Here is a 49,192-nt window from a genome sequence, read left to right as displayed (position 1 = left end):
CCGGGCCTGCAAGGCCCATCATGCACAAGGCGCAGACCGCCGCAGGCCCTCATCACGCATTCAAACGGCTGCTGGCGCCCACTCGTCCCTATTGGGATTCGTCAAACATGGGTTGTGAGAGGCTCCCAGTGGTAGCAGAACACTTGCCGCACAGGCTCGCCATTGCTTCCTGCACGCACCACTGCCGCATGCGTCATACGGTGCTGCGCGTCGTACCGGAAGTGCTGCTCGGTATGTGCACTGATGCGCTATATAAAATTCATCTTGGCATAGATTACTTATCTAATTCCCAAAGAATTTAAAATCGCAATCATGGAATTTTATAAATATTCGCCCATCGGACAATGCGATCTCATGACTCAATAAGCCATCCTCACTAATTGTAATTTCATCTATCAACCATTCGCCATGAGTACTTTCACCCAAAGGCCAATTAGTTTTTCTTTTTCTCACAAGATATGATTGAACGCCATAGTAAAAAATTTCAACCTTACCACCATACGCCCCCTCTAATTCAATAGTCAAACCAATTTCAGACGAGTCATTTTTTAAAAATTCTTTTGCGGTTATGCTATTGATTTTTGCATCATGGGGGCATTTCTCATCGCGATGATCATAATGCCAATCAGCGGAGGCAAAAGCATATGCTTTCACAGGAAACTTATCTTTATTATTCTCTAGATATTTTCCATAACCACTACTATCCAAATAGTAGCCGGATTTCGTGACCTCACATTTAACTATTTTCACTTCATTGATCCTTAGCAACCTGGCTTTGGGGAAACTCCGGAACTACCTCCTGCACGGATTTTTTCTGTGTATTCCCTGACGGCACGTCTACTACCAGGTGTTCCCTTTGCCGGCAATCCACCATTTTTTCTCAATTCATCCACATTAATTCCATTTAAAGCATTAAATACCTTCTCAGGTATTACGACCTGATTTCCCTTTGTGCCGTGCTTATTGAAAAAACCATCTGGCCCATATACACCTACTTCCTTTCCATTAGGTGCATAAACGTGAGTTTCGAAGGAGGTTCCAGATGAAGTATTAAATCTATCTGTCCTGCCTCTATAGCCATCGGGGAGCGATATCGGAGCTTTTGTATTTGGCGCCAGCCCCCAAGGATCAACCCAAGCAATCGGATTAGGCGCATATTGGTGCAGATTCATCCCGCCCGCCAACCCAATCGGGTCCGGCGTCGTGAATGCTCCCACCTCCGGCTCGTAATACCGGAACGTGTTGTAGTGCAGTCCCGTCTCGCGATCCAGGTATTGCCCCTGCATGCGCAGGTTCTGCGGCGCTGCCGCTTGCCCGCCGGCAATGGCCTGCCCCAGCGGCCGCCCCACGTCGTCGAAGGCCTGCCAGCTTTCCGTGACGGCACTTCCCCAGGTTTTGTACTGCGCCCGCCAGACCAGGTTGCCCCGGTGATCGCTCAACTCTTCCGGCAGCCCGTTGGGCTGGTTATGAAAGTAGTACACCTGCGCATTGGGCACGGCTGTGTTGCTGCCGGAGTTGTGTTCCGGTGGCAGCGCGTTGGATGTGCCGCCTTCATCCGCGTCGTTGGCCGCCACCACGTTGAACCGGTCTCCCCAATCTGGATTCGTCGTCGGAACAGACTGTGCCTTCCCCTCTTTCGCATTCGCCCCGAAAGCATGCTGCGCCGCGGGGTGGGGCTCGATTCGTCCCAGACCGTCAATGCGGGCCAGCGGGCTGTAGCTTTCAGGCTCGTACAGGTACGTGCTGGTGCTTTCACCCCGGCGCTCCTGCAGCAGCCGCATGCCCTCCCACGTGAACAGCGTGGCACCGAAATCATCCGACTTGGCGATTCGCCGCCCCAGCGCGTCGTAGTGGTAGCAGAACACTTGCCGCATCGGCTCGCCATTGCTTCCTGCACGCACCACTGCCGCATGCGTCATACGGTGCTGCGCGTCGTACCGGAAGTGCTGCTCGGTATGTGCACCGATCCGCTTGCGGATCAGCCGGCCGAAACCGTCGTAGTCGTAGCGCTTGTCCTCCAGCACCTTCACCCGGTTGTCGCGCACCCAGCCACGCCCCTGCGTCACGAGTGCGGCGGCCTCCAGGGCGGTGATCCGGTTGCCTGCCGGGTCGAAGTGAAAGGATTCGTTGAGTTGCGGCTGTCCGGTGTGCTGCGCACTGGTCACGCGGCCACCCGCGTCATAGTGGTAGCGGGTCTGTCCGTTGCGGCTGTGGTGAAGGCTCTGCAGTTCGCCGTTGCGGTCGTAGTCGTAGCGCTTGAGCAGGGTGTCATCCAGGCCCGGCTGCTGCAGCCGCGTGTTCCACTCGGCGCTTTGCGGGCTCCACTGGCCAGTGCCATTGCCGACCCGGAGCATGGCCGGGCGTACCCAGGCCGCGCTTCTGCGGCCTGCACCGTCGTAGGCGAACCGGCTGGCCAACCGCCCCTGCGTGCGCAGCACTTCTCGGTGCAGGTCGTCGCGCTCGAAGTCCGCCACGATGGCGCCGTCCAGGTTGATCTGGTGCAGATGCCCGCTGCCGTAGTAAAGGTGGTTGACGGTACGTCCATCGGGCAGCACCGTGGCAATGCGATTGCCCAGCGCGTCGTACTGGTAGCGGACGGTGCTGCTGTGCGGGGCGCCGGGCACCACAGGGTGCACCGCCGTTTCTTGCAGCAATTGGCCCGCCTTGTCGTACTGCCATGCATGGCGCGACAGCAGTTGCCCATCCGCGGCTTTTTCTTCCGCCTGCATCAGTTCCCCGGCCGGGCCGTACGCGTACAACGTGTGCGTCTGCACTGCGGCCCTTTCGGCCTCTTCGGCCTCGCCGGCAAGGGGTGCCACCGTTTTTTGCACCAGTTGGCCGCCTGCGTCACGCACCAGACGGGTGTGAACCGGCTGTACCGGAGCATGGCCCGGCACTTCGTCACCCCCGCCGGGCATGGGGTATTCCGTCACCCCGACCACCTGGCCTGCAGCGTCACGTTCCAGAACCTGCCGGGTTCCGTCGATTCGGATTTCGCTGACGAGCCGGTCTGCGGCGTCATAGGCGAACTGGTAAGCCTGTCGGTTTTCGTTGATGAGAACGGCCAATCGGTGGGCTGCGTCGTAGCCCAGTTGGATGTTGCTGTGCTGCGATCCCACGGTGCGGGTGCGGCCGATCAACTGGCCGCGGGCGTTGTAGCTGTAGCTCGTGCCATGCCCCATCGCGTCGGTGGCGATGACGCACTGGCCCGCCGCGTTGTATCGGTATTGGTAGGCGCTGCCATCGGGCAGCGTGATGCGCAGCAACCGGCCTTGCGCGTCGTGTTCGGTGCGGGTCGATTGCCCCAGCGCATCCGTTTCCGTCAGCGGATGGCCGCGGCGGTCATGGGTAAAGCGGGTGGTCTTTCCCGAGCAATCGGTGTAGGCCGTCAGCAGGCCCCGGGTGTCCCACGCCAGTTTTTTTCGCCCGCCATGGGCGTCGGTGATGACCAGTGGCAGGCCGCGCTCATCGTTGGCATAGGTGGTTTGCTGCCCCAGAGGATCGGTTTCGCCGAGCAGGTTGCCGTAGTCGTCGTAGCGGTATTTCCAGGCGGCGCCTGCGGCATCGATGCTCGACTGCAGCAGGCAGGCCGGGGCCGGTGTCCACCGCATGCGCTGGGTACGGCCAAGAGGGTCGGTCTCAGCGGTGACGTTCCCTGCGTCGTCATAGGTCCACGTCGTCGTTTGGCCCATGGGATCGGTGTGCTGCAAGAGCTGCCTGGTGTCGCTCCATGCCTGGGTCCAGACACGGCCCAGGGCGTCGGTGTAAGAGACGATCTCGTGATCGGCATTCCAGGTCCAATGCTGGGTTCGGCCCTGGGCATCGGTAACGCCGGTGGTCCGCCTCGCCAAGTCATACGTGAACTGATATCGCTCGCCGTCGTCGGTCCAGTGCTGCACCACCCGAAGGTGCGGGCCCTTGCGATCGCCCAGCGCGGCATCGAACCGCTCCCACGCATAGTGGCAGACCAACCCCGTGGGCAGGCGGTGGCTGATCATGTGGCCCTGGTCGTAGGCAAAGCGCCGGACGACTTCACCGTTGCGGTCGATCACCTGCGCGAGTTGGGACTGGCCGGCATCTTGGTGATGCCGGTAGCGCACGAGCACTTCCGGTGTTTCGTCTTCCGCGCCGATGCGCAGCACGACCTGCCGCAGTCGGCGGCTGCCCTCTGCATATTCGAACTCCAGCAGCCGGCCCGTGCTGTCCGCCACATGGGTCAGCCGGTACTGCGCGTCGTAGCGCAGGGCATGGAAATTGCCGTTTCGGTCCTCGATGCGCCGCAACTGCAGCACGCCCTGGCCTCCTGTTCCGCCCGGCACGGCATCTTCAGGTGCACCGAACCACTGGTATTGGCCATCGCCGGTCACCGCAAAGTAATCACCGCCCTCGCTGCGGAAAACGCCGAAACCTTCCGCCACGCTGAAATGGCCCTCCCCGTGCGCCGGAGCGGCAAAAGTGACATCGCGCCCGTCCATATCGAAGTAGGTGACCGTCGGCTCCCCCTGCGCATTGATGCCCAGGTGCAGTTGCACACAGTAGGGGGTGCTCCAGCCTTGGCCGAAGGGGCCTTGCGTGCGCAGGTCCAGGCTGTTGTAAGTGCGCTGCCAGACGATGGGCAGCACGCCTGGCAACACGAAATCCAGGTCATTGCCATCCGATAGCAGCTTGGCCCCGGTCGCGATGTGCACGGGATTGCTCAGAATGGTGGGCACGGTCATGGCGGCCGAGCCGGCTGCCTGTGCCGCTTTCATCAGGCAGTCGATGTTCTTCAGGACGGCCCTGGGGTCTTTGGCCATCTTCCAGAAGCACTTGACGTTCTTATAGAACCGGCGGGCTTCGAGCACGAAAAGTGCCGCACGCAAGGCGAACGACACTTCGTCGTCGTAGTCCCGCACGGTTTCCGGTTCACCGCCGATGAAGACGTTGGCGGACCCTTCATGGATCGACGCTCCGCAAATGACCTTGTCGCCTTTGCGCGCTGCCAGTGCGTCGTTGATGATGGTTTGCTTAGGGCCCTGGGCCGCTCCTTGCGCAATCAGGTTGACGGGTTTGATGGTGTGCTTGCCGCATTCGACCTCGTCCAGCGGCACCTCGTCGGTCGCCCGAGCGGCACCCTTGCCATTGATGATCACGTCCTGAGAGGCCGTCAGGATCTTGCCGGTGACCTCCCAACTCTCGGGAACGATCGCATCTGCAATCTTTTCGCCGATGGCTCCACCTGCCATGCTGACTGCCACCGAAGCCAGCACACCGGTGGCCACCACGGCGCCCACCAGAATGGGCGCAGCCAGCCCACCGCTGACCACCGTGCCAACAGCGGCCACACCGGCCGCCACGCCCGCCGCAATGGTGCCGGCGCAGACCGCGCCCAGAATGGCAGCGCCGGCAGCGATGCCCACCACTTTTGCCAGCAGCCGGGAATTGGCATTGCTGTGCGCGATCGGGTCATGGAGACGGGCAGCTTGCGGGAATTGGCTCATGGATGGTTTGGCAAAAGGCGATTTGCACGGTGCGCATTGGCACGGGACTGCAAGGCAACGGATGCCCTGCCCAGCGGCAGACTCACTCGCGTGGCTGGAAGCTGGCGCAGATGGTTTTCCAGCGCTGCGTTTGCGTGTCGGTGATGGGCGCCACCGACGCGGCCGTCAACACCAGCACCCGGACTTTGTCCGGCAGCAGCCACGAGCGCTGGCGCTGATAAACCCATTGGCCGTTTTGCTTGAACTTCTGCGAAACCTCCAGCCCGATGAGTGCATCCTGGGCTGCAGATTTTTGCTCGTGCCTCTCCGTGATCTCGAAATCCTTCACCTGCAGGGTCACGGACTTGATCTGGCGCTCCATGAAAGCGCCATAACTTTCGCCCGCTTCGAGGCGGTCGCGGGTCACGATCAAGCTCAGGTCCAGCCCGCTCGTGCCCGTCATCAGCATGTTCATGCTGTTGTCCTGAAGGCCTGCGGGCAATTCGAACGTGCCCTCTTGGATATGAAACTGCATTCCGTGCTTTCGGTTTTATGGGGGAAGAAGCGATCGATCGGCGGGCGGCGGCCCGCCTTACTCACCGGATGAGCAATTGAGTTGAATGGGCGCGCCGTGCACGTCCAGCAGTTCAGAAAGATCGATGAGCCCGTTCTTGCCCTTGATGACGACCACGCCCTGGTCGGTCAGCTTGATAGACGCCTGGCCTTCGCCCTCGCCAATGGTCAGGGTAATGCTCTCGCCCGCTTGCAAACGGATGTGCTTGGCGGCCTTGATGAGCACCGAATCGCTGGTTGCCTGCACATTCACATTCTGGTTTCCGATGACCGATGCCGTATCGGCCTTGGAGGCCAGCGTGATGTTGTGCTGGGCGGTCAAATTCATGTTGCCCGTTTGCGCTTCTGACGCGACATCGCCCTGCGCGACCGTGTTGCGCTGGCCGCCTTCGGACACGTGGGTCAGCATGCCGCTCTTGGCCAGTTGCGTGAGCTGCGCGCCGCTGGAGACGGTGATGTGCTCCTTGGCATGCATGGATGCGCTTTGTCCCGAGCTGATGACGATGGGCTTGGGACTGATCATCGAATGCCCCTCTGGGCTCACGATGGAGACGATCGGCTTGGTGATGTCCTTGGACAGTTCGCGCAGTGCCTGCGCCTGCGGCATGGCGGGGTCGGTGTTGGAGGGCAGCAGCATCTCGGGCCCGCCACCACCGCCGTCGCCGCCCGCCCCGCCGCCGAACGCAGACAGCGCCGCGGCGGCCTTGGACAACGTCGAAACCGCTGCCTTGCCTCCGGTCATGGCGGCAATGCCTGCGCTCAGTTCCATCATGTGCGAAGTCTTGAGCCCGTTGATGGCACCGATGGCGCTGTTCATGGCGTCCACCGCCTGTCCGGCTTCCTGCATCAACGCCGCAGTCCCCGCCAGCCCGTCCCCCAGCTGATCGAACCCATCCGGATTGTTGTTCGCCACCTTGGAGGTGAAGTCCTGCGGGTACGTGGTGATCAGCAGGCCCTTGTCCGCCCGGATCGAGCCCCACAGGTCCGTGCGCAGCTCAAAGCCGTACCCGCGCTGCGAGCCGCTGCCCTGGTGCATCAGGTAGCCCATGTTCAGGTACGTGTTGCCGTAGGTGTTGGACAGCTCCAGGTGTTCGATGCCCTTCTTGTCCTCGAAGCGCAGCATGCTCGCCCCGCCGCCGCCCTTGCTCCAGCGGGTGAGCGTGCCCGACTGCGTCTTGTTGTCCGGCAGCTTCCACGGCGGCATCTGGATGCCGTTGTAGACCCGCCCGGTGATGATGGGGTAGTCGGGATCGCCGTTCAAAAAGTCCACGATGACCTCCTGCCCGATGCGCGGGATGTGGATGCTGCCGTAGTTCAGGCCCGCCCAGGGGTGGGACACGCGCACCCAGCAGCTGGAGTTTTCGTCCATGGCGCCGATGCGGTCCCAGTGGAACTGCACTTTCACGCGGCCGTACTGGTCGGTCCAGATTTCTTCGCCGGGCGGGCCGACGACCACGGCGGTCTGGGGGCCGGTGGTCTTGGGCTTGGGCGTGGTGCGCGCCGGGGTGTAGGGCAGGCTGGTGGGCTGGGCCTGCAGGGTGAATTTCTGGAACGAGCCTTCTTCCTGCGGCGTTCCCTTGGGGCCGGGCGCGACGGCGCTGACCTGGGGGTTTTCCTTGAAGTGGTATTGCAGCCCGGTCAGCAGGTACTGCTGGTTCTGGTCTTCGCGGGGGTGGTTTTCCAGGGTGAAGGTGTAGCCGGGGGCGAGCGCCCGGTGGCGCGATTCGCCGTGCACGGTGCTGTGGCCGGTGAGGCTCGATTGCAGCCGCGAGCGGGCGTAGTTCTCGCCGTCGCTGAATTCGGTGTAGCCGCCGGGCCACTCGTACATTTCGTGGCTGTCGTGCGCGTGGCCCGGTGGGGTCTGGCGCATGTTGGACAGGTCGGCCTTGGGCCTCTTGAAGTCGTAGTCGTCGTTGTAGTGCCGCGCGGACTTGATCTCCTGCGCCAGTTGCCAGGCGTGGATGTTCTCCTTGTCGGCGACCGCGGCCTTTTCGGGCGGGTAGAACGGGATGACGGCGGCACCGGGCAGCGGGCTGTGCGAGGCGACGATGTCGTCGGCCAGGGTGAGCACGTGCTGGCCGGCGCTGTGCTCGTGAAAGTAGTAGATGCCCTCGTGCTCCATCAGGCGCGAGACGAAGGCGCAGTCGGTCTCGTTGTACTGCACGCAGTAGTCCCAGGTGCGGTAGCTTTGCGTGAGCTTGCGCTGCAGCGGGTAGCCGTATTTGCCGAGCACCTCTTCGATGATGTCGGGCACGGTCTTGTTCTGAAAGATCTTGAAGTCGCTTTGCCGCGTGGCCAGCCACAGCCAGGGGCTCAGGCGGGCCTTGTAGGTGTAGAAGCGGTGGTCCTGGCCCTGCAGGCCGAAGCGGGTGACGATGCCGTCCAGGTAGCGGCGCCCGCCCCCTTCGGTTTCCACCACCACGGTGGCGCTTTTACCCAGCAGGGCCTTGGGATCGATGGACTTGCTCTCGCTCAGCAGGTCCACGTCCAGGGAGAACAATTCGCTCAGCGCTTCTTTGCCCTGCAGCTGGCGAAACTGCAACTGCTCGCCCAGGGGCGTCTGGATGGTGACTCGGCGTGTCATGGGTGCAGCGGCCTGTCAAGGCCGGTGGGTCGGATTGGAATGGGCCGAATGATAGTGCGCGGCAGAGCACATTCCTCCCTGCGAAAATCCCCCCGAACGCGGGAAAATGCCTCCAATTGTAACAAACTGCGCGGGTTTAACGGTCAAAAAGCGCCAAATCCCTCACACCATCCACTGCCCCATTCCCTTCACCCCCGAACGCCACCCGCCAGCGCAGCCGCCTGTTTCTGGAACACGCGCCAGAACGCCGCGTCCTGGGTGGTGGTGAAGTTGATGCGCATCAGCGTGCATGGCTGGCGGCTGGCATGGAACAGTGCGCCCGGCGCGAGCAGGTAGCCCTCGTCCAGCATGCGCTGGGCCAGCACGTCGGTGTCCACGCCCGTCTCGACCCAGCCGAACATGCCGGCCGGCTCCGCCGCGAAGGTGCAGCCGGCCTCCAGCGCCAGTTGCACGCTGCGCGCGCGGGCCTGGGCCAGGCGCTGGCGCATGCGGTCGCTGTGGCGGCGCAGCATGCCCTGTTCGATGCACAGGGCCATGGCCTTTTCCAGCAGCGACGGCGTGGTCAGCGTGGACAGCAGCTTGGTGTCGAGCAGCGGCTCCACCAGATCGGGCGGGGCGGCCAGGTAGCCCACCCGCCAGTTGGGCGCGAGGATTTTGGCGAAGCCGCTCACGTAGATGGTGCGCGCCAGGCCGTCCAGCACGGTCAGGCGCGTGGCGTGTTCGGGGGCGATGTGGCTGTAGGTGTCGTCTTCGACGATGTGAAAGCCGTGCCGCCCGGCCAGTTGCAGCACCTGGTGCGCGCTGCCCGGCGTGAGGCAGTAGCCGGTGGGGTTGTGGAACACGCTCACGCTCACGAAGAGCTTGGGGGCGTGCACCTCGCAGTAGCGCTCCATCACCGCGATGTCCGGCCCCTGCGCGCCGCGCGGCACGGGCAGGATGCGCATGCCCAGCGCATCGAGCCGCGCGAATTCGACCGACCAGCCCGGCTCTTCGACCATGACGGTGTCGCCCGCCTTGAGCAGGGTGCGGCTCACGATGTCGAGCGCGTGCGTGGCGCCCAGGGTGGTGATGACCTGGCTGGCCTGCACCGGCACGCCGAAGCCCTGCAGGCGCCGGGCCACCACCTCGCGCAGGGTGGGCTCGCCCATGGGGTCGCCGTACTGCAGCGAGCTGTCTTGCAAGGCGCGCCCGCTGGAGACCTTGCGCAGCGCCGCACCCATGAAGGTGTTCTCCAGCCAGTCGCGCGGAAAGACGCCGGCCCCCGGCTGCGGGTGGCTCGAAGCCTGGTGGAACATGCCGCGGATCAGCGCCGTGGCGTTGACGCACGAGCCCGAAGGCAGCGGGGACAGCACGGGGGACGACTTGCGGTCGTTTGCTACGTTATTCATAGCAATGCCCCCTAGGGGAATATGCGCTGGAGGCACTTTTTGTGCAATGTCTCGCACATAAAAGCCGCGCTGGCTGCGCGCTTCCACCAGCCCTTGCGCGAGCAACTGGTCGTACGCGGCCACGACCGTATAGGCGCTCACGCCCTGCAGCCGCGCGCATTCGCGCACCGAGGGCAGGCGGGCGCCGGCGGGCAGCAGCCGGGCGCGGATGCGCTCGGCGAAGCGCTCGGCCAGTTGCTCGGTGAGGGAACGTCGGGCGGTGCGGGTCAGCATGGGAGCTCCTTCACTGTGCTGATGCGAACACCAGTACAGATGATGCAATTGTCGAAATAACTGTATTGCAACTGTAATGGACTCTGCTCCACCATTGGCAGCAACCACCTCCGAGCCCCCCGATGCCCTTCGTCGAATTCACCGCCCTGCTGGCCCTGGCCACCGCCATGAGTTTCAGCCCCGGCCCCAACACCACGCTGGCCACTGCGCTGGCCGCCAACCGTGGCCTGCGGCATGCGATGCGTTTCGTGTGGGCGGTGCCCGTGGGCTGGAGCGCCCTGCTGCTGGTCTGCGCGGGCGGCGTGGGCGCCCTGGTGGTGGCGGTGCCGGCGCTGCGCCTGGCGATCAAGGTGGCGGGCATCGCCTACCTGCTGTGGCTGGCGTTCAAGCTCAGCCGCAGCGCCCAGCTGGGCCAGGCCCAGGCCGGCCGCATGGACGTGGGCTTCTGGCAGGGCGCGGCGATGCAGTTCGTGAACATCAAGGCGTGGCTGCTGGCGCTGACCATCGTGGCGGGCTGGGTGGCCGGGCGCGAGGACAGCCTGGCGCGCCTGGGCGTGGTGCTGCCGGTGATGGTGGTGTTCGCGTTCAGCAGCAACCTGCTGTATGCCGCCACGGGCGCGCTGCTGCGCCAGTGGCTGGCACAGGGCCGCCGGCTGCTGTGGTTCAACCGCGCCATGGCACTCGTGCTGGTGATCACGGCCGGCTGGATGGTGAAGGCATGACCGGCCGCCCTGCCACCCCTGAAAACCCGTGCCCCCAACCCGGACCCCGCCCATGACGCACCCCATGACGCACCCCATGACCTTGTCGAGCGCCCCAGCCCCGACCCCCCTGCCGGCCGCGCCGGCGGGCCTTCAGTCGCCCGAGACGCGCGGCCTGCTGTGGGGCCTGCTGGGCGTGGTGATCTTCGCCTTCACCCTGCCGATGACGCGGCTGGCCGTGGGCACGCCCGAGGCACCCCAGATGTCCGGCCTGTTCATGGCCATGGGCCGGGCGGCCATCGCCGGCGTGCTGTCGGCGCTGCTGCTGTGGGCCCGCCGCGCGCCCTGGCCGCAGCCGCAGGAATGGCGGCCGCTCGCCTTCACGGCGCTGGGCGTGGTGTTCGGGTTTCCGCTGCTCACCTCGCTGGCCATGCGCCACGTGAGCGCGGTACACGCCAGCGTGATCATCGGCGTGCTGCCGCTGGCCACGGCCGGCGTGGGCGCGCTGCTGCACCGCCAGCGCCCCTCGCCGCGCTTTTGGCTGTGCGCCCTGCTGGGCACGGCGATGGTGGTCACGTTCGCGGTGCTGCGCTCGGGCAGCGCGGGGCTGTCGCTGCATCCGGCCGACCTGCTGCTGCTGGCGGCCGTGCTGTGCGCCGCCGTGGGCTACGGCTATGGCGCGCGGCTGTCGCAGCGCATGCCGTCGGGGTCGGTGATCTGCTGGGCGCTGGTGATCTCGCTGCCCGCCACGCTGCCCCTGGGCGCATGGTCGTGGCCCACGGCGCCCATGCCGGCCTCGGCCTGGGGTGCGTTGGCCTATGTGTCGGTGTTCTCGATGTGGCTGGGCTTTTTCGCGTGGTACCGGGGCCTGGCGCTCGGCGGCACCGTGCGGGTGAGCCAGATCCAGCTCGTGCAGCCGTTCCTGGGCATGCTGTTTTCGGTGCCGCTGCTGGGCGAATCGCTCGACGGCGTCAGCCTGGCGTTCGGTGCCGCCGTGATGGCCACGGTGGTCATCGGGCGGCGCGCGCCCGTCCGCCCCGCCCGGCCCATTCACCCCGGACCCGCAGCGATGCGCGGTTAAGCTCTTTCCCGGCGGGCCTACCCACAAGCCCGCCACCCGCCGCACAACGGCTTTCTCAACGACGACCCCCTGGCGCCCCGAGACCAGGCGTCCCCTGGAGATGCATTCAATGACGAACTGGACACTGGCCGCACGCGCCGCGAAGATGAACCCCTCGGTGATCCGCGAGATCCTGAAAGTGACCGAGAAGCCCGGCATCATCAGCCTCGCCGGCGGCCTGCCCTCCCCCAAGACCTTTCCCATCGACGCCTTCGCCAAGGCCTGCGGCGCCGTGCTGTCGCAAGACGGCCCGTCGGCCCTGCAATACGCCGCGAGCGAGGGCTACCAGCCGCTGCGCCAGGCCGTGGCCGACTTCCTGCCCTGGGACGTGAGCGTCGATCAGGTGCTCATCACCACCGGCTCGCAGCAGGGCCTGGACCTCGTGGCCAAGGTGCTGATCGACGCGGGCAGCCGCATCCTGGTGGAAACGCCCACCTACCTGGGCGCGATCCAGGCCTTCGCGCCCATGGAGCCTGACGTGGTGAGCGTGGCCAGCGACGACGAAGGCATGCAGATCGACGACCTCGCCCACAAGACCGGATCGGGCGCCGGCCAGGCACGCTTCCTGTACGTGCTGCCCAACTTCCAGAACCCCACCGGCCGCACCATGAGCGAGGCACGCCGCGCCGCGCTGGTGGCCAAGGCGGCCGAGCTGAACCTGCCGCTGATCGAAGACAACCCCTACGGCGACCTGTGGTTCGACCAGCCGCCACCGGCCCCGCTGACCGCGCGCAACCCCGAAGGCTGCATCTACCTGGGCTCGTTCTCCAAGGTGCTCGCCCCCGGCCTGCGCCTGGGCTTCATCGTGGCGCCGAAGGCCGTGTTCCCCAAGCTGCTGCAGGCCAAGCAGGCGGCCGACCTGCACAGCCCCGGCTTCAACCAGCGCATGGTGCACGAGGTGATGAAGGGCGGCTTCCTGGGCCGCCATGTGCCCACCATCCGCGCGCTCTACAAGCAGCAGCGCGACGCCATGCTGCAGGCGCTCACGCGCGAGATGGCCGGCCTGGACGTGCAATGGAACACGCCCGACGGCGGCATGTTCCTCTGGGTGCGGCTGCCCGAGGGCATGAGCGCGATCGACCTGCTGCCCGAGGCCGTGGACCGCAACGTGGCGTTCGTGCCGGGAGCGGCCTTCTATGCCGACAACGCCGACCATCGCACGCTGCGCCTGTCGTTCGTGACGGCCAGCGCCGAACAGATCAGCACCGGCGTGGGCTCGCTGGCCGCCGCCATCCGGGCGCGCGTCGCCCAGAAGGCGTAACGCATGCTGCGGCTCTGGGGACGCCTGTCGTCCATCAACGTGCGCAAGGTGGTGTGGGCCATGCAGGAGTTGGGCCTGGAGCTGCAGCGCACCGATGCGGGCGGGCAGTTCGGGCTGGTGCGCGAGCCGCAGTTCCTCGCGCTCAACCCCAACGGGCTGGTGCCGCTGCTGGAGGACGACGGCTTCACGCTGTGGGAGTCCAACACCATCGTGCGCTACCTGTGCGCCAAGCACGCCAGCGGCACCCTCTACCCCGAGGACCTGCGCACGCGCTTCGTCGCCGAGCAGTGGATGGACTGGCAGCAGACCACGCTGAACCCGGCCGGGCGGGACGCTTTCCTGCAATGGGTGCGCACGCCCGAAGCGCAGCGCGACCGCCACGCGATCGCCCGGTCGGTGGCGGCCACCGAGCCGCTGATGGACCTGCTGGACGCGCACCTGGCGCAGCAGCCCTACCTGGCGGGCGAGCGCTTCACCATGGCCGACATCGCCGTGGGCTGTGAAATCCACCGCTGGTGGGGCCTGCCCCAGGACCGGATTGCGCGCACCCACCTGGACGCGTGGTACCTGAACCTGCAGGGGCGGCCCGGCGCGCGCGGCGTGATCGACCTGCCGCTGGCCTGACCGCCCCGCAGACCCTCCTTTTCTTCAACGACCGAACCGCACCTTCCTTCGCCATGCGCCAGCGCCCGTTCAAGCAGATCGATGTGTTCAGCCAGCGCTCGGGCGACGGCAATCCGCTGGCCGTGGTGCTGGACGCCGAGGGCCTGGACGACGCCGACATGCGCCGCTTCGCCGCCTGGACCAACCTGTCGGAAACCACGTTCCTGCTGCCGCCCACCGAGGCCGGCCGCGCGGCCGGGGCCGACTACCGCGTGCGCATCTTCACGCCGCGCCGGGGCGAGCTGCCCTTTGCAGGGCACCCCACGCTCGGCACCTGCCATGCCTGGCTGGAGGCCGGCCACGAGCCGCACGATGCCGCCACGGTGGTGCAGGAATCGGCCGCGGGGCTGGTGCGCATCCAGCGCAGCCACGGCCGGCTGGCCTTCGCCGCGCCGCCCCTGCGCCGCAGCGAACCCAGCCCCGCGCTGGTGCCGCTCATCGCCGGGGCGCTGGGCATTCGGCCGCAGCAGATCGAGGCGGCGCAAATGCTGGACAACGGGCCGCGCTGGCTGGGCCTGGTGCTGGACAGTGCAGAGACGGTGCACCGCCTGCGCCCGGACCACGCGCGCCTGAAAGACCTGGGCCAGGACGTGGGCGTGATCCACGTCGGCCCCGAGGCCGCCGATGCCACCCGGCCCGGCGTGGTGGTGCGCGCCTTCGCGGCGCCCATGGGCAATCCGGAAGACCCGGTCACGGGCAGCCTGAACGCCAGCTTTGCGCAGTGGCTCATCGCCGAAGGGCGGGCGCCGCGCAACTACCTGGTGGCCCAGGGCGAAAGCCTGGGCCGGGCCGGCCGCGTGCACATCACGCAGGACGCCGAGGCCCAGGTCTGGGTCGGCGGCTGCAGCCTGACCTGCATCGAGGGAACCGCCCGCCTATGAGCCGCTGCCCGCCCGCCACGCCGCCGCCGAGCCCGCACCCCGCGATCCCGAGCGGCTGACCGCTCCAGCCACCGCGCGCCGCATCCCGCAGCCACTGCGCGCGGCACCGCCTCGTTCTCACCGGACGCCGCACCGCGCCGGGCCGCCGCATGGGCGCATGGCGCTGCACGCTTGGGCCAACGCCGTTTTCGACAGCCGCTTTCACCGCTTCTTCAACCGCTTCTCGCAACGTCCTCCTTTCACCTTTTCACCACACCGTTCACACCATGCGCCAACGCCCTTTCAAACAAATCGACGTGTTCACCCAGCATCCCTATCTCGGCAACCCGCTGGCCGTGGTGCTGGATGGATCGGACCTCTCCACCGAGGCCATGCAGCACTTCACCAACTGGACCAACCTGTCGGAGGCGACGTTCCTGCTGCCGCCCACCGAAGCGGGCCGCGCCGCGGGGGCCGACTACCGCGTGCGCATCTTCTGCCCCGGGCGCGAATTGCCGTTCGCCGGCCACCCCACGCTGGGCAGCTGCCACGCCTGGCTGGAGGCCGGTGGCCAGCCGCAAACCGAGGGCGTGGTGGTGCAGGAATGCGCCCTGGGCCTGATCACGCTGCGCCGTGACGGCGACCGGCTGGCCTTCGCCGCGCCGCCGCTGCTGAAAAGCGGGCCGCTGCCGGAAGCGGACGTGGCGCTGATCGCGCGCGGGCTGCGCATCGAACGCAGCGACATCGTGGCGCACGCGTGGTGCGACAACGGCCCGAACTGGCGCGGCGTGATGCTCGGCTCCGCCGAGCAGGTGCTGGCGCTGCAGCCCGACAGCGCCATTCTGTCGAAGCTCGACGTCGGCGTCGTGGGGCCGCGCGGCAAGGTCGGCGTGGTGGGCTCGCACGCCGAAGACGACATCGCCTTCGAAGTGCGGGCCTTCTTCCCCGGCAACAACGGCCTGGCCGAAGACCCGGTGACCGGCAGCCTGAACGCCGCGCTGGCGCAGTGGCTCATCGGCGCCCATCTGGCGCCCCCGAGCTACATCGCCAGCCAGGGCACCGCGCTCGGCCGCGCCGGCCGCGTGCATGTGCAGCAGGACGGGGACCGCATCTGGATCGGTGGCGGATCGGTCACCTGCGTGAACGGCGAGGTGCTGCTGTGAACCTGCCCGACACCGGCATCGATCATCTGGTGGTGATGGCCGACCACCTGGAAAGCGGTGTGCGGTGGTGCCAGGACACGCTGGGCGTGGTGCCGGCGCCCGGGGGCGAGCACCCGCTCATGGGCACGCACAACCGGCTGATCAACATCAGCAGCGCCGCCCATCCGCGCGCCTACCTGGAGATCATCGCCATCCATCCCGCCGCCGCCGCGCGGCCCGCGAGGGCACGCTGGTTCGACATGGACGACGCCGCGCTGCAAGCCCGCGTGGCGCGTGACGGCCCGCAGTGGATCCACTGGGTGGCCTCGGTCCGGGACGTGGCCGCCGCCCACGCGTCGCTGGCCGCGCACGGCATCGACCGCGGCGAGGTCATCACCGCCAGCCGCCCCACGCCGCTCGGACTGCTGCAGTGGCAGATCACCGTGCGGCCGGACGGCCAGCGCCTCATGGGCGGCTGCCTGCCCACGCTGATCCAGTGGGGCGACCGCCACCCCTGCTACAGCCTGCCCGCCAGCGGCGTGCAACTGCAATCGCTGCAGCTCAACCACCCCGACGCCCCGGCGCTGGCCGCGGCCTGCGCCGCCATCGGCTTCAGCGCGCAGATCGCCGTGTCGCCCGCGGCCGCGCCCGGTCTGCAGGCGCTGCTGTCCACCCCGAGCGGCCCGGTCACGCTGGGCGCCTCCGAAGCGGCGTGATGGCGCTGCCAACCCCTTTGATATCCCCTCCAGCCCACCCCGCCGTGCAGCGGCCACCGCGACCGACCGCCCGGCCCTGCACCGCTCACCGAAAAGAAAGCCACCCATGACCACCACCGCCGCCCTGCCCAAGACGCCACCCGGCCCCGGCCTGGCCGAAACGAACGACGTGCAGGCGATGGCCGCGCTGCCCACGCTGGCCGACATCGAAGCCGCCGCACAGGTCGTGTACCAGGACTTCGCCGCCACGCCCCAGTACCGCTGGGCGCTGTCGAGCGAGCGGCTGGGCACCGAATGCTGGCTCAAGCACGAGAACCACACGCCGGTGGGCGCGTTCAAGATCCGCGGCGGCCTCACGTATTTCGACCAGCTCGCGCGCCGCGGCGCCCTGCCGCGCGAAGTGGTCAGCGCCACGCGCGGCAACCACGGCCAGAGCATGGGCTGGGCCGCGCGCCGCCACGGCGTGGCCTGCACCATCGTCGTGCCGCGCGGCAATTCGGTCGAAAAGAACGCCGCCATGCGTGCGCTGGGCGTCACGCTGATCGAGCATGGCGACGATTTCCAGGAAGCGCGCGAGCACGCCATGCAACTGGCGGCCGAGCGCGGCGCGCACATGGTGCCCAGCTTCCATGCCGACCTGCTGCGCGGCGTGGCCACGTACTGGTGGGAGTTCCTGCGCGCGGTGCCGCATCTGGCGGTGGTGTATGTGCCCATCGGCCAAGGGTCGGGCGCCTGCTCGGCCATCGCGGCCAAGCGCGCGCTGGGGCACGGCGTGCGCATCGTCGGCGTGGTGAGCGCGCACGCCACCACCTACGCCGACTCCATCGCCGCCGGCCATGTGGTGCAAGCGCCAGTCACCACGCGCCTGGCCGACGGCATGGCCTGCCGCGTGGCGGACCCCGCCGCGCTCGCCATCCTGGCCCCGCACCTCGACCATGTGGTGAAGGTGACCGACGACGAGGTGGCCGCAGCCATGCGCGACCTGTTCACCGACACGCACAACGTGGCCGAGGGCGCGGGCGCCGCCGCGTTCGCCGCCGCCATGCAGGAGCGCGCATCGCTGGCCGGACTGGCCGTGGGGCTGGCGCTCACGGGTGGGAATGTGGATGCGCCGATGTTCGCCGGCGTGCTGTGAACTGCGGATTCGGCACAACACCTGCATCGAAATGCCTTCCAAAGCAATCAGCACTAGGGCATGAAGCTATAAAAATTATAGCAATCGTCACTCGCGAGACAAAGGCGTGCGCAGGCCCCGCCCAGAATCGCCGGCATGGGAACCCTCTACCTCGTGCGCCACGGCCAGGCCTCGTTTGGCGCGGATGACTACGACCAGCTGAGCCCGCGCGGGCGCGAGCAGGCGGTGCGCCTGGGCGAGTACTGGCGGGCCCGCAATGTGCGCTTCGACGCGGTCATCACCGGCACGCTGCGCCGCCATGCGCAGACGCTGGAGGGCATCGCCGAGGGCCTGCAGATCGCGCCCGATGCGCTGGCCCTGCCCAGCCTGAACGAGTACGACAGCGCCGCGCTCATCACCGCGATCCACCCGCACCCGCTGCCCCGGCCCGATACGCCGGAGCTGTACAAGCACCACTTCCGGCTGCTGTGCGATGCGCTGGCGCAGTGGATGGGCGGCACCATCAGCCCGGCGGGCATGCCGAGCTGGGTGGCGTTTTCCAGCGGCATCCGTGCGGCGCTGGAGCACGTGCGCCGCCAGCACGTGGGCCACAACGTGCTGCTGGTCTCCAGCGGCGGGCCCATCTCCACCGCCGTGGGCGAGGTGCTGAGCACGCCGCCGGAGGTGACCATTGCCCTGAACATGCGCATCCGCAACAGCGCGGTGACCGAATTCAGCATCGCCCCCAAGCGGCTCATGCTGCAGACGTTCAACACGCTGCCGCACCTCGATACCGAAGAGCACGCGAGCTGGGTGACGCACGCCTGAACCCGGGCGCGCACCCGTTCAGGGGCGGGCCTGGATGAAGTCCACGAAAGCCCGCAGCGGCGCAGGCACCAGACGGCGGCCCGGGTAGTAGAGGAACGGGCCGGAAAAGCGCGGCCACCAGGGCTCCAGCACCGGCTCGAGCGCGCCGCTGTCCAGGTGGGGGCGCAGCCACTCTTCGGTCGGCACCACGCTGCGGGTGGTCCGGTGCAGCAGCCGCACGCCCAGCTTCGCTTCGAGCCGGCGCACGGCCTCGGTCAGGGCCGACGCGCTGCCGCCGCTCAGGCGTGCGCCATCGCGAAAGCCCTTGGCCCGCGCCACCGCCACGAAGGCGTTCAGATCGCCGAGGTCTATGTCCATTGTTTTGAATCCTGCACAGCCTGTGCCGATTATGTTGGCTTATCAAACAGTGCCGGGCTTTCTAGACTTCGTGAAGGCTCCGGGAGCGCCTTCCCCCACGCGCTGGTGCCTGGCCGGCCTCCCGCCTGTTTCCGCCCCGATTCACTTCCATCCGAAAGCACCGCCATGACCCGCACCACGCACCCCGCGGCCCCCTCTCTCCAATACACCCTGGGCGACCGCACCGTCCACCGCCTCGGCTATGGGGCCATGCAGCTTGCGGGGCCCGGCGTTTTCGGGCCGCCCAAGGACCGTGCGGCGGCCGTTGCCGTGCTGCGCGAGGCGGTGGAACGCGGGGTGAACCACATCGACACCAGCGATTTCTATGGCCCGCACATCACGAACCAGATCGTTCGCGAAGCGCTCGCGCCCTGGCCGGCCAGCCCTTCGGTCACGCCCAGGTCGGCGGCCATGGGCGTCAGCAGGCTGACGGGCATGAACTCCGAGGCGATCAGCGCGAACACGCACAGCGCCATGGCGAAGATGCCGCTCCAGCACGCGGGTTGCGGCGGTTCAGCGGCGCTGTCGGCCGCGCCGCCGCCGCCGAGACGTGTCGGAAACGGTGGAGACCGTGGTGCCGGGGTGCGCCGCCTGCACCCGCTGCGCCAGCCCGCGAAACCAGCCGGGCTCGACCGCGCTGGTAAAGCCCAGCCGCAGCGTTGCCGGCATGCCGGGGTTTGCCAGCGCGGCCTGCGCGTCGCACAGCAGCTTCGCCATGCTGCGCGCGTAGGGCACCAGCCGATGGCCCGCATCGGTCAGGTTCACGCCTTTCGTGTCGCGGTCGAACAACCGGGTGCCCAGGCGCTCTTCCAGCTCCCGGATCGCACGGCTCAAAGGCGGCTGCGACAGGTGCAGTGCCTCGGCCGCCTGCCGAAAGCTCAGTGCGTCCGCCACCGCCAGAAAGAGCGCGAGCGAGCGGGAATCGAGTAGATTTTTCATATCAAAAAGGTATCACTAAACCAGTCATAGCCTGCGCGGCGCACCCTCTCTACATTGAGCGGCTTCCACACCTTTCAGGAGACCATCATGGCCTTTTACCGCGTCCTCAGGGCCGACCCCTCACGCGGCGCAGAACCTTGCAAACCCCCGAGGGGCGCACGATGAGCACCGAGCGCTGCGAACGCGGCATGCGCATGCTGAATGCCGTGGATGGCCCGGCGGGCCTGGCGGTGGTCGATGGGCTGGCGCAGTCGTTTCCCGACTTCGCGCGCTACCTGCTGGAGTTTCCGTTCGGCGACATCTATGCACGCGAAGGCCTGGGCCTGCGTGAACGCGAGCTGGCCACGGTGGCCGCGCTGTGCGCGTTGGGCCACGCCCTGCCGCAACTGCGGGTGCATGTGCATGCGGCGCTGCACGTGGGCTGCAAGCCGGGCGAGATCGTGGAAGTGGTGATGCAGATGGCGGTCTATGCGGGGTTTCCGGCAGCGCTCAACGGGCTGTCGGTCGTTCGCGATGTGTTTGCCGAATCGGGCATCGCGCTTCCGCTGGCTTGATCTTTACGACGCCGCTGCGCCGCTGCACTGCGGTGCCATGGGAGCCGTGCGCAAGCACGGCAGCGCTTCAGAGCGATCCGCGGGCCACGACCGTCTCCAGCGGCAGCGCGTGGATCTCGCCCAGCAACTGCGCCAGTCCCGCCGCTGCGGCCTGCACGACCGCACGCCCCTTCTCGGCGGTCGCGCCGGCGGCATTGCCGACCGCGCCGGCCGGGTGGTAATCCTGCATGGCCCAGCCCATCTTGGCGCTCTTGCCGTTGCCAAGAATGGCGTAGCGCTCGGCTCGGTCCTGCGAGGTGGATCGCCAATGCTGCGCATGGTCCATGCGCACCGTGCCGGGCGCCAGGTGCAGCATCATCGATGTCTCGATCTCTCCGCCGTGGATGCCGAAGCGGTGCTCGTCGGCGCTGAACAGCCCGCTCACCGCTTCGGGCAGCGGCAGGCTGAACCAGCTGGCGCTGTACACCAGCAGGCCGCAGTGCAGGCGCAGCTCGCGCGCCACGATGTCCATCACGCTCACCTGGCCGCCGTGGCCGTTGAGCAGCAACAGTTTCTTGAACCCCGCGCGGGCCACGCATTCGCCCAGTTCGGTCCACAGCGCGATGAGGGTGGCGGGCTTGAGCGTGAGGGTGCCCGCATACGCCGTGTGCTCTGTGCTGAGGCCCACGTTCTGGGGCGGCAGAAACACGGCCGGCAGGTGGCCCGGCAGCAGGGGCAGCGCGGCATCGATCACGCCCTGCAGCAGTGCGGCGTCCACGCTGAGCGGCAGATGCGGCCCGTGCTGCTCGATGGCCGCCACCGGCAGCACGGCCACGGTTTCGGCGGCCAGGCCCGATGCCTGGGCCTGCGCGAAATCGCGCGCGGACCACTCGGCCCAGAAACGGGAGGGGTGCCTGGACGGCGCAGAAGGCGCAGAGGACACGGGCGGCGCGGAGGGCACGGAGGGCACGGAGGGCACGGAGGGCGATGGGGTCATGGGCCAGGCGGGGTGAGAAGGCATGCGGAAAGGAAAAAGGCGCAGGGCGGGCCGGTCAGAACGTCGCTTGCGGCAGCTCGTTGCGGGTGAACACGAGCGAAACCTTGGCCTCGTCGGGAATGGGCGGCAAGGCCGCGTCCCAGGCCTGCCATGCGGCACGCAGTTCGGCCAGGCGCGCCGGCTCCCGCTCGCGCAGGTTGGCCCGCTCGCGGGGATCGGCCACCACATCGAAAAGGTATTCCACGCCATCCACCTGCAGATACTTGTGGCGTCCCCGCACCAGCGCACGCTGCTCGCGGTGCTTCATGCGCCAGAACAGATCGCGCGCCGGGCACCAGCCGGGGTCGGCGAAGAGCGGCGTCAGGTCAATGCCGTCCAGCGGATAGTCGGGGTGGGCGGCCACGCCGGCGGCGGCAAGGAAGGTGGAAGTCCAGTCCATGGTGAGGCTGGGCGTGTCGCTCATGCTGGCGGGTGCGATGCGCGCGGGCCAGCGGGCCAGGAGCGGCACGCGGATGCCGCCCTCCAGCAGGTCCATCTTCTGGCCGACGAAGGGCCAGTTGTCGGAGTAGCGTTCGCCGCCGTTGTCGCTGGTGAAGACGATCAGCGTGTTCTCGGCCAGGCCTTTTTCCTCCAGCGCATCCAGCACCCAGCCGATGCCTTCATCCATGTGGTGGATCATGCGCTGGTAGGTTTCGAGGCTGCCGCCGTCGATGTGCTTGCCGAAGCCCCCCAGGCGCTCGGACTCGGCGCGGTCGTCCCGCGTGAGCCAGGGCCAGTGCGGAGCGCTGTAGTGCAGGCTCAGCAGGAACGGGCGGTCGACCGATTGCTCACGCACGAAATCCGCCGCGCGGCGGCTCAGCAGGTCGGTCAGGTAGCCCTCCTCGGCCTGGGCGGTTTCATCCACCCAGAAATCCGGCCGGCCGCGCGGATCGCAATGCGCGAAGTAATCCGAGCCGCCGGCGTGAAAGCCATAGAACGTGTCGTAGCCCGACATGCGCGGCCCGAAATGCGGCGGGTAGCCCAGGTGCCATTTGCCCACCAGCGCGGTGGCATAGCCCGCATCGCGCAGCAGCGACGGCAGCGTGGGATGGCCGGGCGGCAGGCCCAGCACCTTGTCGCCATGCACGCTGGCCAGCGGCTCTTCGGCCGCGCCCCGCAGCCGGTACTGCCAGCGGCCCGTGGCCAGCGCGAACCGCGTGGGCGAGCACACGGCCGAATTGGAATAGCCCCGCGTGCACCGCAGTCCGGCAGCCGCCAGTGCGTCCAACCGTGGAGACACATCCACCGGCACGCTATAGGCATCGCGTGCGCCCGTGCAGCCCAGATCGGCGTAGCCCAGGTCGTCGGCCAGGATGAAAAGAAGATTGGGGCGGGTGGTGGTCATCGGCGGTGAAGGGCTGCTGGGACGGACAGGCAGGGCGTCAAGGCTGGGCGCAAAGGCAGGGTGTGAAGCAAAAGCCTGCAGCCCACAGCGCGGATTGTGGCGCCTTGGCCTTGCAACGAACCACGGCACGCTCCCTGGCAGGGCGCACCGTAGCAAGCGCCGCGTCTATATGAAACTTAAATGGTCGGTTAAAAATTACATATTGACACTTTTGCGACATACCGGCCCACTGGGTCTCTTGAATACCGCACAAAGGTCGCCGCTATGAACGTTTTTCAACGCATGAAACTGGGCACGTTGCTGGGCTCGGGTTTCGCCCTGGTCATTGCCATCGGCTTCCTGGTCGCTGCCTTTGGCCGCATTCAGCTCGACCAGGTGGGGGGCAATATCAAATTGCTGTCGCACGACCGCGTCGCCACCCTCTTGCTGTTGCAGGAAATGAAGGACGGGATCAATACCGCCGCCCGCGCGGCACGCAATATCGCCCTGCTGGAAGACATAGCGCAAATGGCAGACGAAAAGCGTCGCATCGAACAGACGCAGGCCCGCAATGTGGAACTGCTCGGACAGTTGGGCCCACGCATGTCCACCCCTGAAGCCGGCGCCCTTTTTGCGAAGATCGGCGAGGCGCGCCCCGCCTACAGGGATGCCTTGAACAAGGCGGTGGATCTGGGCATGGCGAACCAGAACGAGCAGGCGCGCGCGCAGCTCCTCGGGCCGGTGCGGCCCACGCAGGCGGCTTATTTCAAGGCGCTGGATGATGTGATCGCCTACCAGAAGGCCGCTACGGCAAGCACCGCGGAGTTATCCGAACAAAGCGCCGCGTCGGCCGGCAACCTGATGCTGGCGCTGGCCGCCATCGCAGCCGCAGCGGGCGGCCTGGTCGCCTGGGCCATCACCCGCCAGATCAAGGCCCAGGTGGGCGGCGAGCCGGCCTATGCCTCCGAGATCGCACAGCAGGTGGCCGGCGGCAACCTGGCGGTCGGCGTGCAACTGCGCGATGGAGACACCCACAGCGTGCTGGCCGCGATGAACGCCATGCGCACCAGCCTGAGCGGCATCGTGGGCCAGGTGCGCGAGAGCAGCGAATCGATCGCCACCGGGGCGGGCCAGATCGCCACGGGCAATGCCGACCTGAGCCAGCGCACCGAAGAGCAGGCGTCCAACCTGCAGCAGACGGCCGCGTCGATGGAAGAGATGAATTCCACGGTCAAGCAAAACGCCGACACGGTGCGCACCGCATCGCAACTGGCGACCTCGGCCAGCGTCACCGCGTCCAAGGGCGGTGAGGTGGTGAGCAACGTGGTGCGCACCATGGAAGACATCACGGCCAGTTCGCGCAAGATCAGCGACATCATTGGCGTGATCGACTCCATTGCCTTCCAGACCAACATCCTGGCGCTCAACGCTGCGGTGGAAGCGGCGCGGGCCGGCGAGCAGGGCCGGGGCTTTGCCGTGGTGGCCAGCGAAGTGCGCAGCCTGGCGGGCCGGTCCGCCGAGGCCGCCAAGGAAATCAAGGCGCTGATCAGCCAGAGCGTGCAGACGGTGGAGCAAGGGTCGGCACTGGTCGGCGAAGCCGGGGCCACCATGAACGAGATCGTCGAGCAGGCCCGCCGCGTGGCCGACCTGATCGGAGAGATCGGCGCCGCCACGCACGAACAGGAGCAGGGCATTTCGCAAGTGAGCGACGCGGTGAACCAGCTCGATCAGGTGACGCAGCAGAACGCCGCGCTGGTGGAAGAGTCGGCCGCGGCGGCGGACAGCCTGAACCACCAAGCCTCGCGCCTGGTGGAAATCGTCAGTGTGTTCCGCCTGGACGAATCGGCCTCCGGGGCCGTCATCCGCCAGGTGCAGGCGAAGAGCCGGACAGCACCGGCGCCGGCCCTGCCGCGCGCCTCGACCACCGCCCCCCGGACCGTGGCGGCTCCCGCGCGCAAACCCCAGGCGTCGTTGCCCGCTGCCCGGCTGAAGAAACAGCCCGCGACGGCGACCACGGCCGACGACGGGTGGGAGAAGTTCTGAACCGCGGCGGCGCTCGAACGACCTGTGCAAAGCCCCATCCGTGGGGCTTTTTATTTTTGGACGCGACGCGTCGCTTGCGGCATCAAGGCAGGGCGACGCATGCCGCGCCGCCGTGCTGCGCCGACTCTTCGGCCGCCAGGGCTGCGCAGCATTGCGCCAGGTGGTGGACCAGCGCCCGCACCCGCGCTGGCACGAAGCGGTTGCTGGGCAACACCGCATGCAGGGCGTAGCGCTGGCCCAGCCAATCGGGCAGTAGCGCGACCAGGGCGCCCGTGCGCAGGTCGGCCCGCACGTCGATGGCCGATTTGTAGACGATGCCGCCGCCCGCCAGCGCCCATTCGTGCGCGATGGAGCCGTCGTCCACGCTGCGCTCGCCCTCCACGGCCACCGATACCGCCTCGCCGTCGGCCGCGCGCTCGAAATGCCAGCGCACCTCGCGCCGGCCGGCGATGTGCAGGGTGAGGCAGTCGTGATCGGTCGCCACGCCGGCCGAGGTGGGCGGGCTGCCGCCCGCGCCCGTGTGCACGCCGGCGCAGGCCGCTCCCGTGCCCGATCCCGTGACTGTGCCTGTGCGGCCTGCGAGCCAGCCGGTCTGAAGGGCGCCGTCGGCACCCCGCAGTTGCAGAGCCCCAGCGCCCGCGTCGGAAGAAACCGGGCGGCTCCGCTCCTTCCCGGGCACGCCGTTACCATCGGCGGCATGACGCCCGATGCCCTTTCCGCCCCGTCCACACAAGACCTGTTCCGCGAAGACGCGTACCTGCGCGAATGCCAGGCCACCGTCGTGGCGGGGCAGCCGGACGGCGGCATCGTGCTGGACCGTTCGGTGTTCTACCCCCTGGGGGGCGGCCAGGCCGGCGACAGCGGCGTGCTGGGGCGGGCGGACGGCAGCACGGTGGCCATTGCCGACACACGCAAGGGCAAGAACGCCGAAGGCCAGCCCACGGCCGCCATCGTGCATGTGCCGGCCCCTGGCGAAGCGGCGCCGATTGCCGTGGGCGAGCCCGTCACCGCGCGGATCGACTGGGAGCGCCGCCACCGGCTGATGCGCTTTCACACCACCACCCATCTGCTGTGCCACCTGGTGGCGCAGCCGGTGAACGGCTGCTCGATCACGCCCGACTACGCACGGCTGGACTTTCACATGGATGGCGCGCTGGACAAGGACGCGCTCACCGCCGGCATCGCACGCCTGGTGGCCGAAGGCCACGCCGTGACCCTGGGCACGGTGAACGACGCGCAGCTGGACGCCAACCCCGCCCTGGTCAAGAGCATGAGCGTGCAGCCCCCGCGCGGCACGGGCCAGGTGCGGACCGTGCGCGTGGGCGGCGCCGTGGATGCGGCCGGTGACGCCGGCACGCTGCAGATCGATCTGCAGCCTTGCGGCGGAACGCATGTGGCGAACACGGGCGAGATCGGCGCCGTGGTCTTGACCAAGATCGAGAAAAAAGGCGCCATGTCGCGCCGCGTGGTGCTCGGCTTCGCGGCCTGAGCCCGGCCCAGGAACCAAACCACGAGGCTGGGGCTCCCACCTGCGACATGTCACACCGCCTGCTCCAGCGCTTGCTGCCCGCTCTTTTTTTGATAGCTTCCAGCGCTTTCCACATCAGCGCTGGAGCCCAATTCAACCCCAAGACGTCCTCTGCCACCACGGCCGCAGGCGCCAGCGGCAGCAGCAGCACCGTCACCACGCCCCACGTCCAGGCCGAACTGGTGGCGCACGCCCCCGACGGCGTGGCACCGGGCAAGCCGCTCTGGCTGGGGCTGTCGATCACGCACCAGCCCGAATGGCACACGTACTGGATGAATTCGGGCGATTCAGGCCTGCCGACCGAAATGGAATGGCAGGTGCCCGCCGGCATCGAGGCCGGAGCCATCGCGTGGCCCGTGCCACGCAAGATCCCCATCGGCAACCTGGCCAACTACGGCTACGAGGGCACGGTGCTGCTGCCGGTGCCCATGACCGTCTCCAGCGCATTCACCCCCGGGCCGCTCGCCCGCACCGCCACCTTCCACTTGCGCGCCTCGTGGCTGGTGTGCCGCAAGGAATGCATTCCTGAAGAGGGCGAGTTCATCCTGCAGCTGCCGATTCGCAGCACCACGGCGCTGAATGCCGGGGCGTTCGAAGCCGCGCAGCAGGCCCACCCCCAACCTGTGCCAGCCCCTGCCGGCGGCGGCGCGGCCAGCAGCGCGCGCGTGGATGGCAACGCCATCGCGCTCACCGTGGCGGGCCTGCCGCCCGCGCTGCGTGGCCAGGCGCTCGAGTTCTTTCCCGAAACCGCGGGCGTGATCGAAACCGCCGCCGACTGGACGCAGGCCTGGCAGGGCGATGTGTGGACGGCGCGCGTGCCGCTGTCGGCGCAGCGCAGCGCCGGCCCGGTGCCCATGCCCGTGGTGCTGGCGCATGCCGGGCGGGGCTGGCGCGCCGAACTGCCCGTGGAGGGCGGCTGGCCCCAGGCGGCGCCGATGGCCGGCGTCTCGCCCGCACTCGAAGCCGCCTTGCGCGCGAATGCGGCCCAGGGCGGCGGCGCACCACCGGCCGCGCCACAGGTCACGGCGGCACCGCTGGCAACGCTGATGGCCGCGCTGGCCGGCGCGTTGCTGGGGGGCCTCATCCTCAATCTCATGCCATGCGTGTTCCCGGTGCTGGCGATCAAGGTGGTCGGTTTCGCCCAGCATGCGCAGAACCGCCGCGCCCACCGCATCGGCGGGCTGGCCTACACGGCGGGCGTGGTGCTGTCTTTCATGGCGCTGGGGGCGCTGATGCTGGCGCTGCGCGCGGCGGGCGAGGCCGTGGGCTGGGGCTTTCAGCTGCAGTCGCCCGGTGTGGTGGCGCTGCTCGCCGCGCTGTTCACGGTGGTCGGGCTGAATCTGGCGGGCGTGTTCGAGTTCGGGCGCTTTCTGCCCAGCTCGGTGGCCACCCTGCAGGCGCGGCATCCGGCGTTGGATGCCTTCTTGACCGGCGTGCTGGCCGTGGCGGTGGCATCGCCCTGCACCGCGCCGTTCATGGGCGCATCGCTTGGACTCACCGCCACCCTGCCGGCCGCGCAGGCGCTGGCCGTCTTCGCCGCGCTGGGCCTGGGGCTGGCGCTGCCGTACCTGGCCGCCAGCTGGGTGCCGGCCGTGGCCCGCGCCCTGCCCCGGCCCGGCGCGTGGATGGACACGCTGCGCCGGTTCATGGCCTTTCCCATGTTCGCCACCGTGGTGTGGCTGGTGTGGGTGCTGGGCCAGCAAAGCGGAATCGACGGCGCAGCGGCGCTGCTGGCGCTCCTGGTCATGCTCAGCATGGCCATCTGGGCGCTCACGCTGGCAGGGCGCACGCGCTGGGCGATCGCTCCTTTTTCGATAGCAGCATTGGCATATATGACGGCGGCGTGGGGCCCGAAAGTCATTGAAATCGCGCCCGGCCCTGCCACCACCGCGTCGGCGGCGGCCACGGCGGGCGGCTGGCGCCCGTGGCAGGCCGGCCTGCCCGAGCAATTGGTGGCCCAGGGCCAGCCGGTGTTCGTGGACTACACCGCCGCCTGGTGCGTGACCTGCCAGTACAACAAGAAGACCACCCTGGCCCACGAGGACGTGCTGAAAGACTTCGCCGCCAAGAACGTGGCCCTGCTGCGCGCCGACTGGACGCGCCGCGATCCGGCCATCACGGCAGCGCTGGCGCAACTGGGGCGCAGCGGCGTTCCGGTCTATGTGCTGCAGGCGCCGGGCCGCGCGCCGGTGGTGCTGTCGGAAATCCTGGGCGTGCAGGAAGTGCGCGCGGCCATCGCCGGGCTCTGAAACCGGCGGCATCGCCCTGCCTGCGCCGGGGTTTTGGCCGCATCGGCGCACAAGGCTGCGCGACACTGTGCCGGCCATCGCCCTGCCCGCCCACTGCCTCGACAGGAGAAACGCCATGCTTCGACGAACCCTCTTCGCCTGCCTGTTCCTTGCCGCGGGCGCTGCCCAGGCCGCCGCCACCGTGGGCCAGCCCGCACCGGACTTCAGCCTCAAAGACGCCACCGGCAAGACCGTGCGGCTGTCGGATTTCAAAGGCAAGCACGTGGTGCTGGAATGGACCAACCCCGGCTGCCCCTTCGTGCGCAAGCACTACGACAGCGGCAACATGCCAGCCACGCAAAAAGGCGCGGTGGACCAGGGGGTGGTCTGGCTGGCGGTCAACTCCACGGAGAAGGCCAGCGCCGATTACCTGGCGCCGGCCCAATTGGCTGCGTGGTTCACCGAACGCAAGGCCGTGCCCACCGCCGTGCTGCTGGACGAAGAAGGCACCACTGGCCACGCCTATGGCGCGCGCACCACGCCGCACCTGTACATCGTGGACCCGAAGGGAACGCTGGTGTATGCCGGCGGCATCGACAGCATTCCCTCGGCACGCCCGGCCGACATCGCAAAGGCCACCAACTACGTGAAGGCCGGCCTGGCCGACGCCTTGGCAGGCAAGCCGATCACCACCGCGACCACGCAGCCCTACGGCTGCTCGATCAAATACAAATCGCCCGCCTGATCGCGCCCGAACCCTGCAGGGCAAAGAAAAGGCGGCCCGAAGGCCGCCTCTGATCGCGGGAATGACCGCGTCACACCGCCAGTGCGGTCGCAGCCCCCACGCCGCACAGGGCGGCGAGCCCTGCCAGCAGTTTCACGTCGCGGCGCTCGTTGCCCGAGCGCCAGCTGACGAACGTGGTGATCACCAGGGTGACCAGCAGGCACAGCAAAATCGATTCGACCATGGACATGGCGGGGCTCTCCTTGAAGGGTCAGCGGGGGTCGTGGGGCAAGGCGGGGGTTTCGCGGGGCTTGCCGCGCGAAGTCCACAGCGAAGCGATCACGGAGCCGGCGATGAGGCCTGCGGTCGCCAGCAGCGCATAGCCGATCGGGATCTTGTACACGTCGATGAGCAGCATCTTCGCGCCGATGAACACCAGCACCAGGGCCAGACCGTACGCCAGCAGGTGGAAGCGGCTCGCCAGATCGGCCAGCAGGAAGTACAGCGCCCGCAGTCCCAGAATGGCGAAGATGTTGGCGGTGAGCACGATGAACGGATCGCTCGTGATGGCGAAGATCGCCGGAATGCTGTCCACCGCGAAGATGATGTCGGTCGTGCCGATCAGCACCAGCACCACGAAGAGGGGCGTGTAGTGCTTGACGCCGCCGATCATCGTCGTGAGCTTCTCGCCGTCGAACTTGTCCGCGATGCGCATGCGGCCCCGCAGGAACTTCAGCACCGGGTTGGTGGCGATGTCGGGCTCCTTGCCGGCCGCCAGCCACATCTTCACGCCGGTGATGACGAGGAATGCACCGAACACATAAAGCAGCCAGTGGAACGTGGACAGCAGCCAGGCGCCCGCCAGGATCAGCACCGTGCGCAGCACGATCGCGCCGATGATGCCGACGATCAGCGCGCGCTTTTGGTATTCGGCTGGCACCGCGAAGTAGCTGAACAGCATCAGGAACACGAAGATGTTGTCCACCGACAGGCTTTTCTCGACCAGATAGCCGGTGATGAACTGCATCGACACCGTGTTGGCGACCTCCCGGCCCTGGGAGCCGTTCAGGTACCACCACAGAATGCCGACGAACACGAAAGCCAGCGAGAACCAGAGCACGCTCCAGCCCACGGCCTCTTTGGTGGTCACCTTGTGAGCACCCTGGCGCTCCATGACCAACAGGTCCACGCCGATCGCGACGACCACGAAGACGGCGAAGCCCACCCACATCCACCAGGTTCCAATGGTTTCCATGGCTCAGCCTCCGAAGAAAGTTGTGCTGCGCGGGAGCGGCGGTTGCAGGAGCGCCGGGGGCGGCGAAAGGACAATGGGTAGCTGGTTCATGGCTTGTTGGAAAAGTAATGAGAGGAACGAACCGGACTGTGGGCCCGCCCTGGCGAGAAAAGAAGATGCCTTCCCGATACCATCACTTCGGTTTTTCCGAACCATTCCATTTTCCCAACCCGCCCTCGCCATGAGCCAAAGCTTCAACTATCGCCACCTGTACTATTTCTGGGTGGTCGCCAAGGAGGGCGGCGTGGCCCGCGCGGCGGAGCGGCTGGACATGGCGGTGCAGACCATCAGCGCCCAGGTCCGCTCCCTGGAAAAAGACCTGGGCGTGACCCTGCTGCGCACCGAGGGGCGCAACCTCGTGCTCACCGACGCGGGCGTGGCGGTGCTGCACGAGGCCGACCACATCTTCGCGCTGGGCGAGCAACTGCCCCAGCGCGTGCGGGAGGCGACCAGCGGCCAGGTGGTACGGCTGAACCTGGGCATCTCCGACGGCATCGCCAAACTGGCCGTGCATCGGCTGCTGACCCCCGTGCTGGACGAACCCCATCTGCGCCTGCTGTGCCACGATGGCGAATTCCAGCCCCTGCTGGCCGAACTCGCCCTGCACAAGCTCGACGCGGTGCTGGCCGACCGCTCCGCGCCGCCCAATCCGGCCCTGCGCACCACGAGCCAGCTGCTGGGCACCAGCGCCATCGGCTGGTACGCCCCGCCGCTCTGGGCGCGCCCCGCGTCACAGAACTTTCCGCACAGCCTGGCCGTGGTTCCCGTGCTGCTGCCCACCGCGCACGCGGCGCTGCGTGCCCGCATCGACCACTGGCTGGAGCGTGAACGCATTCGCCCGCGGCTGGCCGGGGAGTTCGAGGACAGCGCCCTGCTCAGCACCTTCGCCGCCGCGGGCATGGGCGTGATGCCGGCGCCCCTGCTGCTGGGCGAGCACCTGCAGCGCACCTACGGGCTGGAACCCGTGGGCGCCACGCCGGACGTGCATGAACACTTTCACCTGATCTACAGCGCGCGCAAGGTGATCCACCCGCTCGTCACCCGGCTGGCGGAGGCGGGAGCGGCCGGCCTGCGGGGAGACACCCCGGCGGAGTGACGGCGGCGACCCGGCCAGCGGCTCGTTCATCGGGGCATGGATCTGGCGCAAAAACCCTCGTCCGCGGCTACGCGACAATCGGGGCATGAGCTTCGCACCCCTTCAGAACGACACCTTCCTGCGTGCCTGCCGGCGCCAGGCCACCGACTACACCCCCTTGTGGCTGATGCGCCAGGCCGGCCGCTACCTGCCGGAGTACAAGGCCACGCGGGCGCGGGCCGGCAGCTTCATGGGGCTGGCCACCAATGTGGATTACGCCACCGAGGTCACGCTGCAGCCTCTGGAACGGTTCCCGCTCGACGCGGCCATTCTGTTCAGCGACATCCTGACCGTGCCGGACGCCATGGGCCTGGGGCTGTCCTTCGCCGAGGGCGAAGGCCCGCGCTTCGACAAGGTGGTGCGCGACGAGGCCGCGGTGGACGCGCTCGCCGTGCCGGACATGGACAAGCTGCGCTACGTGTTCGACGCGGTGACCAGCATCCGAAAGGCGCTCAATGGCCGCGTGCCGCTCATCGGTTTTTCCGGCAGCCCCTGGACCCTGGCCTGCTACATGGTGGAGGGCAAGGGCAGCGACGACTACCGCCTGGTCAAGACGCTGATGTACAGCCGCCCCGACCTGATGCACCGCATCCTGACCATCAACGCCGATGCCGTGGCGGCCTACCTCAATGCCCAGATCGACGCCGGAGCCCAGGCGGTCATGGTGTTCGACAGCTGGGGCGGCGTGCTGGCCGATGGCGCCTTCCAGACCTTCAGCCTGGAATACACCGCACGCGTGCTGTCGCAACTCAAGCGCACCGGCGCGGACGGCACCGATGTGCCTCGCATCGTGTTCACCAAGGGCGGCGCACTCTGGCTGGACGCCATGAACCCGCTGGACTGCGAAGTGCTGGGCCTGGACTGGACGGCCAACCTGGCCCGCGCGCGCGCCCTTGTGGGCGGTGCAGTGGGCGGCCCCGGCAAGGCGCTGCAGGGCAACATCGATCCCAACGTGCTGTTCGCCCCGCCCGAACAGATCGCGGTGCAGGCCCGCGCCCTGCTCGACAGCTTCGGCGCGCCCCACACCGACCGCACCACGACCGGCCCCACGCACATCTTCAACCTGGGCCACGGCATCAGTCAGTTCACGCCACCGGAACACGTGGCGGCGCTCGTGGAAACCGTGCACTCGCATTCCCGGCGCCTGCGCCAGGCTTGACAGGGAGTGGTGCAGCGCTGGAGTTATACACACAACGCGCACCACGTTGGCGCATGGGCTGTACCACCAGAAATCTTTTCCACCTCAGATAAAAATATCAGGCATCACCCGTAAGCCGTTGATTCATAAAGACTTGCCGAATATGCCGATTTTCCGGGCAATGTAACGAACCCACGTGTGGACAAGGCTTGCGGGCCGATGAGGCGGGGATATCAACAAAGTTATCCACAGAAACTCTGAAATTCTCCAAAATCCTCGCCAAATCAAGCACTTGGAGCACCCATTGAAGAAATCGCCCCACCTTCGCGCCATCGCCTAGCACAAGAAGTGCCCTTGACAAGCGTTCGACATGCCCACTTATGCACAAGAGCCGTGATGCGGTGCAGCATGGGCGGTGGCTTGAAGGGCCAGACGGGATTTTCGAGGGGATTTTGATAGATCATTGATTCATAACGATTTTTCACTGGTCCTTGGAGCAATCACAATCTCTTGCCGGGCTGGAGCGGAAAGTACCCGAAGAGGTGCCCGCACGGGATGTCAACAAAGTTATCCACAGAAAACAGCAACGGCGCCATAAGCCCCGACGAATCAAGCACTTAGCGCGTGCATCGCCATCTCACCTGAACAAGTGTCCGTAACCCCCGCCCCCCCTGACCGCGACTCGGTGATCGTTCAGGTCGCCGTGCAGACGCCCTCCCACAGCAACGTGGGGGATCTGCTGAGCTACGCCAGCGATCGGCCGCTGGCGCCCGGCACGCTGGTGCGCGTGCCGCTGGGAACCCGCGAGGTGCTGGGGGTGGTCTGGGACGCTCCTGCCGGGGATGCCCCTCCGTTGCCGGCCGGGCTGGCCACGCGACAGGTCGCTGCCGTGCTGCAGGGCGTGGCGCCGCTGGGGGCGCCATGGCGACGGCTGGTGGCGTTCACGGCCCGTTACTACCAGCGGGGCTTGGGCGAAGTGGCGCTCGCTGCATTGCCGCCGCAACTGCGCGACCTGGGCCCCGAGCAACTGGCCCGCCGCCTGCGCCGGCCGGCCAAGGCACTGGACGGCGGCGAAGCCTTGCCCGATGTCGCCCTGAGCGCCGAGCAGGAAAGCGCCCGCGCCGCCATCGCCGCCGAAGCCGGCCCCTTCCTGCTGTACGGCAGCACGGGCAGCGGCAAGACCGAGGTGTATCTGCGGTGCGTGCAGGAGGCGCTGGAGGCCGACCCCGGCGCGCAGGCGCTGGTGATGGTGCCCGAGATCAACCTCACACCCCAGTTGGAGGAGCGCTTCACCGCCCGCTTCGCGCCCCGCTACGGCGCGGGCAGCGTGGTGTCGCTGCACAGCGGCATGACGAATCCGCAGCGGCTCAAGAGCTGGCTGGCGGCGCATGCGGGCACCGCACGCATCGTGCTGGGCACGCGCATGTCGGTGTTCGCCAGCATGCCGGGCCTGGCGCTCATCGTGGTGGATGAAGAGCACGATGCCAGCTACAAGCAACAGGAAGGTGCCCGCTACTCGGCCCGCGACCTGGCCATCTGGCGCGGACGCGACCAGGGCGCCAAGGTGGTGCTCGGCTCGGCGACGCCATCGCTCGAAAGCTGGCATGCCAGCCGCCCCGCGAACGCCGACGGTCCCGCAGGCCGCTACCGGCGGCTGCACATGCCCAGCCGCATCGGCGCGGGCGAGCTGCCCCGAGTGCGGCTGGTGGACATGGGCCAGCAGCCGCGCGGGGCCGTGTTCTCGACGCCGCTGCTGGCGGCCATCACGCAGCGCGTCGAGCGCGGCGAGCAGTGCCTGGTGCTGCTGAACCGGCGCGGGTTCGCGCCGGTGCTGCACTGCAGCGACTGCGGCTGGAAAAGCGACTGCCCGCACTGCAGCGCGCACCAGGTCTTCCACAAGATCGACCGCACCCTGCGCTGCCACCACTGCGGCCATGCGCAGCGGGTGCCGCGCGCGTGCCCGGGCTGCGGCAATCCCGACATCGCCCCCATCGGCCGAGGCACCGAGCAGCTGGAGGAGCAACTGGCCGCGCTGCTGCGCAATGTGATCACTCCCGAGCGCCGCGCGGCGCGCGTCGCCCGCATCGACGCGGACACCACCAAGGCCAAGGGTTCTCTCGAAACCCAGCTGGCCCAGGTGCATGCCGGCGAGGTCGACGTGCTGGTCGGCACGCAGATGGTGGCCAAGGGGCACGACTTTCGGCGCATCACGCTGGTGGCGGCCGTGCAGCCCGACGGCGCCCTGTTCTCCAGCGACTTCCGCGCGCCCGAACGCCTCTTCGCGCTGCTGCTGCAGGCCGCCGGGCGGGCCGGGCGCGATGCCCGGTACATCGCCGAGCAGGGCAGCCAGTGCGAAATGTGGGTACAGACCTACCACCCCGACCACGCGGTGTACGAAGCCCTGCGGCGGCACGACTACCCCGCGTTCGCCGACAGCCAGCTGGCCGAGCGCGCCGAGGCGGCCATGCCGCCGTTCGCCTACCAGGCGCTGGTGCGCGCCGATGCCCGCACGCAGGAGGTGGCCCAGGCTTTTCTGTCGGCCGCCAGCGCCGCCGCGCAGGCCCAGGCGCTGCCCGGGCTGGAGCACGTCACGCTGTTCCCGCCGGTGCCGCTGGCGATCCAGCGGGTGGCGAACGTGGAGCGCGCCCAGATGCTGCTCGAAAGCAACAGCCGCACGGCGCTGCAGCGGTTTCTGGCGGCATGGCAACCCCTGCTGCATGCCACGCGCGCAGCGCCGGAACACAAAGGGCTGATCCGGTGGCTGGTGGACGTGGACCCGCTGGCGATCTGAACCATGCGCCGCAGCCCGCCCCACACGCAATTGCTATTAAATTTATAGCGCAATGCCTAGGTGAATATTGCGGTGGCGGCCGAAAAACTCAGGAACGCCAGCGCGGTGGAAACCAGGATGATCCGCGCGATGCGCCCGTTGTGGGCGCCGAAGCGCTCGGCCAGCAGCGACACGTTGCCGGCACTGGGCAGCGCCGCCACCAGCACCAGCACCAGCACCAGCACCAGCACCAGCACCAGCACCAGCACCAGCACCAGCACCGTGTGCGCGAACGGCGTGAGCGGCACCCCCGCCGCGATCGCGCCATGCCCCGCCCCCCAGACGAGCAGCGGTTGCACGAACAGCTTGGCCAGCGCGACCGGCACGTAGTCGCGCGCGGGCACGCGGTCGTGCTGGTTCATCTGCGAGCGCGCCAGCACGGCGCCGATGGTGAACAGCGCCACCGGGGATGCCGCGCCGGCCAGCATGGCCACCGTCTGGTCGAGCGGGCCGGGCAGCCGCCACTGCAATGCCGACGCCACGGCCCCCAGCGCGATGGACCAGGGCATGGGATTGGTCGCCATGCCGCGCAAGGCCCGGCGCACGGCCACCGCCACACCGTGCGTGCCCACGCCGTCCAGCCGGGACAGCGCGATGCACAGCGAGGCGGTGAGCCGCTGGTGGGGGGCGCAGAAATCGATCCGCGCGGTGATGGCCACAGCCTCGGCCGCAGCGCCGCTCATCTTCTGGCGGGCACGCCAGTCCACGAGGAAGACGGCCGCCCGGTCGAGCACGTCGATCAGGTCCGCCACGGTATGGCCGGACTGCAGGCGGGCCATCCATTGCGCCTGGGGCGCTTTTTCAGGAAAGGAGCCGCCGACGCAGACCAGGCAAGGGGCCTGGCAGCCGGGCTGGACCTTGCTGGCGTCGTCCACCAGCAGCGCCTGGGCATCGGCAGTGGCGACTTCGCGCCATTCGAGCAGCGATTTGCGGGCCACCACGCTGAACAGCTTGCTGAACCGTTCATAGAAAAGAGGGATGAGCATCTCTGCAGCCACACCCGCTGACGCATCGCGCATGGCGGTGGTCCCAATCAAATCAAACAGATGGGGCAGTATGGGGATGCATCTTGATACATCAATCAGAAATTTGCTAAAAATGTGAAAAATGTTTTTTGTGTTGGCGAATTCCAAAATTCGGCACCCAAAGACCAAAAAACCACGTCGAAAAACGGCCTGCCTGCCTGCAGCCGCTGCCAGTATCATTGCGCGCTCCAGTGCCGTTTCCTCCTGCGAAGCGGTGCATTTTCGTGCCTCGCCGGCGCCTGCCCACGCCCCCCTTTTTCCTTTCCGCATGTCCGCCGGTCTCAATCTCGCCCAGCTCCAGGCTGTCCACTACACCGAGGGGCCATGCCTCGTGCTGGCGGGTGCGGGTTCGGGCAAGACGCGGGTGATCACCCACAAGATCGGGCGGCTGATCGAAATGGGGCTGGAGCCGCGCCGCATCGCCGCCATCACCTTCACCAACAAGGCCGCCGCCGAAATGCGCGAGCGGGCCCAGGGCTTGATCGGCCGTGCCGCCAAGGACGTGCTGGTGTGCACCTTCCACGCGCTGGGCGTGCGCATGGTGCGAGAAGACGGCAAGGTGCTGGGGCTCAAACCCCAGTTCAGCATCCTCGATGCGGACGACGTGACCGGCATCCTCAAGGACGCGGCCGGCGGCACGACCGACATGGCCACCGCGCGCCAGTGGCAGTGGACCATCAGCAAGTGGAAGAACATGGGGCTCAACGCCCAGGAATCGCTGGCGCAGGCCGCCGATGACAACGAGCGCAGCATCGCCGTGCTGATGGCACGCTACGAAGAGCGCCTCACTGCCTACCAGAGCGTCGATTTCGACGACCTGATCGGCATGCCGCTGCGCCTGCTGCGCGACCACCCCGAAGTGCGCAGCAAATGGCAGAAAGTGCTGGGCCACGTGCTGGTGGACGAATACCAGGACACCAACGCCACGCAGTACGAATTGCTGAAACTGCTGGTGGGCAAGCGCGCGCGCTTCACCGCCGTGGGCGACGACGACCAGTCCATCTACGGCTGGCGCGGCGCCACGCTGGACAACCTCAAGAAGCTGCCGGTGGACTTTCCGCAGCTCAAGGTGATCAAGCTGGAGCAGAACTACCGCTCCACCAGCGCCATCCTCCGGGCGGCCAACAACGTGATCCAGCCCAACCCCAAGCTGTTTCCCAAGACCCTGTTCTCGGAACTGGGCGAAGGCGAGCCGGTGCGGGTGGTGGATGCCGACAGCGAAGAGCACGAAGCCGAGCGCGCCGTGGCCCGCATCCAGAGCCTGCGCGCCGCGGCCAACCCGCCGCCGGCGTGGAAGAGCTTCGCCATCCTCTACCGCGCCAACCACCAGGCGAAGCCTTTCGAGAAGGCCCTGCGCAAGGCCAATATTCCGTACAAGGTGTCGGGGGGCACGAGCTTTTTCGACCGCGCGGAAATCAAGGACCTGTGCGCCTGGTTCCGCCTGTGGATCAACAACAACGACGATCCGGCGTTCCTGCGCTCCATCACCAGCCCCAAGCGGGGCATCGGCCACACCACGCTGGGCACGCTGGGCGAATTCGCCAACAAGCACAAGCTGAGCATGTTCGGCGCGCTGTTCAACGGCATGCTGCCTGCGGCCGTTCCCAAGCGCGCGCTGGACGGGCTGATGGAATTCGGCCGCTACATCAACGATCTCGAATACCGCGCCCGCCACACGCACGGCGCCGAGGCTTCACGCGCCTTCCTGGCCGACTGGCTCAAGGAAATCGACTACGAAAAGCACCTGTACGACGGCGAAGACAGCGAGAAGGTCGCCGCGGCGCGCTGGAGCAACGTGCTGGAGTTCTGCGACTGGATGGCGCAGCGCGCTGGCGGCCAGATCGACGACACCTCGGGCAGCGTCGTCGTGAAGGAAACCAAGAGCCTGCTGGAGGTCTCGCAGACCATTGCGCTGCTGTCCACCATCGGCGAGCGCGAGAAAGACCAGGACATGGTCACGCTGTCCACGCTGCACGCCTCCAAGGGCCTGGAATGGCCGCATGTGGTGCTGGTCGGCGTGACCGAAGGCATGCTCCCTTTCAAGCTCGACGATGACGAGGGCCGGCAGCTCAAGGTGAGCGACGACACGCTGCAGCGCCTGCAGGAAGAGCGGCGCCTGATGTACGTGGGCATCACCCGTGCCCAGCGCACCCTGGCGGTGAGCTGGACGAAAAAGCGCAAGAAGGGCCGCGAGATGGTCAACGCGCAACCCAGCCGCTTCATCGCCGAAATGGCGCTGGACAAGAACACCGCCCGCGAGGACCCGCGCGAAAAACTCAAGGCGCTTCGCGCCGAGTTCGCGGCCCGCAAGGCGCAGAACACCGCGGCAGGCGCCGCCACGCCATGACCCGCCGGCCCCGTGCCCACGCCGCAGTCTGGCCGGCGATCGCCAAAGCGGATGGCGCCACGGCGGCGATGACCGCGTTGCGCCAGCACCCCGGGCTGGCACAGAGCGTGCGTGGCACCGTGCAGCAGCAGGGCGCCCCATTCAGCCCCGCACCGGACGACGGCAAAAACATCAACGCCCCCTGGATCGGCCAGCGGGCACAAGGCAGTTGCGGCAAGGAGATACGAGGAACATGGAACAACGTACAACACCACACCACCGTCCCGTTCGGGCTGCGCAAGCAGTCCGGATGGCAATGATGCCGCGGCATCTGGGCACGCTGGCGCTTGCGCTGTGCGCACCGGCAGGTGCCGCACTGGCGCAGACGCCTCCTGCGGCCTCCGCCGAGGCCGCGGGCGAAGCCTGGCGCCGCTGCACGGCCATCGCGGGCGACAGCACCGCGCGCCTGGCCTGCTTCGACCAGTGGGCGGGCCAGCAGGCCTGGAAAGCCCCGGCAGCGTCGGCCAGCGCGCAAGGCGGCAACACCACGGCCAGCTCCGCACCGCCCACCCCCGTGGACACGACGCTGCCAGCCACCCGCCTCATCGACGTCGCCCAGGTGGAAGGCTGCCGCGACGAGCAGTACAGCACGCTGTCGCGCTTCTGGGAGCTGGAGTCGGGCAGCGATTGCGGCACGTTCCGCTTCCGCGGCTACCGGCCCATCAGCGTCTCGGTGGTCAAGGGCAGCAACGTGAACCGCCAGCCCACCTCGCCCGTCGCGGATCACAACGCCACATCGGCGGTGGACTACCGGACCACCGAAAACCGCATTCAGCTGTCGGTGCGCACGAAGGTCGCGCAGGGGCTGCTGACGCAGGGCCACCCCACGCTCAAGGACTCGGTGTGGGTGGGCTACACACAGCAGTCGTACTGGCAGCTGTTCAGCCCCGACATTTCGCGCCCCTTCCGCGCCACCGACCACGAGCCGGAAGTGATGTACGTGTACCCCACCGACGCCAAGCTGCCCTTCGGCTGGCGCTGGCGCTACAGCGGCATCGGGCTGGTGCACCAGTCCAACGGCCAGAGCCTGCCCCTTTCGCGCAGCTGGAACCGCGTGTACCTGATGACCGGCATGGAACTGGACAACCGCTGGAGCGTGAATGCACGCCTTTGGAAGCGCCTGAGCGAAGGCGCCGACAGCGACGACAACCCGGGCATCAGCGACTACATCGGCCGGGGCGAGCTGCAGGTGAACTGGAACTACGACCGCGACAACACCGTGGGCGTGACCGTTCGCCATTCGCTGGCCTCCACGCCGCGCGGCTCGGCACGCATCGAATGGCTGCAGAACCTGGGCAAGGGCCTGGGCGGCAGCAAGAGCAACCTGCGCCTGCACACCGCCCTGTTCAGCGGCTACGGCGACAGCATGATCGACTACAACCGCAAGCGCACGGTGTTCAGCGTCGGCCTGAGCCTGGTCGATTTCTGACGCAGCGCCCCTGCAGCCGGGACTTGCACAAGCGCAGTGGGGCCCGGTGCATCACATCCCGTTACCGTTTGCTCCGGCGATTGCCTTGAATCGGCGCACCCGCGCCGACACAATGCACGCACATCGCAGTCCGCGAGGCCCCGCGCACCCACTCTGGAATAAGAGGCGTTTTCACGCCGCTTTCTCCACCATTGCCGGTCCAAGCCCCCAGGACAATGCCCCTCGGAGGACGAAACATGGACATGCAATATCAGCTCAAGGCTGGAAGTTACTACCTGTACGACATGCGCGAGGCACCGAGTGCCGTCACGGGCGAGCGTCGCTTCAAGCTGAAGACGGACACCGTGGCCATCGCATTCGACGCCCATACCGGCGAAGTGCATCAGCACGGGACGCCGTCCCGCATCCAGTCCTGGGCCAGCAACACGCGCCGGCGCCTTCGCGCGGCGGGGGCGGTCGATGTGGCCAACGACATCGTCGTCGTCTCCGGCCCGCTGCCGGTGGACGAACTCAACAAATGCCTGTGGATCAACGGCTACTGCCGGCGCATGTTCAAGCGCCTGGCCAGCCTGCCACACGGCAAGCTGCAGCGCTCCAGCGAGCCCTTTCGCAAAGCCGCCTGACGCACAGGGCGCTGCCGCTGCATCGGCCAGCGGCCGCCGCGCTTCGCGCCCGCCCGGCCCTTGCTGGCGGGCTTGCAAGCCTTTCAGCCCAGGGCTTCCTCGCCGCCCTCTGCATTCATATCCACCGCTTCCAGAACCTCCGCGTGCTTGACGATGGTCACCGGCACCTGGCTGGCATGCACAAGCGCCTGCGACACCGACCCCAGCAATGCGCTGCTGATGGCGCCATGGCCGCGCGCGCCGATGACCAGCATGCCGCAGCCATGGCGCTCGGCGATCTCCACCAGCGTGTTGGCCACGTCACCCACACCCACTTCGGTTTCATGGGGCACGCCAGCGGCTTCGAAAAGCGCACGGGCAGACGCCATCAGGTGCAGGCCGGCTTCCAGGCTGGCGGCGGCGATGAGGTCCGGGTCGCGCGACACCACCATTTCATAAAGCGTGGCGGGTTCTTGCACGTGTGCCAGCACGACGCTGGCGCGCAGGCCCTGCCGCAGCAGCGCCAGGGTGTGATGCACCGCATCCAGCGAGAGGTCCGATCCATCGACGGCGATGAGGATCTTGAGCATGTCCGTGTCCTTTCCTGAGGTCTGAGAGGTCCGCCCGCAAGGCACCCGGCTCGCGGGCGGACAGTGCGGTCCAGTGTAGCGGCGCCCCGCAGCGGGACGGCCCGGTGTGCGTCTGGGACAATGCGCGCCATGCTGCAGTTCGACCTTCTGACCACCGACCCCACGAGCCACGCGCGCCGAGGCACCCTCACCCTGAACCACGGCGTGGTGCAGACCCCCATCTTCATGCCCGTGGGCACCTACGGCACCGTCAAGGGCGTGATGCCGCAGAGCCTGCACGACATGGGCGCGCAGATCATCCTGGGCAACACCTTTCACCTGTGGATGCGCCCCGGCCTGGACGTGATGCAGAGCTTCGGTGGCCTGCACAAGTTCGAGCAGTGGAACAAGCCCATCCTGACCGATTCCGGCGGCTTTCAGGTGTGGAGCCTGGGCGCCATGCGCAAGATCACCGAAGAGGGCGTGCATTTCGCCTCGCCCGTGAACGGCGACAAGCTTTTCATGTCGCCCGAAGTGAGCATGCAGATCCAGACCACGCTCAACAGCGACATCGTGATGCAGCTGGACGAGTGCACCCCCTATGAAACCAAGGGGCACCTCACCACCGAACGCGAGGCGCGCACCTCGATGGAGATGAGCCTGCGCTGGGCCCAGCGCAGCAAAGACGAGTTCCATCGCCTGAACAACCCGAACGCACTGTTCGGCATCGTGCAGGGCGGCATGTACGAGAACCTGCGTGCGGAATCGCTGGAGCGGCTCGTGGCCATGGATTTCCCGGGCTATGCCGTGGGCGGCGTCTCGGTGGGCGAACCCAAGGACGAGATGCTGCGCATCATGGCGCACACCCCGCACCGCCTTCCGGCCCACAAGCCGCGCTACCTGATGGGCGTGGGCACGCCGGAGGACCTGGTGGAGGGCGTCGCGCAGGGCGTGGACATGTTCGACTGCGTCATGCCCACGCGCAACGCGCGCAACGGCACCATCTTCACCCGCTACGGCGACTTGAAGCTGCGCAACGCGCGCCACAAGGCCGACCACCAGCCGCTGGACACCACCTGCACCTGCCATGCCTGCGCGGGCACCGGGGGCGTGGCATGGGACCAGGGTGGCCGCGGCGGCTTCAGCCGCGCATACCTGCACCACCTGGACCGCTGCGGCGAAATGCTGGGCCCGATGCTCACCACCGTCCACAACCTGCACTACTACCTGAACCTGATGCGCGAGGTGCGCGAGTCGCTCGATGCGGGCCGGTTCGGCGAATTCCGCCAGCAGTTCGCTGCCGATCGCGCCCGCGGGGTTTGACTCCGTCGTCCCTGGCGGCGCGCTGCCAGCGCTGCCTCGCAAGGGCCGGCGCCATGTCCGCTGCGGGACGCTGCCGATGCCGCACCACGCAGCGTCCCGCTACGATGGCGCCATGCTGACCGTCCACCACCTCGAAACCTCGCGCTCGCAGCGCATCCTCTGGCTGCTCGAAGAACTGGGCGTGCCTTATGAACTCAAGCGCTACCAGCGCGATCCGCGCACGCGGCTCGCGCCCGAGGCGCTTCGCAAGGTGCATCCGCTCGGCAAGTCGCCGGTCGTCACCGAAGGGGATGCGGTCATCGCCGAATCGGGCGCGATCATCGAATACCTGGTGGAGACCTACGGAGGGCAGGCGTCTGGCGACCCGGCGCAACTGGAGCCCGCCCGCAGAACGCCCGAACACCGCCAGTGCCGCTTCTGGATGCACTACGCCGAAGGCTCGCTGATGAACTGGCTGCTGATGAAGCTGGTCTTTCAAACGCTGCCCAAGCAGCCCATGCCGTTCTTCGTGCGGCCCATCGCACGGGCCGTGTGCGGCAAGGCGGAACAAAAGCTCGTGGACCCGAACCTGGCGACGGCCCTGGCCTTCATCGAAGACCATCTGTCTAAAAACCGCTGGTTTTCGGGGCCCGACCTCACCATGGCCGATTTCCAGATGAGCTTCGCCGTGGAAGCCGCCCTGAGCCGCGCCGTCGATGCCAACCGCTACACGCACCTGCAGGCCTACCAGGCCCGCATGCGCGAGCGCCCGGCCTACCAGCGCGCCCTGGCGAAAGGCGGTCCCGTCGTGATGGGAAGCTGACGCCCTCATTCGACCGCCAGGCCGCGTTGGCGGCCATGGCAACCACGGGTCTGTAAAAGGGATGCGGGCGTAGCCCCGTTCCGTCAACCGGCCGGCGCCACGCCACCCTCCGAAGGCCGTGCCGCAATCGGTGGGGCCGCACTGGCGGGGGCCGGTTCGCCCTGCAGGCCCGCTCGGCTGGCCCCCGCACCGCAAGCGTGGCAGAACCGGGCAAAGGCGCTCTTGCGGGTATTGCACGTGCCGCAGTGGTCGAACAGCCCGATGCCGCAGTGCGGGCAGAAGTCGATGGTGGGGTCTTTCAGATCCACCGGCCGCTCGCAGCCGGGGCATACGCTCTTGGCCAGCCGTGCCAGCGCCACGTCGTAGCTCAACTCCTTGCGGCGCTCCTGGTCGGGCAGGGCTTCGGCGCGCTTTTGGCGCTCCAGGTACCGGTTGAGCGCCACGATGGCGTAGCGCCCCACCAGACCCGTGACGACGATGCCCACCACGTAACGGACGTAGCCGCCGTAGCTGGGCAGGTACGGCACCAGTTCGACGAAGAACGCGAACAGCGCAAAGAAGATGAAGCCCCAGACGAAAGGCCAATAGGTGCTCTTGCGCTTCTTGACGAAAAGCCAGCCGGCCACCGCCAACAACGGCAGGGTCAGCGCCAGCCGGTACAGGAACACGCGCAGCTGCACGTTGCGCTGCTGCACGGCCATGCGCTCGTAGCCACCCTGCTCCAGCGCGGACAGTCGCTGCTGCGCGGCCTCGGCCGCCTGGCGCGCATCGAGCGCGGCCTGCTCCTGGGCCTCCACCGCCTGCTGGGTCTGGCGCTCGCGCAGCTTGAGCGCGTCCAGCGCTTTCGTGCGCTGCACCACCTCGGGGTTGTGCTCGGACTGCTGGGTGGCGCTGCGCGTGGCCAGCCAGTTGTTGAAGGTCTCGCGCTCGGCGGCGGTTTCGCTGCGCGATTTGGCGCGCTGCAGGCGGGCCTGGTCGAGCGCCGTCTGGGCGCTCTCCTCGGCCTGCTGCGCGTTGCGCACCTCGGTGCGCAACGCATGCGCGGCAGGGCGGTCCAGGAAATCGTCGAGCTGCAGCGTGGCTTCGACCTTGGGCAGGTCGTCCACGACCGTGCCGCCCAGCCCGATCAGAAAACTGGCGAACACCAGCGACACCACCCACAGGCCGCGTCGAAACCATTTTTCCGACAGGCGAAGGGATTTGCTCATGGTCGACTCCTCAACATTGAATTACTATGAATTTAATAGCAACCACCGCAATGGATACGGCGGTATCGGCTGTTTTGACTATAAACCCAAGGCACCTGCGCCAGCGCCAGGGGGAAGCGCATTCAAGGCGGCGGCAGTACCACGGGTGGCGAAGCCAGCTGCGCGCGCTGCAGCCAGGCCAGGGTGGAGTCCACCGTCACCGTGGCGATGCGGTTGGCGAAGCGCTCGCTGTCCGGATGGTCGTCGAACGCCACGTTCGCAGCCGTGACCCGTCCGCCCAGCCGCGTGAGCGCGCCGATCTTGAGCACCGTGGGCTCGTACCCCTTCCAGCGCAGCCACGCCTGCGCCTGATCGCGCGTGCGCACCGTGGCGGGCTCCATGGCCGCTGCCAGCGTCTCGATGGCCCATTGGTTCGACTGCTGGTACTTCGTGCTCCAGGGGTAGCTCACCATGCCCAGTCCCTGGCGGTACACCGCCCCGACGGCGGTGCCGCACTCGTTCAGCTTGTGCACCACGCGCCAGGGCCCCTGCGGCGTGCGATACGCCCAGCCCAGGTGGGAGTAGCGCAGCCCATGGCGCGAAAGGTCTTGCCCCGCCCGGGCCAGCACGACCACCTGGGTGCCGTGGCGGGCGTGCTCGGCATCCAGCGCGGCGGCCGTGCGCTCGGCCAGTTGCAGGCCGCGTTCGATGAGTTGCGGGGTCGGCTTGCGCGGCTCGCACGACCGGCCGGCCTGCGCTGCACCCGAGCCCGCCAGGGCCAGGACGACCAGCGCAGCCAAGGCCTGTCCGCGCCAGCCGGCGCCCTCTGGCGCGGCGGTGGGAATGACAGGCATGGCGGGCCCTTTCACAGCCGTTCGTTGTGCAGCAACGCGCGGCCCAGCGCATTGGGAACGAAAGCCGCCACCTCTGCGGCCACCGACAGCACGACCCCGGCGCCGATCACGCTGCAGGCCACCGATGCCCCCACGGCGTGGACCGTTCCCGACGCGGCACGGCCGGCCACCTCGACGCTCACCTGCGCGCCATCGGAGACCCGCTCCAGCAGGTACACCGTGCCGTTGGCGGACGCCTGTACCGCTTTCACCGTCAGGACAGCGCCCCCGACCGAGAGCGCAGCAGGCACCGCCACCACGGCGCCGACAGCGGTGGACGCCACCGAGGCGGTGCCCACGACCGATGCCACGGGCAGCAGCGACAGGCCGGCGGACACCTCGCTTTGCGCGCGCGCCGGGGCTGCCGCGAAGACCAAGGCAAGGCCGACGCTGGCGACCAGGGAGTGCCAGCCACGGCACGGATTCATCAACAGGGAATGACGCATGGGTTTTCTCCAAGAAAGGCGCGCCGGCCGATCGGCCCCGGAGAGCGCCACGGATCACGAAAGACGCTGAGCAGGAAAGGCCCAGGCCGGGAGGCCGGTGTTACACCCAACAGGGCGCCGCTTACTCAGCAACAGGCTTGGCAGCCTTGTCCGACGCCGCAGCGGCAGAGGACACGGAAGGCGCGCTGCCCATGGCTGCCGTGGCTTCGCGGCGGCCCTGCCAGCGGGCTTCGGCCAGGTCGGCTTCGTGGCGGTCGCGCAGCATCTTGGCCAACGTGAATGCCGTGGTGATCAGATACAGCCAGCTCACGCCCAGAAACGCCTGATAGGTCGGGTTGATCTCCATGCTCCACAGCCCCCAGCCCGTGAGGCCCACCGCCACTGCGAATCCGCCCCAGACCACCAGCTTGAACATCGGTGTGTCGGCCCCGCGGCGCGCATCGTTGTCGCGCACGAACTTCGCGAGCATGAACACCGCCGAAAGGCAGAAGACATAGCCCATCACCATGAAGGCCTGCTCCATGCGCTCCCCTGGCAGCCAGGCCAATCCCACCGTGCAGCAGCACACGGCAATGCCGAACGAGACCCAGACCTGAAGCCGCCAGGCGGGCGTATCGCGCTGAATCAACGGCGAAGGAGCGCAGGGGTGTGGCATGGGAAGAAAGGGCATGGGCCCGTGGTTGAACATGGGGCGGATCATGCGCAGGCGGCCAGGCATATCACGCCACCGGATGCGCTGGTGCCCGGTCTTCGGCGGCCCGGTATCGAATGGCGATACTTATCCGGGGGTTTCCCGCCATCGGCGGTGTCCAGAGCCCCGGGGATTGCGGTAACCTGCGGCCATCATTGGCTCTTTCCCCGGAGGACTCCGCATGCCTATCCAGCAAATCGCGGCCGCGTGCGGCTTGTTGTGTCTCGGCCTGGCCACCAGCGCCACGGCCAGCGTCATTCCTGGCACGGGGGCCGGCCCTTCGAGCAGCGTCATGGGAGCCACCGACGCCACGACCTACGCCATCGCCGAAAGCGGCCCGGGGCACAGCCTCGTAGTGCCTTACTTCACCGCGCAGAACGGACAGATGACGGTGCTGCATCTGGTCAATACCGACATCAACAACGGCAAAGCCGTGAAGCTGCGCTTTCGCGGTGCCAACAATGGCGACGGCCTGTTGCACATGACCGTGCTGCTGGCTCCCGGCGATGTCTGGACCGGCGCGGTGACGGCGGGCGCCAACGGCATCGCGCAACTGTCCACGGCCGACGCGACTTGCACCTCCCCGCGGCTCACGCCCGGCGTGGCGCAGACTTTCGTGACCGATCGGCTCAATCCCCTTTGGACCGCCGACGTGACGGCCAACCACACCCGCGAAGGCGCCATCGAGGCCATCGTGGCGGCCGATATCCCAGGCACCGCCGTATATGGAACGGGCCAGCAGGAGCGCTCCGCCCTCTTCACGGCCATCCGCCCCGTGAACGGCTCGGCTCCGTGCACGGACGCCGCGCTGAATGCGGCACTCCTCGAAGACGCCGGTACCGAGGCCGAGGCCGCCAGCCGCGGCCTGGCAACCCCCACGGGCGGTGTGGCAGGCACCTGGTACATCATCGACGTGCCGAATTCCACCACGTTCTCCGGCGCCGCCACGGCCATTCGCGCCGTCAACAACGCAGGCCGCAGCGCACGAGGCAACTATGTGCTGTTTCCGCCGACAGGGCAGACCGTCTCCTCCCCTGAGCGCTATACCGCCGACCCGCTGCTGGTTTCGGCCGGCTTCGCCACCCGCGTGAAGAATATCGACGGCGAGACCAGCGAGCCCACCAATGCGGCCGTCATCCAGGCGCGCTATTACGACCTGCCCGACTTGTCCACGCCCTACTACCTGCCGGCCGGCGAGCGCAACGCGCGCAGAACGGCCGGGGACCTGTCGGCGCAATTGGCCGCGACCGAAGTGATGAACCAGTACGCCACCGATCCCTCCATTTCCGCAAGGACGGACTGGGTGCTGTCCATGCCCACGAAACGCTACAGCGTGGCTTACGACTACAGCCAGCCGCCCGCAGTGGCGAGGGTCTATTCGGTGGTTCCGCCTTCGGACCTCGGCAGCCAGTATTTCTCGACCGATGACACCCAGGTCAAGACCGCTCCTGAGAGCGTCTGCAACCAGTGGAACCTGACTTACTTCGACCGCCAGACCCTCACGAAGCTCGCATTGAGCCCTGTCGTGGCTTGCGGCACGACAGCTACCGTGGGCTTCCAGGAATCGAGCCGTTCCGGCGTCTCGGCATCGATCACTGCACAGCCCCGTTCGGACGCTTTCATGTCCGGCTGGGCCAGCATCGCCACCAATGCAGCGGATGGCCGGCCTGTCATCGGCGCGGCATTGCTCAAGCTCACCAACCCCAATGCCACACCTGGTGTCGCGGGCAATTACGGCTTGACCATGCCGCACATGTATAAGGCGCCCTGAGCGCATGCAACGGTGGCGCCCCGGGTCGCCGCAAAGATCCGTGTGCTCATGACGGGTTCACGATCCAGCAGGAGCCGCCGGGCCATTCGTTTCCCGGCGTTGCTTTCCCTCTAAGAACGTGTTCACGATCTCCTGAGCAGCAGAGCGAGGAAAGCCAGATGTACGAACTGCAGGCTGGTATTGAGCAGCCGCTCGCAGTTCTTCCACAGCCGCCTGTTCTTCTCCAGCCAGGCAAAGC

At 67.5% G+C, this 49,192-nt stretch carries 43 protein-coding genes and 3 pseudogenes; 26 read left to right on the top strand and 20 right to left on the bottom strand.

What is annotated here, in order from left to right; genetic code table 11:
* On the top strand, positions 1-302 hold a 302-nt coding region (locus AVHM3334_RS18345), incomplete at its 5' end, for a hypothetical protein (RefSeq protein WP_284414695.1).
* On the opposite strand, the gene AVHM3334_RS18340 is transcribed toward AVHM3334_RS18345, so the two are convergent.
* From AVHM3334_RS18340 to AVHM3334_RS18320, 5 genes are all read right to left on the bottom strand, one after another.
* The gene (locus AVHM3334_RS18340; protein ID WP_284414693.1) at positions 283-750 is read right to left on the bottom strand and encodes a hypothetical protein; all 468 of its coding nucleotides are present in this window, start codon (positions 748-750) and stop codon (positions 283-285) included. The genes AVHM3334_RS18345 and AVHM3334_RS18340 overlap by 20 nt on opposite strands.
* An 11-nt stretch (positions 751-761) precedes the next feature.
* Positions 762-5,480 carry an RHS repeat-associated core domain-containing protein gene (locus AVHM3334_RS18335; RefSeq protein ID WP_284414691.1) on the bottom strand — a complete coding sequence of 1,573 codons (4,719 nt, stop codon included), beginning with the start codon at positions 5,478-5,480 and terminating at the stop codon, positions 762-764.
* A gap of 82 nt (positions 5,481-5,562) precedes the next feature.
* Complete coding sequence (locus tag AVHM3334_RS18330) at positions 5,563-5,994, bottom strand: DcrB-related protein (protein ID WP_284414690.1); 432 nt, start codon at positions 5,992-5,994, stop codon at positions 5,563-5,565.
* Positions 5,995-6,051: 57 nt separating this feature from the next.
* Positions 6,052-8,616 (bottom strand): type VI secretion system Vgr family protein, encoded by a 2,565-nt coding sequence (locus AVHM3334_RS18325; protein WP_284414688.1) that lies wholly within the window; start codon positions 8,614-8,616, stop codon positions 6,052-6,054.
* A 188-nt stretch (positions 8,617-8,804) separates the two neighbouring features.
* On the bottom strand, positions 8,805-10,277 hold the full coding sequence (locus tag AVHM3334_RS18320; RefSeq protein WP_284414686.1) for an aminotransferase-like domain-containing protein: 1,473 nt from the start codon (positions 10,275-10,277) through the stop codon (positions 8,805-8,807).
* Positions 10,278-10,399: 122 nt separating this feature from the next.
* On the opposite strand from AVHM3334_RS18320, the gene AVHM3334_RS18315 reads away from it, so the two are divergent.
* From AVHM3334_RS18315 to AVHM3334_RS18275, 9 genes are all read left to right on the top strand, one after another.
* Complete coding sequence (locus tag AVHM3334_RS18315; RefSeq protein WP_284414684.1) at positions 10,400-10,999, top strand: LysE family translocator; 600 nt, start codon at positions 10,400-10,402, stop codon at positions 10,997-10,999.
* Positions 11,000-11,051: 52 nt separating this feature from the next.
* Positions 11,052-12,059 (top strand): DMT family transporter, encoded by a 1,008-nt coding sequence (locus AVHM3334_RS18310; RefSeq protein WP_502869936.1) that lies wholly within the window; start codon positions 11,052-11,054, stop codon positions 12,057-12,059.
* 109 nt (positions 12,060-12,168) lie between these two features.
* Positions 12,169-13,359: an aminotransferase-like domain-containing protein gene (locus tag AVHM3334_RS18305; RefSeq protein ID WP_284414682.1), complete on the top strand. Its 1,191-nt coding sequence runs from the start codon at positions 12,169-12,171 to the stop codon at positions 13,357-13,359.
* Between the two features lie 3 nt (positions 13,360-13,362).
* Complete coding sequence (locus AVHM3334_RS18300; RefSeq protein ID WP_284414680.1) at positions 13,363-13,983, top strand: glutathione S-transferase family protein; 621 nt, start codon at positions 13,363-13,365, stop codon at positions 13,981-13,983.
* Positions 13,984-14,036: 53 nt separating this feature from the next.
* Positions 14,037-14,903: a PhzF family phenazine biosynthesis protein gene (locus AVHM3334_RS18295; protein ID WP_284414679.1), complete on the top strand. Its 867-nt coding sequence runs from the start codon at positions 14,037-14,039 to the stop codon at positions 14,901-14,903.
* A gap of 266 nt (positions 14,904-15,169) precedes the next feature.
* Positions 15,170-16,045, top strand: coding sequence for a PhzF family phenazine biosynthesis protein (locus tag AVHM3334_RS18290; protein WP_284414677.1), 876 nt, complete (start codon positions 15,170-15,172; stop codon positions 16,043-16,045).
* Entirely contained in the window at positions 16,042-16,740 is a 699-nt protein-coding gene (locus AVHM3334_RS18285; protein ID WP_284414675.1) for a VOC family protein, read from the top strand. Before AVHM3334_RS18290 ends, AVHM3334_RS18285 begins: the two co-directional genes overlap by 4 nt.
* Positions 16,741-16,918: 178 nt before the next feature.
* Positions 16,919-17,875 carry a threonine dehydratase gene (locus tag AVHM3334_RS18280; RefSeq protein ID WP_284414698.1) on the top strand — a complete coding sequence of 319 codons (957 nt, stop codon included), beginning with the start codon at positions 16,919-16,921 and terminating at the stop codon, positions 17,873-17,875.
* 135 nt (positions 17,876-18,010) lie between these two features.
* The gene (locus tag AVHM3334_RS18275; RefSeq protein ID WP_284414673.1) at positions 18,011-18,682 is read left to right on the top strand and encodes a histidine phosphatase family protein; all 672 of its coding nucleotides are present in this window, start codon (positions 18,011-18,013) and stop codon (positions 18,680-18,682) included.
* A gap of 18 nt (positions 18,683-18,700) precedes the next feature.
* Here the strand turns inward: AVHM3334_RS18275 and AVHM3334_RS18270 are convergent, their stop codons facing one another.
* Positions 18,701-19,039, bottom strand: a complete 339-nt coding sequence (locus AVHM3334_RS18270) for a LysR family transcriptional regulator (protein WP_284414671.1) — start codon at positions 19,037-19,039, stop codon at positions 18,701-18,703.
* A 165-nt stretch (positions 19,040-19,204) separates the two neighbouring features.
* Between AVHM3334_RS18270 and AVHM3334_RS18265 the strand changes: the two are divergent.
* A pseudogene (locus tag AVHM3334_RS18265) lies at positions 19,205-19,454 on the top strand (aldo/keto reductase); the annotation flags it as partial.
* Here AVHM3334_RS18265 and AVHM3334_RS18260 read toward each other — a convergent pair.
* Together AVHM3334_RS18260 and AVHM3334_RS18255 are read right to left on the bottom strand one after the other, a co-directional pair.
* Positions 19,435-19,554 (bottom strand): annotated as a pseudogene (locus tag AVHM3334_RS18260) (MFS transporter); the annotation flags it as partial. The pseudogenes AVHM3334_RS18265 and AVHM3334_RS18260 sit on opposite strands and share 20 nt — an antisense overlap.
* Before the next feature lie 37 nt (positions 19,555-19,591).
* Positions 19,592-20,017, bottom strand: a complete 426-nt coding sequence (locus tag AVHM3334_RS18255; RefSeq protein WP_284414669.1) for a LysR family transcriptional regulator — start codon at positions 20,015-20,017, stop codon at positions 19,592-19,594.
* Between the two features lie 161 nt (positions 20,018-20,178).
* Between AVHM3334_RS18255 and AVHM3334_RS18250 the strand changes: the two genes are divergently transcribed.
* Positions 20,179-20,571: a carboxymuconolactone decarboxylase family protein gene (locus tag AVHM3334_RS18250; RefSeq protein WP_284414667.1), complete on the top strand. Its 393-nt coding sequence runs from the start codon at positions 20,179-20,181 to the stop codon at positions 20,569-20,571.
* A gap of 67 nt (positions 20,572-20,638) precedes the next feature.
* Here the strand turns inward: AVHM3334_RS18250 and AVHM3334_RS18245 are convergent, their stop codons facing one another.
* Together AVHM3334_RS18245 and AVHM3334_RS18240 are read right to left on the bottom strand one after the other, a co-directional pair.
* Positions 20,639-21,547 carry a creatininase family protein gene (locus tag AVHM3334_RS18245; RefSeq protein ID WP_284414665.1) on the bottom strand — a complete coding sequence of 303 codons (909 nt, stop codon included), beginning with the start codon at positions 21,545-21,547 and terminating at the stop codon, positions 20,639-20,641.
* A 55-nt stretch (positions 21,548-21,602) separates the two neighbouring features.
* Complete coding sequence (locus AVHM3334_RS18240) at positions 21,603-22,931, bottom strand: sulfatase family protein (RefSeq protein WP_284414663.1); 1,329 nt, start codon at positions 22,929-22,931, stop codon at positions 21,603-21,605.
* A gap of 264 nt (positions 22,932-23,195) precedes the next feature.
* Here AVHM3334_RS18240 and AVHM3334_RS18235 point away from each other — a divergent pair, with 264 nt between their 5' ends.
* Complete coding sequence (locus tag AVHM3334_RS18235; RefSeq protein ID WP_284414662.1) at positions 23,196-24,953, top strand: methyl-accepting chemotaxis protein; 1,758 nt, start codon at positions 23,196-23,198, stop codon at positions 24,951-24,953.
* A gap of 82 nt (positions 24,954-25,035) precedes the next feature.
* On the opposite strand, the gene AVHM3334_RS18230 is transcribed toward AVHM3334_RS18235, so the two are convergent.
* The gene (locus AVHM3334_RS18230; protein ID WP_284414660.1) at positions 25,036-25,632 is read right to left on the bottom strand and encodes a LysR substrate-binding domain-containing protein; all 597 of its coding nucleotides are present in this window, start codon (positions 25,630-25,632) and stop codon (positions 25,036-25,038) included.
* A gap of 18 nt (positions 25,633-25,650) precedes the next feature.
* On the opposite strand from AVHM3334_RS18230, the gene AVHM3334_RS18225 reads away from it, so the two are divergent.
* The 3 genes from AVHM3334_RS18225 to AVHM3334_RS18215 all read left to right on the top strand — a co-directional run bounded on the left by AVHM3334_RS18225 (position 25,651) and on the right by AVHM3334_RS18215 (position 29,454).
* Positions 25,651-26,442 carry an alanyl-tRNA editing protein gene (locus AVHM3334_RS18225; RefSeq protein ID WP_284414658.1) on the top strand — a complete coding sequence of 264 codons (792 nt, stop codon included), beginning with the start codon at positions 25,651-25,653 and terminating at the stop codon, positions 26,440-26,442.
* Positions 26,443-26,489: 47 nt separating this feature from the next.
* The gene (locus AVHM3334_RS18220; protein WP_284414656.1) at positions 26,490-28,730 is read left to right on the top strand and encodes a protein-disulfide reductase DsbD family protein; all 2,241 of its coding nucleotides are present in this window, start codon (positions 26,490-26,492) and stop codon (positions 28,728-28,730) included.
* A gap of 115 nt (positions 28,731-28,845) precedes the next feature.
* Complete coding sequence (locus tag AVHM3334_RS18215) at positions 28,846-29,454, top strand: thioredoxin family protein (protein WP_284414654.1); 609 nt, start codon at positions 28,846-28,848, stop codon at positions 29,452-29,454.
* 70 nt (positions 29,455-29,524) lie between these two features.
* Here AVHM3334_RS18215 and AVHM3334_RS18210 read toward each other — a convergent pair whose 3' ends face one another.
* Together AVHM3334_RS18210 and AVHM3334_RS18205 are read right to left on the bottom strand one after the other, a co-directional pair.
* On the bottom strand, positions 29,525-29,683 hold the full coding sequence (locus AVHM3334_RS18210; protein WP_284414652.1) for a hypothetical protein: 159 nt from the start codon (positions 29,681-29,683) through the stop codon (positions 29,525-29,527).
* 21 nt (positions 29,684-29,704) lie between these two features.
* On the bottom strand, positions 29,705-30,688 hold the full coding sequence (locus AVHM3334_RS18205) for a TerC family protein (protein WP_284414651.1): 984 nt from the start codon (positions 30,686-30,688) through the stop codon (positions 29,705-29,707).
* Positions 30,689-30,908: 220 nt separating this feature from the next.
* Between AVHM3334_RS18205 and AVHM3334_RS18200 the strand changes: the two genes are divergently transcribed.
* The 3 genes from AVHM3334_RS18200 (at position 30,909) to priA (ending at position 35,791) form a co-directional block, all read left to right on the top strand.
* Positions 30,909-31,823 carry a LysR family transcriptional regulator gene (locus AVHM3334_RS18200; RefSeq protein ID WP_284414649.1) on the top strand — a complete coding sequence of 305 codons (915 nt, stop codon included), beginning with the start codon at positions 30,909-30,911 and terminating at the stop codon, positions 31,821-31,823.
* A gap of 85 nt (positions 31,824-31,908) precedes the next feature.
* On the top strand, positions 31,909-33,021 hold the full coding sequence (gene hemE, locus AVHM3334_RS18195; RefSeq protein ID WP_284414647.1) for a uroporphyrinogen decarboxylase: 1,113 nt from the start codon (positions 31,909-31,911) through the stop codon (positions 33,019-33,021).
* Positions 33,022-33,685: 664 nt separating this feature from the next.
* A complete protein-coding gene (gene priA / locus AVHM3334_RS18190; protein ID WP_284414696.1) occupies positions 33,686-35,791 on the top strand; it encodes a replication restart helicase PriA in 2,106 nt (701 codons plus the stop codon).
* Positions 35,792-35,847: 56 nt separating this feature from the next.
* Here priA and AVHM3334_RS18185 read toward each other — a convergent pair whose 3' ends face one another.
* Positions 35,848-36,849, bottom strand: a complete 1,002-nt coding sequence (locus AVHM3334_RS18185; protein ID WP_284414645.1) for an AEC family transporter — start codon at positions 36,847-36,849, stop codon at positions 35,848-35,850.
* A gap of 274 nt (positions 36,850-37,123) precedes the next feature.
* On the opposite strand from AVHM3334_RS18185, the gene AVHM3334_RS18180 reads away from it, so the two are divergent.
* The 4 genes from AVHM3334_RS18180 (at position 37,124) to AVHM3334_RS18165 (ending at position 41,293) form a co-directional block, all read left to right on the top strand.
* On the top strand, positions 37,124-39,202 hold the full coding sequence (locus tag AVHM3334_RS18180; protein WP_284414643.1) for an ATP-dependent helicase: 2,079 nt from the start codon (positions 37,124-37,126) through the stop codon (positions 39,200-39,202).
* Positions 39,199-39,501, top strand: coding sequence for a hypothetical protein (locus AVHM3334_RS18175; protein ID WP_284414641.1), 303 nt, complete (start codon positions 39,199-39,201; stop codon positions 39,499-39,501). Before AVHM3334_RS18180 ends, AVHM3334_RS18175 begins: the two co-directional genes overlap by 4 nt.
* Complete coding sequence (locus AVHM3334_RS18170; protein WP_284414640.1) at positions 39,492-40,670, top strand: phospholipase A; 1,179 nt, start codon at positions 39,492-39,494, stop codon at positions 40,668-40,670. Before AVHM3334_RS18175 ends, AVHM3334_RS18170 begins: the two co-directional genes overlap by 10 nt.
* Positions 40,671-40,906: 236 nt before the next feature.
* Complete coding sequence (locus tag AVHM3334_RS18165; RefSeq protein WP_284414638.1) at positions 40,907-41,293, top strand: hypothetical protein; 387 nt, start codon at positions 40,907-40,909, stop codon at positions 41,291-41,293.
* An 83-nt stretch (positions 41,294-41,376) separates the two neighbouring features.
* Here AVHM3334_RS18165 and AVHM3334_RS18160 read toward each other — a convergent pair whose 3' ends face one another.
* Positions 41,377-41,862, bottom strand: coding sequence for a universal stress protein (locus tag AVHM3334_RS18160; protein WP_284414636.1), 486 nt, complete (start codon positions 41,860-41,862; stop codon positions 41,377-41,379).
* A gap of 129 nt (positions 41,863-41,991) precedes the next feature.
* Here AVHM3334_RS18160 and tgt point away from each other — a divergent pair, with 129 nt between their 5' ends.
* Positions 41,992-43,164: a tRNA guanosine(34) transglycosylase Tgt gene (gene tgt, locus AVHM3334_RS18155; RefSeq protein WP_284414634.1), complete on the top strand. Its 1,173-nt coding sequence runs from the start codon at positions 41,992-41,994 to the stop codon at positions 43,162-43,164.
* Positions 43,165-43,276: 112 nt separating this feature from the next.
* Positions 43,277-43,966, top strand: coding sequence for a glutathione S-transferase family protein (locus AVHM3334_RS18150; protein WP_284414632.1), 690 nt, complete (start codon positions 43,277-43,279; stop codon positions 43,964-43,966).
* Between the two features lie 83 nt (positions 43,967-44,049).
* On the opposite strand, the gene AVHM3334_RS18145 is transcribed toward AVHM3334_RS18150, so the two are convergent.
* The 4 genes from AVHM3334_RS18145 to AVHM3334_RS18130 all read right to left on the bottom strand — a co-directional run bounded on the left by AVHM3334_RS18145 (position 44,050) and on the right by AVHM3334_RS18130 (position 47,162).
* Positions 44,050-45,174 (bottom strand): zinc ribbon domain-containing protein, encoded by a 1,125-nt coding sequence (locus AVHM3334_RS18145; protein ID WP_284414630.1) that lies wholly within the window; start codon positions 45,172-45,174, stop codon positions 44,050-44,052.
* 122 nt (positions 45,175-45,296) lie between these two features.
* Positions 45,297-46,007 (bottom strand): DUF2145 domain-containing protein, encoded by a 711-nt coding sequence (locus AVHM3334_RS18140; protein ID WP_284414628.1) that lies wholly within the window; start codon positions 46,005-46,007, stop codon positions 45,297-45,299.
* 11 nt (positions 46,008-46,018) lie between these two features.
* Entirely contained in the window at positions 46,019-46,474 is a 456-nt protein-coding gene (locus tag AVHM3334_RS18135; RefSeq protein WP_502869937.1) for a hypothetical protein, read from the bottom strand.
* A gap of 139 nt (positions 46,475-46,613) precedes the next feature.
* Positions 46,614-47,162: a YiaA/YiaB family inner membrane protein gene (locus AVHM3334_RS18130; RefSeq protein WP_284414625.1), complete on the bottom strand. Its 549-nt coding sequence runs from the start codon at positions 47,160-47,162 to the stop codon at positions 46,614-46,616.
* A gap of 202 nt (positions 47,163-47,364) precedes the next feature.
* On the opposite strand from AVHM3334_RS18130, the gene AVHM3334_RS18125 reads away from it, so the two are divergent.
* Positions 47,365-48,954: a surface layer protein NpdA gene (locus AVHM3334_RS18125; protein WP_284414623.1), complete on the top strand. Its 1,590-nt coding sequence runs from the start codon at positions 47,365-47,367 to the stop codon at positions 48,952-48,954.
* A 122-nt stretch (positions 48,955-49,076) separates the two neighbouring features.
* Here the strand turns inward: AVHM3334_RS18125 and AVHM3334_RS18120 are convergent.
* Positions 49,077-49,192, bottom strand: a pseudogene (locus AVHM3334_RS18120) (IS5/IS1182 family transposase); the annotation flags it as partial.

It is taken from the genome of Acidovorax sp. SUPP3334, assembly GCF_030159055.1.
In the GTDB taxonomy this organism is placed as follows: Bacteria; Pseudomonadota; Gammaproteobacteria; order Burkholderiales; family Burkholderiaceae_C; genus Paracidovorax.
The sequence above is the reverse complement of the archived record's forward strand: the minus strand, read 5'-3'. Positions and strand labels throughout refer to the sequence as shown.

Excerpts from the sequence above, each read along its gene's own strand:
- AVHM3334_RS18205 (WP_284414651.1), bottom strand. The coding sequence starts at position 30,688 with ATGGAAACCATTGGAACCTGGTGGATGTGGGTGGGCTTCGCCGTCTTC.
- AVHM3334_RS18315 (WP_284414684.1), top strand. The coding sequence starts at position 10,400 with ATGCCCTTCGTCGAATTCACCGCCCTGCTGGCCCTGGCCACCGCCATG.
- AVHM3334_RS18240 (WP_284414663.1), bottom strand. The coding sequence starts at position 22,931 with ATGACCACCACCCGCCCCAATCTTCTTTTCATCCTGGCCGACGACCTG.
- AVHM3334_RS18200 (WP_284414649.1), top strand. The coding sequence starts at position 30,909 with ATGAGCCAAAGCTTCAACTATCGCCACCTGTACTATTTCTGGGTGGTC.
- AVHM3334_RS18275 (WP_284414673.1), top strand. The coding sequence starts at position 18,011 with ATGGGAACCCTCTACCTCGTGCGCCACGGCCAGGCCTCGTTTGGCGCG.
- AVHM3334_RS18270 (WP_284414671.1), bottom strand. The coding sequence starts at position 19,039 with ATGGACATAGACCTCGGCGATCTGAACGCCTTCGTGGCGGTGGCGCGG.
- AVHM3334_RS18210 (WP_284414652.1), bottom strand. The coding sequence starts at position 29,683 with ATGTCCATGGTCGAATCGATTTTGCTGTGCCTGCTGGTCACCCTGGTG.
- tgt (WP_284414634.1), top strand. The coding sequence starts at position 41,992 with ATGCTGCAGTTCGACCTTCTGACCACCGACCCCACGAGCCACGCGCGC.
- AVHM3334_RS18305 (WP_284414682.1), top strand. The coding sequence starts at position 12,169 with ATGACGAACTGGACACTGGCCGCACGCGCCGCGAAGATGAACCCCTCG.
- AVHM3334_RS18295 (WP_284414679.1), top strand. The coding sequence starts at position 14,037 with ATGCGCCAGCGCCCGTTCAAGCAGATCGATGTGTTCAGCCAGCGCTCG.
- AVHM3334_RS18140 (WP_284414628.1), bottom strand. The coding sequence starts at position 46,007 with ATGCCTGTCATTCCCACCGCCGCGCCAGAGGGCGCCGGCTGGCGCGGA.
- AVHM3334_RS18185 (WP_284414645.1), bottom strand. The coding sequence starts at position 36,849 with ATGCGCGATGCGTCAGCGGGTGTGGCTGCAGAGATGCTCATCCCTCTT.
- AVHM3334_RS18335 (WP_284414691.1), bottom strand. The coding sequence starts at position 5,480 with ATGAGCCAATTCCCGCAAGCTGCCCGTCTCCATGACCCGATCGCGCAC.
- AVHM3334_RS18255 (WP_284414669.1), bottom strand. The coding sequence starts at position 20,017 with ATGAAAAATCTACTCGATTCCCGCTCGCTCGCGCTCTTTCTGGCGGTG.
- AVHM3334_RS18150 (WP_284414632.1), top strand. The coding sequence starts at position 43,277 with ATGCTGACCGTCCACCACCTCGAAACCTCGCGCTCGCAGCGCATCCTC.
- AVHM3334_RS18170 (WP_284414640.1), top strand. The coding sequence starts at position 39,492 with ATGGCAATGATGCCGCGGCATCTGGGCACGCTGGCGCTTGCGCTGTGC.
- AVHM3334_RS18175 (WP_284414641.1), top strand. The coding sequence starts at position 39,199 with ATGACCCGCCGGCCCCGTGCCCACGCCGCAGTCTGGCCGGCGATCGCC.
- hemE (WP_284414647.1), top strand. The coding sequence starts at position 31,909 with ATGAGCTTCGCACCCCTTCAGAACGACACCTTCCTGCGTGCCTGCCGG.
- AVHM3334_RS18310 (WP_502869936.1), top strand. The coding sequence starts at position 11,052 with ATGACGCACCCCATGACGCACCCCATGACCTTGTCGAGCGCCCCAGCC.
- AVHM3334_RS18160 (WP_284414636.1), bottom strand. The coding sequence starts at position 41,862 with ATGCTCAAGATCCTCATCGCCGTCGATGGATCGGACCTCTCGCTGGAT.
- AVHM3334_RS18280 (WP_284414698.1), top strand. The coding sequence starts at position 16,919 with ATGGCCGCGCTGCCCACGCTGGCCGACATCGAAGCCGCCGCACAGGTC.
- AVHM3334_RS18165 (WP_284414638.1), top strand. The coding sequence starts at position 40,907 with ATGGACATGCAATATCAGCTCAAGGCTGGAAGTTACTACCTGTACGAC.
- AVHM3334_RS18300 (WP_284414680.1), top strand. The coding sequence starts at position 13,363 with ATGCTGCGGCTCTGGGGACGCCTGTCGTCCATCAACGTGCGCAAGGTG.
- AVHM3334_RS18250 (WP_284414667.1), top strand. The coding sequence starts at position 20,179 with ATGAGCACCGAGCGCTGCGAACGCGGCATGCGCATGCTGAATGCCGTG.
- AVHM3334_RS18225 (WP_284414658.1), top strand. The coding sequence starts at position 25,651 with ATGACGCCCGATGCCCTTTCCGCCCCGTCCACACAAGACCTGTTCCGC.
- AVHM3334_RS18180 (WP_284414643.1), top strand. The coding sequence starts at position 37,124 with ATGTCCGCCGGTCTCAATCTCGCCCAGCTCCAGGCTGTCCACTACACC.
- AVHM3334_RS18215 (WP_284414654.1), top strand. The coding sequence starts at position 28,846 with ATGCTTCGACGAACCCTCTTCGCCTGCCTGTTCCTTGCCGCGGGCGCT.
- AVHM3334_RS18325 (WP_284414688.1), bottom strand. The coding sequence starts at position 8,616 with ATGACACGCCGAGTCACCATCCAGACGCCCCTGGGCGAGCAGTTGCAG.
- AVHM3334_RS18125 (WP_284414623.1), top strand. The coding sequence starts at position 47,365 with ATGCCTATCCAGCAAATCGCGGCCGCGTGCGGCTTGTTGTGTCTCGGC.
- AVHM3334_RS18245 (WP_284414665.1), bottom strand. The coding sequence starts at position 21,547 with ATGACCCCATCGCCCTCCGTGCCCTCCGTGCCCTCCGTGCCCTCCGCG.
- AVHM3334_RS18235 (WP_284414662.1), top strand. The coding sequence starts at position 23,196 with ATGAACGTTTTTCAACGCATGAAACTGGGCACGTTGCTGGGCTCGGGT.
- AVHM3334_RS18145 (WP_284414630.1), bottom strand. The coding sequence starts at position 45,174 with ATGAGCAAATCCCTTCGCCTGTCGGAAAAATGGTTTCGACGCGGCCTG.
- AVHM3334_RS18330 (WP_284414690.1), bottom strand. The coding sequence starts at position 5,994 with ATGCAGTTTCATATCCAAGAGGGCACGTTCGAATTGCCCGCAGGCCTT.
- AVHM3334_RS18220 (WP_284414656.1), top strand. The coding sequence starts at position 26,490 with ATGTCACACCGCCTGCTCCAGCGCTTGCTGCCCGCTCTTTTTTTGATA.
- AVHM3334_RS18320 (WP_284414686.1), bottom strand. The coding sequence starts at position 10,277 with ATGCTGACCCGCACCGCCCGACGTTCCCTCACCGAGCAACTGGCCGAG.
- AVHM3334_RS18130 (WP_284414625.1), bottom strand. The coding sequence starts at position 47,162 with ATGCCCTTTCTTCCCATGCCACACCCCTGCGCTCCTTCGCCGTTGATT.
- AVHM3334_RS18290 (WP_284414677.1), top strand. The coding sequence starts at position 15,170 with ATGCGCCAACGCCCTTTCAAACAAATCGACGTGTTCACCCAGCATCCC.
- AVHM3334_RS18135 (WP_502869937.1), bottom strand. The coding sequence starts at position 46,474 with ATGAATCCGTGCCGTGGCTGGCACTCCCTGGTCGCCAGCGTCGGCCTT.